This is a genomic window from Jeotgalibaca sp. A122 (genome assembly GCF_052266715.1).
Taxonomy (GTDB): domain Bacteria; phylum Bacillota; class Bacilli; order Lactobacillales; family Aerococcaceae; genus Jeotgalibaca.
The window spans coordinates 57,672-115,342 of record NZ_JBQPRB010000002.1 but is presented as its reverse complement, the minus strand read 5'-3'; the positions used below and the strand labels follow the sequence as shown (position 1 = coordinate 115,342).

The window sequence follows — 57,671 nt, the reverse complement described above, 5'->3', positions numbered from 1 at the left end:
TAATTTCACCTAAACGCGCACCTGTATGCTTTTCTTCTTTTATCAAACGATACTTGATTGCTGGTTCTGTCAATTTCTTTATTCCTTTCCGATTAAAACTTGTCGCTCTCAAGTATATCACATAACAAGATGCGATTAAAATTAAAAAGAACTCAGACAAAAATGCCTGAGCCGATTATAATTATTTACTGTGTTATTAAATTAAATTGTTGCTTCAAGATAGCCATTGCCTCATCTGTAGAACCACATGGGTACTCAATTGCTGCAATAACTCTCTCTTCTTCATCAATTGCCTTCATTACTTCCTTAATTGGAATATCACCATTTTGGAATAGTGTCATCTCTACATTATTCTCTTTGGTTCTTGTGACATTTTTAATGTGAATGTAATTAACGTATTTATTTAGTTTTGAAGCCGCAGTTAGTGGTTCTTCGTCTATGTATACAAAATTACCTGTATCGAATGTTAGGCCAAAGTTTAAACCATTTGCCAATGCGCTCTCCATAAATGTTTGCAACGCTTGGATACTACCATTTTCGATGGACTGATCATTCTCAATACTCACGCGGACATCGGGGAATTTGTCAAATATCTCCTTCAATTCCGAAACCAACTCTGGATTAAAACCCCTGTAATCGCCAATTGTTAATTTTATCTGAATGGCACCTAACTCTTTTGCTTCCTTCAAGAACGAAGTTAACTCCTTGTTAACTTTCCCTTCAAAAAATAAAGTTGACGGAATAGAGTACAAAAGCGCTAATCCTAGTTTCGAAGCTTCTTTATTAGTTTTTAGTAGCTCAACCTCGAAATCTCGGATAAACTCTCTCCGAACTTCAATAAATGGAACACCGATTTTCGCTAATTCTGAAAAATATTCCCATTGTTGTTTTGAGCTATTAGTCAATTCATCGTTAAAAACGAGTGTATTGACGCCTGTTAAACGAATCATGCCATTCCTCCTGGATTAATATTCTGGCTTTTCTAAAATGACTGTGGCAATAACAGCATCTCTTAACCATTTTTTATCTAACTTTTTTCCCTTAGTGCCCGATGTAGTGTTTCTAGAGGTCGAAATTGATTGCCATGTCTCAACCGATGATTTTGGTACTTCGTTTAACAAACTACCAAAATAGGCCGCATAACCATCATACTCGTTTATCACAGCATCAATTTCTTGGCTAAGTACAACAGCATCCTTATCTAAATCAGATGTTTCATCATAAAACGGCTGTTCCTCCTCTAGATAGGGTGAAGCTATAGACTGTTCATCTTTTTGAGTTTGAAACAGTTCCCCTTTTTTAATATCAGGGGTTTTTATTTTCCTTGGTAAGGATTGCAGAACCGGCCAAACATCTTTGCGACGAAGAAATTTCATTAATTCCATCATTGGCCTCTGCGACTTGAATATTGCTTTTATCTCTTCTTCATATGAATCAGGCAAATTATCCCTTAATAACTGATAGAGTTCTTGAGGATTGTCACTCAATAATTCTTGCCATGATTTGTTTCGCGTTTGGGTTTGTGATTGGTTCGTTCTTCTACTTTGACTTCTTGAATAAGTTTGAGCACTGTCCACACTTACTTGTCTAACAGTTTTTGTGATGGGTGCTTTATCCCATTGGTTACGTTTGGTAGTTTGTCGCGTATCCTTGCGGGCACTACGAATTAAGTTTCGAATAAAAGTCACCCAAATAACTAGTACAAACGCAAATATCAAGAGATTAAACAAATAGGAAATCATGATAGCAGTCATTATGTATCACTTCTATCTTTATTGTTGGATAGTGAGTTTCTCATTTCTGTATCGGCACTAATGTTTTTCATACGGTAATAATCCATTACCCCGAGGTTGCCATTCCGCAAAGCTTCTGCTAGAGCCAATGGAACTTGTGCTTCAGCTTCTACTACTTTTGCTCGTTGTCTTTGAACTTCGGCAATCATTTCTTGCTCTTCAGCAACAGCTAGAGAACGTTTTTCCTCGGCTTTTGCTTGCGCTACCCGTTTGTCGGCCTCAGCTTGTTCGGCTTGTAGTTTCGCACCGACGTTACGTCCGACGTCAACGTCCGCGATATCGATGGATAGAATTTCAAAAGCGGTACCAGAGTCTAGGCCTTTTCGTAAAATCGTTTGGGAAATTGAATCCGGATTTTCTAATACTTTAGAGTGAGTTATGGCAGAACCAACGGTAGTTACGATTCCTTCTCCAACACGGGCGATAATGGTTTCTTCACCAGCACCACCGACTAGTCGTTCGATATTTGCTCGAACCGTTACCTTAGCCTTTGCCTTTACTTCAATACCGTTCATTGCAACCCCTGCAATAATGGGTGTTTCAATTACTTTAGGGTTAACACTAACTTGAACTGCTTCAAAAACATTACGGCCGGCTAAGTCGATTGCCGCTGCCTGTTCAAATTCCAAGTCAATATTTGCGCGTTGGGCTGCAATCAATGCATCGATAACTTGGTTGATGTCCCCACCAGCTAAATAATGGGCTTCCAACTCACCGATGTCGATATCCAAACCAGCCTTCGTTGCTTTGATCATCGGTTGAACGATCATACTTGGTGCAACCCTTCGAAGGCGCATTCCAATCAAATCAGAAATTTTTAACTTTACTCCTGAAAAGTAGGCCGTAATCCAAAGTCCTACTGGCACAAAACGGAAAAACAATGATAATACTAAAATAACCAAAACAGCAATAATTATTAAACCAATTAATCCTTCTGGCATCTTTCTACAACTCCCTCACAATGATTTTTATTCCTTCAACATGTACAACTTCTACACTTGAACCTTCTTGGATAATTTTCCCATCACTTACAACATCGAGCGTTCTTCCGTTTATTTCAACTTTGCCAGATGGTCTTAAGGTTGTAAGGGCTGTTCCTTTTTCATAAAGATACTCTTGATAATTATTTCCAGTGGAATAACCCCTATTGCCTTTTAAGGCTGAACCAAGCACTAGATTCTTTCCAGGTAAAAATCTGTATCCTTTTTTCAAAAGAACATAGGCAGTAATGACAGCAATTATAAGTGCCAATGACAAATCCATGACGCTTCCCCATAAATCGGCTCTATTTGAAAAATAACCAAAACCAATTAGGGTAACTCCGATGATTCCTATTAAGCCAAAATCGGGAATAAATACCTCTGCAATCAAAAGTAAAATTCCAAACAAAAACAGTAAAAAAGTCAGCCATGTACCACTATCAACTACCATAAAATAGCCAAAAAAGCTGATTATTGAAAGTAAACCAAATATCACCAAACGATTGGTGAATAACAGAAGGACCAAACTGACGAATCCTACAATTAAAAATATAGTTTCCAACACATTTATCACCCCCTCAAAATGCTTTTTGAACTTATGGATGATTCTAGCTTAATTTTATCGCAACTATCACAATAAAGAAAGCGACAAGATAGTTATCCTACCTTGTCGCCCCTATTAATTATTTGCTTTTGTTTCTCTATTGATAATCTATTTATCTGATACCCAATGCAATTCGCGCATAACGAGACATGCGTTCTGTTGTCCAGGCTGGATACCAAACCAATTTTAAATTTATATCTTTAACTTCAGGAACCGTTTTTAATGCCCGGTGGATTTCATCCTGAATAATATCTGCTAGTGGACATCCCATTGTCGTTAAGGTCATATTTATTTGGCAATAACCATTTTTTTCTAAGATGACTTCATATATCAAACCCAGATTTACGATATCGATACCTAATTCAGGATCAATGACTTGCTCTAAAGCTGCCAATACCCGTTCTTTGATTGCTTCTATTTCTTCATTTGAATATTCTAATGGTGATTCAGACAATTCAAATCCTCCTTCAAATCTTTAAGGGTATCTTACCAACTTTTTTATAAAATAACAATCGCATCCGAACTTTTAAACTCCAAGATAGTCGGCCATGTTGACGAATACCTCATAAGGAACTTTATGTGCATGCCCTTCATAAAATTCAAAATGTACGTTTTTTGCATAAGGCTCTTGGGCTATTGACTCCACAAATGCCTTCATCTGTTCAAAAGGAACTGTTTCATCCTCTTCGCCATGCCAAATATAAAAAGGTCTCCCAGCTATTTTTTCAGGTGCTCTTTTTAAGCTTAGTGGATTAAAAGGCGCCATTGCTTGCAAAACAACATCTTGATCCATACTTTCGAGCCCTTCAACTACTGAGCGCCACTGCGAAGTCAGTAGCCACTGGGTAAAAGAGGAAGGGTCTGGATTTCCCATTAAACAGCCGCCAGCTTTTATCCAGGGATATTTAGCGAAGGCCATGCAAGTAGCGATAGCTCCCATCGATAGTCCCGTTACTGTAACTTGATTTTTGGTCGCTAGGCCCTTTGCTACATAATAATCCACGAGAGCCGGCAGTTCTTCTACGGTCTTTAATTCGATATGCCAAAACGCCATTTCTTTTGGTCCTTGGTAAGGCTCTTCTTTTCTCTCACCATGTAAAAAGGCATCCGGAATAATGGTTCGAAAGCCACGTTGTGCTAATTCGTATCCTGCCGTTAAGCCCTGCTCCTTCTGATTGGTAACGCCATGATAAAAAATAGCGAGTGGTATTTTTTTATCAATCTGATTACTCTTTACCAATTCAATAACAGGAATGTTATTTACGATTTTTTTATCAACTATAATCATTTTACCAACCCCTTACCAAGTACCTAATACTAGATTTTTTACTATATTTAGTGTAACATTATGCAGAAATAAGCGCCAATAAACAAAGGGAGGTTCAGGACAAATGAATCAGAAATTAATAGCAATTGATTTGGACGGCACGACATTAAATAATCACTCTCAATTATCGCCTCGAACCATCTCAACATTAGACCAAATAAAAAACGAAGGCCATATTGTCATGATCGCGACAGGAAGACCTTATCGTAACAGTAAAGAATTCTATGACAAATTGGGTCTAACATCTCCTCTGGTTAATTTTAACGGAGCGCTTTGTCACTTGCCTGAGACAAAGGATTTTTACCATAAAACGTTGGATTTGGATTTAGTAACGGATTTGTTGGAACACCAAGAAGATTTAGGAATTGACTGGATCAGTGTTGAAGGCAAGCAACGTCTTTATGCTACATACAAAGAAATCCCGGTCAATGAATTCTATCCCAAAAATACACACTCCACTTTTATTTCGACCGCAACTAAATTAGATGAGAAACCCACAGCTTTAAGTTTATTCATGGATGAACATAAACAAGAAGCAATTCGCTTACGGATAATGGAAAGATATGGGGACCTCCTTTCTATCAGAACGTGGGGCGGCACGTTGCCTTGTCTTGAGATAGTTGCACCTGGAATCCAGAAAGCTGTTGGTGTCGATGAAGTCGCTCGTTTCTATGGGATTGAACGCAAAAATATCTTGGCGTTCGGCGACGAAGATAATGATATGGAAATGATTGAATACGCCGGACACGGTGTCGTCATGAGTAACGGAATCGATAAACTTAAAAACATTGCCAATGATATAACTGAATTTTCAAATCATGATGATGGCTTAGCCGTTTATCTTGAAAATTATTTTTCCCTGAACTAAAAAAGAGATTAACCAATAATTTGGTTAATCTCTTTTTGTATATTCTGCTTCAATTTAAAGCGTAACATGTTCTTCTTCCGGTTTGATTTTCCAGATTTCATCTGCATATCTCAAAATTGTATAATCCGCAGAGAAAGGTCCAGCGTTAGCGATATTCATAAGTGCACGCTTATTCCATAATTCCCGATCAAGGAAATCTTCATCCACTTGTTTATGCGCTTCGATATAACTATCAAAATCCTGTAACAAATAATACTCATCGTTATATTTAACTAAACTATCAAAAATATCTTGCCCCACATGTTCAATCCCTGGAATTGATCCGTCAATCAACATGTTCAAGATTCTATTTATCCGCGGATTTGAATCATAAAGCTGGCGTGAATTATAAGTTCTGTTTTCATTCAAAGCTTGCACTTCTTCATTCGTTAATCCAAAAATATAAATATTTTCTTTACCTACATAATCATGGATTTCGATTGTCGCACCATCCATTGTTGCCAACGTCAAAGCGCCATTGGCCATCAGCTTCATGTTGCTTGTCCCCGAAGCTTCTTTACCAGCAAGAGAAATTTGTTCACTGATATCTGCAGCTGGAATAATCAACTCGGCCAACGATACACCATAATTCTCAACAAATACCACTTTGATTAAGTCATTGATAGATTCATCATTGTTAATCATATTGGCAATTTCGTTAATTAATTTGATAATTTGTTTTGCGTAATGGTAACTTGGGGCAGCTTTTGCTCCAAAAATGAAAACGCGTTTCGGTAAATCTACACCGGGATTATCTTTAATGTAATTATAACGATCCAAAATATGCAGAACGTTTAATAATTGACGTTTGTAAGCATGCAGACGTTTGATTTGGACATCAAAAATAGCTGTAGGATCGATTTCAATACCCATTTCATTCCAAACATACTTTGCAAATTTCTTTTTGTTCTCAAGTTTTACATCATCTAAACGTTTCAAGACATTTTTGTCATTTGCATAAGCCTTAAAGACTACCAGTTCATTAGGTGATTTTTTCCACTCCGTGCCAATGACATCATCCAATAACGCTGTTAATCCTGGATTGGAAATTTGAACCCAACGTCTCATAGTAACGCCGTTGGTTTTATTATTGAATTTACTCGGATACATTAAGTAGAAATCATGTAACGTTTGATTCATCAAAATATCCGTGTGCAATTTCGCTACACCGTTAATACTATGACTCCCAATAATAGCCAAGTTTGCCATCTTAATTTGACCGTCTGCAATAATAGCTGTACGGTATGTTAGTTCTTCACCATATAAAGGAATTTTCTTTTCAATATGACGGCGGTTTATTTCTAAGATGATTTGATAAATTCTTGGTAATAATTGAGCGACCATATCAACTGGCCAACGTTCCATTGCTTCTTGGAGAACGGTATGATTGGTATAGCTGACTGTTTTTTTCGTAATTTCCCAAGCTTGGTCCCACGATAAGCCCTCTTCATCCATCAATATACGCATTAGCTCAGGTATTACTAACGTTGGGTGGGTATCGTTAATATGAATGGCAATTTTATCCGGGAAATAACTCCAGTCCAAATTTAGTTCCCTGAAATAACGTACAATACTTTGAACACCGGCAGACGAGAAAAAGTACTCTTGTTTTAGACGTAGTAATCGGCCTTCATAATTAGAATCGTCTGGATAGAGATACTCAGTGATCTGTTTGATTTGATCCCGGGCTTCATCGGTTGGATACAAGTATTCTTCTCCATATGGAATTTCCGCAGACCATAGACGCAAGTTATTTACGACGCCATTCTCATAACCTACTTGAGCCGTATCATAAGGAACAGCCAGAATATTCATCGCATTATGGTAATGCGCGCGCGTGACATTCCTATCATCGTTTTCCAAAGTGACCTGACCGCCAAAGCGAACAGTTACAGCTTTGTTCTCACGACGAACTTCCCAAACATTACCATTTCTTAACCAATTTTCAGGTAGTTCAATTTGATTACCATCGATGAATTTCTGCTTGAATAACCCATATTGATAGCGAATACCATTTCCATGACCCGCTAAACCTGTTGAAGCAATCGAGTCCATAAAGCAAGCTGCTAGTCTTCCCAACCCACCATTTCCTAATGCTGGATCCATCTCACCATCTGCCACTTCATCGAGATTTAACCCTAATTCCGACAAACCTTCTTTAACAACGTCCAGCAAACCTTGATTTAATAAATTACTTTTCAGCATCCGCCCAGGCAAGAATTCCATTGAAAAATAATAAACCTGTTTCGAACCTTTGTCTTTGTAATCTTTAACAGTTTGGCGCCAATCGGCAGAATATAAATTCTTGACCAAATAGCCTAAAGCAAGGAATTGCTCACGTTTCGAGCCTTCTTTATAATCAAATGCATACATTTCTTCAAACTTTTTTTTGAATCTTTCCTTGAATTGATTAACGTCCATTGCTTCCATGTACATCCCCCTTAAAACTAAGTAGTTGTTCTATACAAGAGATTGATAGAGTGACAAATAGTCTTGAGCAGGATGGGTCCAACTGAAGTCGCTACTCATGGCCTGATGGATAATTTTTCCCCATTGTTCTGGTTCTTCTTCATAAACATCCAGAGCACGGTAAATTGTCCCTAATAGATTGTATCCGTTGAATCCCCAGAAGCTAAAACCAGTACCCTCTCCGGTAATTTGGTTGTAGGGTATCACGGTATCCTTTAGACCACCCACTTCGTGAACAATTGGAAGCGTCCCGTATCGCATTGAAATCATTTGAGAAAGGCCACACGGTTCAAAGGCAGAAGGCATCAAGAATATGTCTGCTCCTGAGTAAATTTGTTGTGCTAAAGCCACGTCAAAATCAATAACTGCTTTAAATTTATCTGGATAAGCTTGCGTAAAATAACGGAATGAATTTTCAAATTGTGCTTCCCCCGTTCCTAATATCACAATTTGAACTTCACGGGTATGCATTAACTCTTGTACTTTTTCCTCTACAAGCTGGAAGCCTTTTTGTCCGGTTAAACGACTGACGGCTCCAATGAGAGGAATCTGTTCATCAACAGGAAGTCCCAGACGCTCTTGTAAAGCTTTTTTATTCGCGATTTTACCACTCAAGTCAGTGATATCGTAATGGTGTGGGATTCTTTTATCTGTTTCTGGATTGTTAATATCGTAATCTATGCCATTAATAATGCCCCGAATTTTCCACGAGTTATACCGTAACGTGCCATCTAACCCTTCTCCAAATTCAGGCGTTTGAATCTCTTGGGCATAGGAGGGGCTAACTGTAGTAACAACATCTGAGAAATTGATGCCACCTTTAAGGAAATTCACGTTATCATAGTAGGCTACTCCGGCTTCATGGAAAATGTTATACCCCGTGCCAAAAACCCCACTTAGAACATCTTGCGGATAAACACCTTGAAACAGAATATTGTGGATTGTAATCACTTTGCGAATCCCCTTAAGTGCCTCAACCCAATGGTATTTATCAACCAACAGGACTGGCACCATAGCGGTTTGCCAATCATTAACGTGGATAATATCTGGAATAAAACCAATCTTTTCCATCATTTCAATAATTGCCATCGAAAAGAATCCAAAGCGTTCACCATCATCCCACTCACCATACAAGCCTGGGCGATTGAAGTAGTCTTGATTGTCCACAAAGTAATAGGTTACGCCTTCAAGTTCAAGTGTTTTAATGCCACAGTAAACCCATTTTTTTCCTACGCTCATATAAAAATAAACCAGGTCTTCAGCTATATCTTTATATTCTTTAGATATTTGGCTGTAGAAAGGGAGAACGACGCGAATGTCGACTCCCTGCTTTACTAGTTCTTTTGGTAAAGCTCCTGCTACATCGCCCAATCCGCCCGTCTTGATAAAAGGTGCTGCTTCAGCTGCTGCAAATAAGATCTTCATAAGTCTCCTCTTTTCTAAGCCTGAACGGTTCTATTTTTCTCAATTACAATCAGATTATCTTTTGAACCTTTTAGGACAACGCCCGGTTCAATGGTGACATTTTTATCCAGGATACAGTATTCCAATACAGCCCCTTCACCTATTTTAGCTCCTTGCATAATGATTGAATCACGAATTTCTGCATTTTTCGCTACTTCTACTTTGCGGAAAACCATTGAATTTTCAATCGAACCTGCAATGAAGCCACCAGTTGCTAATAAGGATCGTTTTACGTTTGCACCGTCGCAATAATAGGTAGGTGCTTCATTTTTAACTTTTGTAATAATTCTTCTAGGACCATGGAAAACAGCATCATAGTAATCCTTATCAAGCAATGCCATGTTTGCTTCAAAGTAAGACTTAATCGAATCTAAATTAGCTATCGGACCTTTGTGTTCATACGCATCAACTTGGTAGAACTGGGCATAGTAGGCAACGAGGCGGTCAATATCCATACGAATCCCTTCTTTGTCTGCCCGGTCAATTAATTCTAATAATTTAGAAACACTCAGCATATAGAAGTTTAGACTCATTGGAACCTTATCTTCTGTATAATCGAAATCAGCGCTCGAAACAAACCCTAATACATCATGATCACCGTCTAGGCGAATCACCTTTTCGTGAGGGTGACCTTGAACTTCTTGGACGGGCATGTTTTTATAAACGACTGTCATATCCCCACTATGCGCCATATGAAAATCGCGAATATCAGAAAAATCTAATGAAGCAACAATTTTCCCACCGCCAACTACAACAAATTCTGCTTTTGATTTTACTAGAAACTCTTTTTGGTTTTCATAGAAATGATTTTCATCGAAATGTTGATCGCTCATTTGCTGTTTCATGTAAGTTTGGGAAAAAGTGAAAATTCCACCGCTTAAATTTGATTCCAGGTTCCATACAGCACCACTTCTAATGTGGTCATACACAGAACGTCCAGAACCACCAATAAAGATGGCCGCAGAATCCATTTCTGCGTGGCTAAGATTTGACAAATGGAAGTCTAATGCCCGATACCGACTGGCAAAAGGTAAAGCTGCAACTGGTCGATACGTTGTTAATGGTTGCATTTCCCTTGTACTAGGATCAGTTAAACTCAGAATTGCCGTAATTTTATTCATTCTCATAGTCTGTTCCTCCTACTTGTTCTTCAAAACCAATTACTTGGATATTATCGCGCGTCCCAATTATTTTTACGCCATCTTGGATGTTTGCAAATTCACCAATAATAGCGTATTTAATCGTAACATCTTTGCCAATTGTTGCATTCGCCATAATAACACTATCTTCAATGGAACTATTAGCTCCTAATTCTACATTTTGTGACACGATTGAATGTTCAACAGAACCGTCAATATAGCAGCCATCTGCTAACATAGAATTGTTAACTTTCCCATTTTCCGAAATAAATTGTGGAGGAGCAACCGGATTTTTAGAATAAATTCTCCAATTGTCATCCCTGATGTTCAGACTATGATCGGGATCTAAAAATTCCATATTGGCTTCCCACAGACTATCGATCGTTCCGACATCTTTCCAATACCCATCGAAGGAATAAGCATATATGCTTTCATTATTTTCGAGATAGGCTGGAATCACATCATGACCAAAGTCCATCATTCCTTTACTGCCGTTGTTATCATCCACAAGGTATTTCCGCAATTTTTTCCAGTTGAAGATGTATATCCCCATTGATGCTAAATTACTTTTAGGTTCTTTTGGTTTTTCATCAAATTCAATAATTTTGCCATTATCGTCGGTATTCATGATTCCAAATCTTGAGGCTTCTTTAATATCAACCGGAATTACCCCAACTGTTAAGTCCGCATCTCTATCGATATGGGATTGCAGCATCGCATCATAATCCATTTTGTAAATATGGTCCCCTGATAAAACCAATACATATTCTGGGTTTTTGGAGTCGATAAAGGCGATGTTTTGGGTAATCGCATTTGCTGTTCCTTCAAACCATTTTTCACCCTCTGAGTTTGTATACGGTTGAAGGATAGTTGCTCCCTTTTCGTGTCCGCTTAATCCCCAAGGTTCACCATTCCCAATATGATCATTCAATTCGAGTGGTTCGTATTGCGTTACAACTCCAACTTGTCTAACGCCTGAATTCGCACAGTTACTTAATACGAAATCGATAATACGGTAACGTCCACCGAAAGGAACTGCTGGTTTAGCAGTTTCTCTTGTTAATTTACCCAATCGTGTTCCTTGGCCACCAGCCAAAATCATTGCCATCATTTTATTTTTCATATGCTTCAGGAAGAACAGCCAATTCTTCCCTTCCCCTCCTTTTTATGCTTTCTTGTTTTTGTTCAAGCCATAAACTCTTTTGGGCCGTACATATACTGTCCCCATAGCTGGGACAACCAGTTCAATTGTGTGCTCGAACTGTTTGTAAGGTTGATTTACTGATTTCATTTCTGGTTGTGCTTTTGTCCATGTTCCTCCAAATTCCAGCATTTCAGTATTTAATAATTCCTCATAGGTTCCGCGATATGGAACCCCAATTTTGAAATGACGTCTTTCAACTGGAGTGAAATTGGTGATAATAATTAAGAAATCGCGTTCTTTTTCAGACTTACGAATAAACGATATGACTGACTCTTCATTGTTATCCGCATCGATAATTTCCATTCCTTCATAAGATTCATCTATTTCGTGTAGCGCTTTCTGATTACGATACAAGTGATTCAATGTTTTAATAAAATGCTGATATTCTTTATTAAATTCATTTTTTTCCAGGGCATCCCACTCTAGTTCCTCATAAAAACGCCATTCCAAAAATTGACCAATTTCATACCCCATAAAGTTCAATTTTTTACCGGGATGAGCCATTTGGTAGGCTTGTAAAGTTCTAAGCGTAGCGAATTGGTTGTAACGATCCCCTGGCATTTTGCCCAATAATGAATTTTTGCCATGTACCACTTCATCATGTGAAAATGGCAGAACAAAGTTTTCGTTGAAGGCATACATAAAAGAAAATGTAATGAGGTTAAAATTATCTTTACGGAACAATGGATCCATCTCAAAGAATCGCAAAGTATCATTCATCCATCCCATATTCCATTTATAATTGAATCCCAATCCATCCAGCTCATTAGGCTTCGTCACATTAGCCCAAGAGGTGCTTTCCTCAGCAATCATCAACATGTCTGAATCACGTGCAAAGATTGTTTTATTCATTTTCCTCAAGAAGTCTACACCTTGTTGATTATGGTTACTGCCATCTTCGTTAGGTGTCCATGGACCCTCATCGTAGTCCAGGTATAACATATTGGATACCGCATCAACACGTATCCCATCTAAGTGAAATTCCTGCATCCAAAAAATTGCATTTGAAATTAAAAAACTATGGACCTGCATTTTTCCTAAGTCAAAATTCATTGTTCCCCATCGGTTATTCACTGCCCGATTTGGATCGTGATACTCATAGGTTGGTGTGCCATCAAAATAAGGAAGAGCATAGTCATTTTTACAAAAATGTCCTGGAACCCAATCGACAATGACACCAATGCCATTTTTATGGGCTTCTTCAACGAATTCCCGTAGTTCTAACACATTTCCATAACGAGCTGCAACAGCAAAATAACCGGTTATTTGATAGCCCCAAGATGCCTCAAGCGGGTGTTCCATTAAAGGCATGAATTCAATATGGGTATAGCCCATTTCCTTTACATATGGAATTAATGTTTCAGCTAATTCCTTAAATGAATAAGAACGTCCATCAGGATGGCGCTTCCATGAAGCGAAATGCACTTCGTAGATATTAAGAGGTTTTTTGTAGATAGATTTTCTTTTTTTGTTTGCATACCATAAACTATCTTTCCATTTTTTTTCTGGTAAATCTTGGACAATTGAAGCATCTTTTGGTGGTACTTCAAAAGCGAGTGCATAAGGATCGATTTTATAAAAAGTTTTTCCATCCTGGGTCTCAATGAGGTACTTATAGCAATGGCCCACTTCTGCTTTTTCAGTGAAAATAGACCATGCCCCAGTTTCCCCAATGCTTTCCATTGGGATTTCACCCCATTCGGAAAAATCACCTACTAATGATACAGTTTTGGCATTCGGAGCCCAAACCGTAAAACGCCAACCGTTTTTATTATTCTCAGAACTGGGTTTGCTTCCCATAAAACGGTAACTTTCAAAATGTTGACCATTATTGAATAAATACATTTCTTTTTCGATGTGTGCTAAAGCCGAACTTTTCATTTTTCCTTATCCTCCTCCATCAAATATTGTGTTAGAACTTTTCAAAAACATTTAACATTAAAAAATTCTCATCTTCATGATAACATTCCTAACTTTATTTTTCCACGACATCAGAACGTTTCGGGACATTATTTAAATATAATTTTACTTCCCTTACATAAATTATGAGAATGTTTTCGCTATCATTTCATAATGCGATATAGAGCAACAATTTTACATTAAATTGTTCGGCCTCTTAATTCATTATGGTCTCTCATAAAAATAAATCTTTTAACACATGTCCATCCGTTTTATTAGGAAAACGAAGACCAATCGCATGCAATAGGGTTGGGCCTTCATCCACTAATCTGGCCCCATTTAAGCGAGCATCTTTATTGATGCCAGGGCCGGATAATAACAGCATGGTTTGATAGTTATTTTTATCTGGGTGGAATCCGTGAGCTGCTTTCGCCAGTGTTCTGCCTTTTATCGTTTTCGCGGTACTTTCCATAAAAGGATGAATAATGTCATCTTTAAAATAATATCCCCTTTTAGCTTCAAGGATAAAAATTGCATTTTCATCGACGCCATCGTATTTAAAATCTTCTTTACCAAAAATATTATCCAAACGGGAATCGATTCCCTTTAAAGCATCAAGAATCATTTTATTGGTGATGGTTGGATCTTTGCGATAAATGTATGCCGAACCATCTGCAGATTTCAAGATAACTTTCCAATCCGTAATTTGATTGCGTTTATTTACAGTAACCCAACCTTTATCAACAAACAAATGATTTGGTCTAATGACAGTATGAGTATCAATTTGATAATGGTCGCCTAAGACGGCCAATACTGTATCTTCCTTCATGCCACTCTCACTTAGAGCTCTTAAAATCTGGCCTAAATGTTTATCCATTCTAACAATAGCTTCTTTTGCTTGTGTGCTATTAACTCCGTACTTATGCCGGGTACTGTCTAAATCAACAAGATGAATAGCCATCATGTCAGGCTTCTTATTGATGATGGTGTCCACTGCTACCGCTATTATAAAATCATCGAGTTGTGGTTGTTCAATTCCATTACGAAGGTGTTTAAATTTATTATTCATTTCAACTGTATATTTGAGACTTGAAGCATAACCCGAAACCATAATTTGGTTCTGCCAAGGACGATTCGGAAAAATTTCCGCTAGATTATAATCAATTACCTTACTCCTACCGGTTACCGGCCATAAAAGAGAACCAATTGTATAGCCTGCTTGTTTGGCAACTTGAAAAATAGTGGGTGTTTTTATTGCTTTCTCATACCAAAACCAATCTGGAGAAATACGTTCCGGCTGCAATAAAGTATTGTTGGTTATCCCATGTTGATTTGGGTACATACCTGTAGCGATTGAAGTATGAGCCATATATGTTAATGACGGGTATACTGTTCGGATCCCAGTTACTTGGGCGCTTATTCCCATCAGCTCTTTGAAATGGGGTAATGTTCGGGCAAATTCTAAATCTGCATCACCAAATGCATCTAAAGATACAATATATAGTCTTTTTTTTGTCATAGTTCAACCTCCCTTTTCCCTTTTATAATACCATATCATTGTAAGTAGTCCTCATTCTGTCTATTGAACAATTCAGCACTCTCCGAAATATTAGAGAGTGCTGTTATATGCTACTATTATTTTTTCTTTTTGCGTATAGTTTTGCGTATCAGGATAATGACCATAGTGATTAACACGATAATCACAATATAAGGGATTGCATAAATCAACCAAATGGCCGCATCTTGAACCCAATAATAGAAGCTGTATAGAGAATCAAGAAGTGCTTCTCTGATACGTTCCCAAAACGACTGTGATTGATTTCTCGTATTGGAAATACGTTGCCGTTCCAATAATTGTACATGCACTGCTGTATAATCGATTAAATCATCAATTTGATCTAATTGTGATTGCAGAATTTCACGTTCGGCGATAGTTTGACTCAAATTATCTTCTATTTGCAGGATTTGTTCTATTGTTTCTGCTTGTTCCAAAAGTTCATTTAAACGTGTTTCTTTCTGATTGAGGACGCGTATTCTGGATTCCGTATCGCGATAATTTTTAGTCGCGTCCTCAGAACCTATCTGTTCACTGATTTTTTCTGCATCCATCCCCATTAAAGCATCCATGAAAAGTTCTAAATTTTCTTTGGGTACTCTTACCGTGTAATCAACACGTCGAAATTTTTTTGGATCTGCTCCAAAGGAACCTGCAGGAGTGTACTGCGATTCATAAGAGTATTCTACATAGGCATTCTGCTCCCGTACAGTTTCCAAAATATGTTCGCGGGATTCCTCATAAAGTAGCGTTTCATATTCAAGATAAATAGTAGTAATAACTTTTTCCCCGATTAGTCCCTCTTCAATTGCATCGGATTGTCCGGTTACGGCAGCTTCGTCGCGCATGTCACTGTCACCTGTTGAAAGCCCGCCATCCGATTGCATATTATCTTCCTGATTTGTGGAACAGCCTATAAGAATAAAAGAAACTAAAAGCATAAAATATTTCCAGCACGTTTTCATACCACTCACCTCCGGGGAATCTATACCTTTATTATAGCAATCTCCAGGGATGTAAGAAAGGGTTTTCATTATTGATGTTATTGAAATGTTGCTGGGTCATGACTATCAAAAGTCATTTTTTTCATTTTCATTTGTACCCCTCAATCTACTTACCAAACAAAAAAGGTTCTTGGTTATCTAGTGTTGGTGAAGGAAATGCCCTTCGGCCTGCGTGTTTGCTTGTGTACTGCCGTGGGACCGCTCTGAGCCTGTAGTCTCCGGGCTTGCAAGCCTCAAAGGGACCGTAGACGCTGAAGCATCAACGGTCCCTACTTTCGCATTGCATCCTTGACACGGCCACCAGCAACCCAACCGTCCTTCGGGATTTCCGCGAAGAATACCTACCAACACCATAAATAATAGAACCACAAAAAAAGAGCTACACCCAAAAGGGTGTAGCTCTCCTGCGGCATGATAATCATGGATAACGCCTTGTTCACATCAAATTGTTATCAAACATCCACTTACCGTGGTGTGTTAAACACATATGTCCCGCATCAACTACGATCGCAAATGGATCGTAAGTCGCCTCGTCGCATAAATGATATATTATCATATTAAAATGGGATACGCAAGTTTTTTTTAACGATCTTGTACAACTTCAATTTTATAGCCATCTGGATCCATTACAAAGTAATAACGGAAATCGGAATTAGGCAATCCTTTTAAATCCGTCATTTCAAAACCGGCAGTTTTATGAGCTTCATGCGCCGCCGGAACATCTTCCACAGCTATTGCGATATGACCATAGCCATCTCCTAACTCATAGCCTGGATGATCATAATTATATGTTAACTCTAATTGATAATCGTCACCCGGCAAGGATAAATAAACCAGAGTAAATTTATGTTCAGGATAATCTTTTCTAGAAACTTCTTCGAAGTCAAAAGCCTCCTTGTAGAAAGCCAATGATTTTTCTAAATCCTTTACCCGAATACAAGTGTGAACCATTTTCATATAAGATCGACTCCTTTTAATGTAATGTCACCATTGTAACATGAGCCTTGAAATTTGTTAATTTTACTTGTGCTCAAATTGAAACTCGATTATGCTAAGGGAGACCGAAATTGTAAAGGGGCAATTTTTAAATGAAACAATGTTATTTTTGTAATCACTCTATTCCTGACGACGCCGTTGTGTGTCCCATGTGTGGAATGGAAGTGATCGAAGAAAAGGGAAATAAGCCTTTCGTAGAAAAGCAATCCTACAAAATAAATGTCGAAGCTTCATCTAGGAAAGATGAAAAGCAATTTAGCTTTAGAAAAGGATTATCTTCTTTATCACATTACGGGACTTTCCTGGCTAGAAAAACCGTTCACCCGCTAGAGAGCATTCCCGACCTGAATATTCTGACCTTATATGGATATTTAACGCTCGTTATTTCCGCTGTTTTATCTGCTGGAATAGTGACGCGAGTCGTCGGAGCTTTAGAAAATACATACCAAGTTTTATCCTCTATCTCAATCTTACCTGTTCTAAGTTTTTCCTATTCCTGGCTGGAATGGTTAATAAAATTAAGTCTCTTTTTCTTCTTAAATTATTTATTATATGGTATCCTATCCTACCTCTTCCAAAAGAATAAAGTTGAAGGGCCTTCAACCTTTGGAAGTTGGCTGGCTGAGTTCAGCGCCATGAATGCACTCTACATTTTGATTTTACTCGCATTCTTTTTATTATCTTTTGTTGCTCCCATTGGATTGGGAATTCCGGCCCTTCTATTTGTGGCGATCCACCAATTAAGTTATTTGGTAAGTTTCCTTTTAACTATCGACAATATAAATGCTAACAAAAAATATTACCAGGGTCTCATTTCTACAAGCATCCATTTTCTATTGATGGTGGTTATTGGATACTTATTAATAAAAATATAAAAAAACGTATACCCATTCACCACCCTAGTGGTTAAGTTGGGTACACGTTTTTTTAATTATCCATTGTATCAAATGCATAAGGAACCAAATCCGAGACGGTTAAACGTTTGATATCACCTTTTCCATTTGTCACGAAAACCGGTGTGTCAGAATCACACAATTCCACCATTACCTGACGACAAATACTACAAGGCATGATGTAGTCTTCTACATTCGCAGCAACTGCGATGGCTGCTACATCATGCTTGCCGTAGCCCTTAGTGACACCAGTAAAGAGAGCAGTACGTTCAGCACAATTCGTAGCCCCGAAAGATACATTCTCAACGTTAACACCGGGAATTACTGTACCATCTTTATAGAGAACAGCTGCTCCCACCGGAAAATGAGAATACGGAACATAAGCTTTTTCTTTAATTTTTTTAGCTTCAGCAGCCAATGATTCGATTTGATTTTGCAGAATATCCAAACTAGTCAACCTCCTTGATAATGTTTAGTATTCCTATTATAACCGATGTTCACTGTAATGCTTTAATTATTAGTTTTTTCTAAGATTCTCATACCATCAGCAATCACTTTTGCCGTTATATTATAAGGATGCATACCAACAGGTGATTCACTACGAGCCGCAAATTGACCGATTTCCATTAGTTGTTCATCGCTTAAATAATCAAGCCCCATCTCTTTCAAGGACGTTGGAATCCCTAATGGAAAATAGAATTCTTTCAGCTTTGAAATTTCTTCCCATTTATTCTCGACTGCTAATTGAACCAGAATACCATAGCCTACTTTATGGCCATGTAAAAATTGATGTGATTCCGGAAAAACGGTTATCGCATCATGAATTTCATGAGCAACAGTGGTGCGGGCCAAGTAATCTCCAAAACCGCCAACCGTTCCACTAATAGAAATAATTGTTTCTATGACGGCTACTATTTCAGGAGAAATGACTCCCATTTCTAAATCAGCTAGCGCCTTGTTTCCATTTTCCAAAATGATGTTCTGACAAAGTTCTGCTGCTCTACGTGCCATAAGTAACATGGGACTCATTTGGTTCCCAGGCAACGACAAGATGACATCTGACTCATACCATTTCGCCAAAGTGTCTGCCATTCCTGCGATAAAATATTCTTTAGGGGAATTAATAACCAATGCTGGTTCGATCAATAACATCTTTGCTTGGACTGGTAAGACTTCCAAACCAGACATGCTCCCCTCTGGATGGTAAACAACAGTAACTGAAGTCCATGGTGCGCAGTTACTCGCTAGTGTAGGGATAGCAATGAATGGTAATGAATTAGAGAGATAGGCTGCATATTTGGCTGTATCTTGAATTTTACCACCACCCAAGCCGATAATGGCTTCGGCTCCCGTTTCTGTGGCACGCTTTGATACTGCCGCTATTGCCTCTTCACTTGCCTCGCCCATAAAATGGTATTCCTCTATATTAATATCTGAAGTTAACAACGGCTCCAAGAATGGTTGTGCTTTTTTCCATGATATAGTCCCATGTACGATAAGGATGCGAGTAATCCCAATCCTATGCAGCCGCATTGGCAAACTAGCCAAGACACCTTCTGCACAAATGTATTCTTGCGGACCAGGGTGAATCGTTAAAAAATCAGTCATATAAATTTTCCCTCCGAATGTCATATAAAGTATTCTCATTATAATCTAATTTGGTCGAAAAGGTAGAAAATAATATGGTAAGATAGTAATTATCTTTAACTTCAGAGGGGAGAAATTCATTAACTCATGTTCACGATATTATTACAGCAAATGTTAACAATGCTGATACTCATTCTTTTTGGTTTTGCTTTGGTTAAAAGAAAAGTCATCGACGGAAATGGCGCGAAACAAATTTCTACTCTTTTATCCATGTATGTGATGCCCGCATCGATGATTGCGTCCTTTAATGCTGACTTTGATTTCAACCGATTAAAATTGTTCGGCTGGGCTATCATTGCCGCTGTCCTAACAATTACGAGTCGTATTTTATTAAATCACTTTGTATTCGACGAAGAAGATCGCACGGCAAAGTATGGTGTTACTTTTTCTAACTCTGGATTCTTTGGTATTCCCATTGTTACAGCTTTAATCGGTACACAAGGAGTATTTTTTATGTCGGCCTATATTATGTGCAACAATATCCTTCAGTGGACTTATGGCCGTGCTTTAATTTCTGGGGATCGTAGTTCCATGAGTTTACGAAAAGTATTCACCAATCCTGGTATGGTTGGTGCTTTAATTGGCCTATCTATATACATCACCCAACTGCCACTTCCACAATTCATGTGGAAAGCAGTTAATAGCGTTGCAGCCCTGAATACTTCTCTAGCAATGATTATTATCGGTAGTTTTCTGGCTAATAGCGAATTGAAAGAAATTTTCACTAATAGGACTTCATATAAAGCAGCAGCTATGCGCTTAGTGATTACCCCCATACTGGCCATTATCATCATCAAATTGTTGCCTATAAATAATAGCGAAGTAGAACTTGTCATGACGATTGCTTCCGTTGCCCCAGCAGCAGCGAACACAGCAATTCTCGGGCGTTTATTCGGAGGAAACTACGAGTATGGAGCACGCATAGTCGTTTTAACTTCGCTCATTTCTATCATAACGATTCCTTTAATGCTGCAATTAGCGGAAATAGTCTATGCCTTATAACAAAAAGCGTTCTGCAAAAATGCAGAACGCTTTTTTCATATCCTAGTTAAATAAATTGAGAATTGCTTGCCAAATTTCATTGAAGAAATTACCAACCTTGTCAATGACACCACTGTCTTCAGCTTTTGAGACTAAATCTGAGATTTTACCTTGAACATTTTTAGACAAATCCTGCAATTGTTCTTTCACTTGTTGTGAGTCAATCGCGGATGTTTGTTGGTACTTTTCAAACAAGTCAAGCAGCCGTTGGAATTGTTCTTGCGTTACATAGCCTTCAAGTTGATTGTTTGCCAACGCCTCATTAATAATGCGTTCAATATCTTCTCTAGTAGCCAATTCGCCAACCTGGTCTTTTAAATCAGCCAATTCCTGCTTGATTTCAATGATAGCTTGATCCAAACGGGTAGTATCAAAGCCTTCGTCCGCAGCATTTTCTTGAGCAATTGCATTTGTCGTTTCCAGTTCTTCCTGGGCAACTTCCATACGATCTTGATCTAGTTTCTCACCATTGGCATCAAACGCTTTATAAATACCCGTCAAGGCACTCTCACCGGTTACACGGCTGATACTTGCAACAATCACATCTGCATCAGCAACACCAGCCGTAATAGCGGCATTTGTGTATTGCTCTTCAGTTATTTCAGTGATATTGTCAGGTGTTTGGATTGTAACTTCAACACCTTCACCGGCATCCTCTTTCTGGACAAGAACAGATGAAATCATCACTGATGTGTCGGCTGCACCTTCATTTAAATAGTTAGCCAGGTCCTCACCGGTAACAGCCATGCTATTAACATTGTCCATGACTTCGATACCTAATAATTCCGCTGTTTCTTCTATTTGAACTTCTGACAGACCCCCGCCATAGACAAAGGTGGGTTTGCCCCACTTTTCATTGATTACAGTCGTATCAATTCCTGATTCACTCGCTAATACGTTTTTAGGGTCCAGTGTCCCCGTAGCACCTAGCGTTACAGTAGTAGTTAATAATACAAGCGACTTTTTTAAATGTTTCATTTATTCACCCTCCTATAACAATAAGAGTAATCTTTATTGTTTTAATAGACATCCAACCTAGGATGTATTTACCATTAAGCTTTGACAGTTTTACTCGGTACAGCACGCCATACCATTCTAGCAAGTTCCAAATCAACCATACTATGGATGACCGTACCTACACCGACGAGCCCCATAACAGAAATAAGTAGGCCTTGATCATAATAAGCGGTCGACAAATTGCCTGCGAAATAAAAAACTGATACAACCAGCACTTCACATAATGCATGTAAAATTCCAATTAAAAAACTATAAATCCATCTATTTTTGGTGATTGCCATAGTTTTTGGGTGTTTAGATAAATACACTGCTCCTAAATAAGCAAAAATTAAATGGCTCGCTGCTCGAAGGGTAACAACAATCGGGAATCCACCTAAAAGGAAACCAAACGCAGTTCCAATCGCAACTGCAACAGCTACATAGGGGGAAATAAACATCGCGATAAAAGTAGCTACATGGCTTGCTAAAGTAAAAGAAGCGGGTTCCAATATTATTTTCAAGGGAGAAATCATCGGTATAAGTATTCCTACTGCAATCAATAACGCTGCAATAGTAATTTTTCTGGTACGTTGTCTATTTTTCAAAATACATCAAAACCCTTCATCACAATTTTATGTCAAAACAGGTGTCTTGACACCTACCTTTTTGATTATAGTTTTTTCATTGAAAAAGTCAACCATATAAAATCCCTGCTGTTTCGAGTTCAGATTTAATACGGTTAAAGGTCTTCTTATCTTTACACTGAATGGTATGTGTATGAATTCCACCAGTCAATGAAGCTAACATTTTTGATTCATTTTTCTTCACTTCTTTTAAATACTCTTTAATGTCAAAACGATTGGCAATTCTTAATTTTCCCGAGATCGTTCCGTACAATGGGTGTTCTACGATGACATCCAACACCTGTCCCCCATTATCAACTATGATCTGGAGTTCTTCTTTCGTTTGATCAGCGGTGTGCAAGCAGACAATTTTACCTTGATAAAGATAAGTTTCTTCCTCATTCCTTGGGAGGAGGTAACCCCTTGGAGTCGATAAGATATCATATCCCTCTGCTCTTAATAATGCTATATCCCCCACTATGACTTGTCGGCTGACATTGAATTGCTCTGCCAATTTCCTCGCACTCACAGCCACCTCAACCCGTTTGAGGCATTCTAAAATCTCTTGCCTTCGTGCCACAGTACTCATCAATATCCCCCTTTTCCAGAAATTCATTAATTATATTTTATCACGTTACCACTGACTTTTCCTACCTTCTCTACTATAATAAGTAAAATAGCAATATGAAAGGATCGTTGAGATGCTGAAGTTAACCAATCTAACAGAGGAAAACCTTGATGCAGTACTCAGTCTTAAAATGGAAGCTTGGCAAGCCGGAAAATTACCCACTGTGGCAGAAGAAATAGCCAAGGCTTATGTTGCACCTGATATACGGATACCTTTAGTTATCAACCAGCGAGAGGAAGTTGTCGGCTTTATGGTATTCGAGTTTTCAAAAACTGGTGATTCAATCAACTTGCCCTATTTTATGATGGCTTGGCAGCACCAAAACAAAGGATTCGGTACAGAAGCCTTGCGTAGGTTTATTGCATATGTCGACGGCTTGAATCATATACAACATATACGTTGTATTATTGGAACAGGGGATTTAATCGGTAGAAAAACCCTTGAATCTGCTGGTTTCATGCGGGGATTTACAAATATAGAAAAACGCGAAAATGAGATGGTTTTTATTGTTCGCTAGATGATGGAGGTAATTATGGATTCTATGAGATACGAAGCGTATCGTGAATGGCGGGATAGTATGTTGCTTTTTCAAGAAGACTTGGAATGGGACGAAAATGAAGAGGCAGACTTCGCCGTGTGGGATGCCGCAGATCACGAAGCGCGCGACGATTTTAATCTGTTTCTTGCAGCAAAAACACTCGACCAAGTTAGCTTCACTGAAATGAAAGAGATGGAATTACGGTACGAGCAAGAGAACTGATTTAACAAAACTTCACAGTCAAAAAGAGGCGAACCAATGGGTTCGCCTCTTTTTATCATTGTACAACTTCTTTAATTTCGTCATAGCGGGTCACTTGCCAACCCTTGCCGTCAACCCAGGTGAGATAAGCTTTATAAAAACGTCCTGTTGAAGTTTGCATAATTGTTGCGGTAACACGCTGGTCCCCGTCGTTTCCAATCCAATACTCAACCATGTCCCCCTCAGGGATGCCTGTGGCTTGAGCAGTTGCTTGCTTTATTTCAATGCGATCCGCACTTCCGTCGTTATAATTCGTCACATGTGTCCCGGTTTGCGTTGTTCCGATAGGTGCCCAATCTCCAACATATGCTTTGATAACATTTGGATCGTTGGATGCCACTTCACGTACTTCTGATTCCTCTGATTCTTTCGATTCAGATTCTTTACTTTCAGTTGATTCCACCGATTCCTCAGATGATTCCGAATCTACTTCAGATTCTGTTTCTTGAATAATCATTGAAGATTCAGATTGTTTGGAATCAAGGGCTAAATCATTCTCGTTTGCCCCGTTTGATCCAGGATAAATTAATTCCAGCAGTAATATAAAGATAGCAAGAACAAGTAAACCAATAGATAATTTCAATACTAAATCAGAACGACCATTATTTTTTTTATTGTGTTTATTTCGCTGTGCACGAGATTGTATTTTATCTGACAAAAAACTCGCCTCCTAACGAATATCTTACCATTACTAGTTTACTACCGTTTAATAATTTGATTACAACATGATTACTTTTTTGATAAACTTATTACTTTCAGGCGTGCTTGAAGATTAAACATCGAATCAACCAAAAATATGGAAACAGCAATTGCGCCCGACACGAGTAGAGCTCCGTTTAAATAAACCGTGGCGCTACTATAATCGCCTTCAATAAAGGAAAAAACAGCTCGATAAATCCCTTCCCCCGGTACAAGCGGAAAAAATGCAGGTAAAAAATAAATAGTCGTGGGTGTTTTCAAAATACGGGCAAAATATTGCGAAAAGAGAGCTATGGTCAAACTTGCCAATAAAGTCGCAACCACATTTTCAAAAAACTGTAAACTAATCAAATATACAAACCATCCCAGAGCTCCCGTTAAACCGATATGGAAGAGAGAGCGTTTAGGAGACTGCAGCAGTACCGCAAATAAAACATCGGCAATAAAAGCAACGAGTGATTCAAAAATTATCGTAATCATCCGAATAATCTCCCTCCTAAAACTAATCCAAAACCAATCCCCATTGCCACAAAAACAGCAATTAAGAATGCTTCAAGTATTTTTGCCCCTCCGGACATATAATCTCCTCGGAATATATCCCGCACCCCGTTTGTCATGGCCGTACCAGGCAATAAAGGCATAATTGCAGAAATTATCATAATATCTTGAGAAATCGGAACTGAAACGCTTGTCCCAATAAAATAAGTAAGCAGGGCAATAAAGAAACTTGCGACCATGTCAATAATAAAAGATGTTACACGCCAACGGCCACCATAATAGCGAATAAAAGCAACAGCTATTGAAATGGGAATGAGAGCTGTAAATTCTGTCCATCCGCCCTGATACATAATGGCAATCGCTTGGATAAACCCGATAAGGGCAATCGATTGAAATAATTCATTATACGTTTTTCCATTAATATCGTTCAGTTGCTTATAAGCCTCTTCGATTGTAATGACCCCACTAGTCACACGACGTGAAATATCATTGACTCTGGTAATATTTCCCAGATTCGTACTGCGCACACTGATTCGTTTGACAACAGTTATGGCATCCATCTCCGGACTATCCAAAGTCGCTATCAATCCAGTTGTAAGCGCCAAGGCATCAATCATTTTTAATTCTGTTAGATTCAATATTCGTGTAACAGTCTCCTCCACGCGATACGTCTCTGCATTGCTTTCCAGCATTATTTTCCCAGCGAGTACCGCTGTATCCATATAAAGTTCGTAATCCATATTCGGCATTACTCGGTCCCCCCTCGGTATTTTATGTGTGAATGTAGTATATCCTAAAAGTTGAATACTTTCTTTCATTTTCGATGGCTTTTAATTGACATTTAATTTCTATATTTATAAATTTAGTCTATAAACGTGCAGGAGGTATGTAAAATGGCTAAAATATTGATTACTGGTGCTAACGGGAATATAGGGACCGTATTAACCGAATATTTAAAACCAAATCATGAACTAACTTTAGTTGATGTCGAATTTACTAATTTGTCTGATACATTACTCGAAGGACTCATTTATTTGGATATCGATTTAGTCAAACCAGAAAATTGGAATGACTTGTTGACTGATATTGAGTACGTTATCCATTTGGCCGGTGATCCTAGTCCTGAAGCAGATTTTTACGGTACCTTACTCGATTTAAATTATAAAGTTCCCCATAATTTATTCGAAGCGGCTATAAAAAGCAACGTTAAACGCATTATTTTTGCCAGCTCCGTGCACGCAATTATGGGATATCCTAAAAATGTTCAAGTAAAAACATCAGATTATCCAAAACCGGCAGATGCATATGGTGTTTCAAAAGTATACATGGAAGCATTGGCTAGTTTCCATGCCTATACTTCCAAGCAAGAAGCGATTGGAATCAGAATTGGCGGTTTTGATAGTAAAATTGAACCCGGTGTAACAGATATGGACGGACTTGCCATATATTTGTCCAAAAGAGACATGTGCCATCTAATCGATTGCTGCCTGGAAGCCGAATTGGCTGAACCTTTCTTATTGGTCAATGGCGTCTCGAACAATCGCTTCCCGCGCATGGATATTTCCCAGGCGCATTTTGACATTGGCTATACACCTAAAGATGATGCCTTCAAAATGCTTCAAGATGGTGTATTGGATTTCAAGGAAGAAGATTCAGTCGACATGGAACCGGGCGAAGAATAAGATGGAAGGTTCCTTTCTGACGTTGCGGCAAGGCAACTTTATTTGTTATACTAGCAAATAAATACATTAGAAAAGGAATGAGATTTTTTTGGCAAAGAAAAAAGGATCTAACATCCAACGAAAAAATATCCAAACGAAAACATCTATTATCCACCCTTCTGTGGGTAATTATAAAAAAGAGACAGAAACTAAACAAACTGAACACGTTAATTCGTATACATTCTCAACAATCGGGATGTTCGCTGGCTTGATCATCGGTTATTTATTTAATGAAATAAATTGGGGCTTTGGAATCGGGTTATTTACAGGTGCCCTCATCGACTTTATTATCAATTTCCGCAAGAAAAAAAATTTCGAGGAAAAATTTAATCGTACATTAGAAAATAGTACAGATTAAACGATTGTGTTGCATTGTTTTATCGGCTATGGTAAGCTATATACAATTGAATAGGACACTTATCACAAAGGGGAGCCGGAAACGGCTGAGATTGAATGAGAATTCTAACCCTCTGAACCTGTTTCGTTAATGCGAGCGTAGGGATTGTGTGAGTTGAGAACACGTTAATAATTGTTTTCTCCTCCTTTGTAGTAGGTTAGTTCCATTCTACAATAAGGAGGAGATTTTTTTATGTCAAAAAATTTAAATGTCTGGATTGAAGCCACAATAATGGCAGCCTTAGCTACGGCGTTATCGTTCGTCCCACTAGAGATTGGTCCGAGCTTCACTATTACAGTTGGCCAGCCTGTACTAATCTTATATGCCCTACGTCGTGGCTTTGTTCCCGGTATGGTAGCAAGTTTTCTATGGGGAATCATGCATATTTTTGTCGCAAATGCAGACATCCTGACTCCTCTGCAAGGTTTTATTGAATATTTTGTTGCATTCGGATTCAGTGGGTTTGCCGGAATTTGGTCCAGCAAAACACAAAAAATGATGCAGTCAGATGATAAATTTCGCGCTAGCCTATATATAGTTCTCGCTTCTGTTGTCGGAACCGCAGCTCGATTCTTCTGGCATACAATCGCTGGTTATTATTTCTGGGGGCAATACGCACCAGAAGGATGGAGCCCTTGGTTTTATTCAATCGTTATGAATGGTGCCAGTGCCTTTGCTACAGCTACTTTTACAGTCGTTGTATTGTTGGTCATTGTTCGCACCACGCCTACTTTATTCCTGCCTAAAACGAAGAAACTAGGCTATTAATAAATTTTCCGTGTTCCAACAAACTATCGTTGGAACACGTTTTTTTGTGTTGACAAAAATCGTTTTCAGACCTATACTGAAATAGTTGCGCGGTCATGGCGGAATGGCAGACGCGCCAGCTTGAGGGGCTGGTGGGGGCAACCCCGTGGAGGTTCAAGTCCTCTTGGCCGCATACGATAAATTATTAAAGCCACCTAATCGGGTGGCTTTTTTTGTATAAATAATTGTTTGCGAAAACAAAACTGTTAGAAAAAAATTGCAGTGTAAGTAAAAAAATGCACAACTATTTGGATTTTACAGAGTCTTGTACAGACTGTTATCAAAACCTGTTCCTGGTTTCTTTGTTACCTTAGGTCTTTAATTCCTTCTCGATCAAATCTATTGCTATTTCGAAAGCCGTTATTCGCCGTTTAGCCAAAGTAATTTGTGATTTGTATCTTTCGCTATTTTCTTTCGCTTTTAGTGTCTTCAACGTTTCCCTCAATTTATGTAATATCGAAGCAATTTGTCTTTTTGCTTCGAGCAGCTCTTCTTTGGAATAGTCCATCCTCTTCATCCCCATGTTTCACATTATTTTCAAAGTCAACTTTCCTTTGCATCGTCCACATACATATTTAGCGGTATTTATTTTCTTTTTCCTTGGGATCATTTGCCCACAATCTGAACACATATAATGAAGCAATTTTTCTTTTTCAAGTTCAGAGCGTAAATCCTTCACGTAGCGACTACCACCTGTCGCAGCTAATAACTGCTTAAAATCTTGATCCCTATGACGATAACCTTTCCCTTCCAAATGTAAATGGTAATGACAAAGTTCGTGCTTTATAACAGAAATTAACTCTTCTCTTCCATATAATTCCCAAACCCTTTTATTGAAATCGAGATTATGACTACGTAATAGATAGCGCCCCCCGGTCGTTTTCAAACGTGGGTTGAAAGTTGCTTGGTGTAAAAACGGACGGGAAAAATATTTTAAGGAAATATCTTCAACTAGTTGTTGTAACATCATTTGATTCATGCTTCATTCAGCCTTTCTAAATCCCAGAAAAAGACAGTCCTTATTTCAGGACTGCCGTAACTCTTTCATTTATTCTTCTAATGCTTTTACAATCGCTTTATTGAATGCCGGCAAATCTTCGGGTGTGCGACTCGTAATCAAGCCACTCTCATCGATAACTAACTCGCTATCTTCCCAAATAGCCCCTGCGTTTTTCAAATCGATACCGACCTGACTTACCGATGTCATTTTCTTACCTCTCACAACTTCAGCATTTATCATTAACTGTGGACCATGACAAATGGTAAAGATTGGTTTATGCCCGGTATCAAAATGGCGTACAAAATCTAAAAACTTTTCATGTTTACGAAGCGAATCGGGCGAGAACCCACCAGGAATTAATAAAGCATCGAAATCGGCTGGATTGACTTCATCAATCCCTTTATCAATCGTGACTTCAGCTTCGCCTTTTTTTCCTTTGACAACATTGCCAGCTTTGTGTTCGATCGAGACAGTTGTATGCCCCGCTTCTTCAAGAGCTTGAACGGGAGACGTATATTCGGAATCTTCAAATAGATTGGTAACAAGTACAGCAATTTTCTTTGGCATTTCTTATTTATCCCCTTTCTATTGATAGTATAAGTCTAACAAACATCAATAGGTGGAACAAATTATTTGGCTAACATCGTTAGAGCAATTCGTCCTTTTTTAACATCAACAGACTCAATCCAAACTTTGACAATATCTCCTACCGCAACAACATCAGTCGGGTGCTTGACAAATTTATGTGTTAGTTTGGAAATATGTACGAGTCCATCCTGTTTAACACCGATATCAACAAATGCTCCAAAATCGACAACATTCCGTACGGTTCCTTCTAATTCCATTCCTTCTTTTAAGTCTTCCATAGATAATACATCTTGGCGAAGAAGAGGTTGTGAGATATCATCACGCAAATCACGGCCTGGTTTAGTCAGTCCTTGGATTATATCATGCAACGTTTCTCTTCCTAAACCTGTCGCATTAATCGTTTCTTTTTGATCGATTTTAGCCAAAACTTCTCTTGCCTTATCCGTTCCCACTTCTTTAAGAGTAAGACCCGCTAATTCCAGAACTGCTTTAGCTTCTGCATATGTTTCCGGGTGGATATCGGTATTATCCAAAATGTTTTTACCATCCAAAATTCGCAGAAAGCCCGCAGCCTGCTCAAAAGCTTTTGGTCCTAAACGGGGGACTTTTTTCAGTTGGGTCCGCCCTGTGAAAGCACCATTTTCTTCACGGAAGGAAACAATGTTATTGGCAATCGTTTTATTTAAACCGGAGACGTGTTGCAGTAATGGAGCACTGGCCGTATTCAAATTGACTCCGACCTGGTTAACGGCTGTTTCAACGACAAAGTCCAATCTCTCTGTTAAACGTTTTTGCGAAACATCATGTTGGTACTGCCCCACACCCACTGATTTCGGATCAATCTTGACTAACTCAGCTAACGGATCTTGCAAACGACGCGCAATACTGACGGCACTTCTTTCTTCAACCTGGAAATCCGGAAATTCCTGGCGCGCAATGTCGCTGGCTGAATAAACAGACGCACCTGCTTCATTGACAATAACGTAATAAATTGTTTGCTCCAGTAATTTAATTTGTTCTGAAACGAAAAGTTCCGACTCGCGGCTGGCTGTACCGTTACCGATTGCAACCATTTCTACATTATAATCTGTAAGCAATTTTCTAAATGCAGGACCAGCTTCTTTCATTTTTTGTTGCGAAGCTGGTTTATGCGGATAAATGACGCTTTTCGCCAATACTTTCCCTGTTTCATCAACAATCGCCAACTTACAACCCGTCCGGTAAGCTGGATCAAAGCCCATGACGACCTTCCCTTTCATTGGCGGCTGTAGCAATAAATTACGAAGGTTCTCACCAAATACAGAAATGGCTTGCTCTTCAGCAGTTTCTGTTAATTCATTGCGAATCTCCCTTTCGATGGCGGGGGCGATGAAGCGCTGGTAACTATCTTCATATGCCGCTTTGACCAAGGAGGCTGTGATGCTGTTTTTATTTTTGATGAGATTTGACTCTAGATAGCCATATATTTTATCCGTGTCTACCTTAAAAGCCACTTTAAGAATATCTGTTTTTTCCCCTCTGTTAATTGCCAGCATGCGGTGGGGTTGAACAGAACTAATGGCTTGGCTAAATTCGTAGTACATTTCAAAAATCCCTTTTTCATCTGCTTCTTGGTTTTTGACCGTACTTACAATTTGTCCAAAACGACGCGTGAATTCACGAATTTTTTCACGAAAAATCGGTTCATCACTCACTTTTTCTGCAATAATTTCATGGGCACCCTGTATGGCCGCTTCTTCTGTCGGGACATCTTGGGATAAAAACTTTTGTGCTTCAGTTGAGATTGAGCCCGTAACCGGGAATGTCAATAACCACTCAGCTAAAGGTTCCAATCCTAATTCTTTTGCAATTGCTGCCTTTGTTCGACGTTTTTGTTTATAAGGACGGTATAAATCTTCAATTTTTTGCATTTTTTCAGCTGATTCAATTTCTTTTAGAAGTTCGGGAGTCATTTTTCCCTGCTCTTCGATAATTCGAATCACTTCTTCTTTACGTGTTTCCAGATTGGTTAGATAGTGGTGACGTTCTTCGATTTCTCGAATTTGCACCTCATCCAAAGAACCAGTCATTTCCTTCCGATAACGCGCTATAAAAGGAACAGTATTGCCATCTGCCAATAACTTCAATACTGCTTCTATTTGCCCGCCTTTATATGTTTTCAGTTCTTTTTTTAATAAAGGAATTACTTTTTCGTTTTCTGCCATTTGACCTTGAGTTCCTTTCACTTGAAACTTATCGTTTGAAGCGTTTCATCTGTTTTTTGTATACCATAATGTGCCACTAAACCACCCTCATCAAAGACGAGACCATGAAGAATGCCTCCGTACACAGCTCCTCCGTCTATGCCAATCTTATTGTCTGACATCCACACGTTGAAATTTGAACTGTCTTGATGCAGTATCGGCGTCGGCGTATGGCCGAACACAATCGTTTTTCCGGTTTTATTAGAACCGTGATGGAAGGGTTCCCGAATCCAGTAAAAATCTGATGCCTGGGTATTTTTCCAATCTTCAAGAGATAAATCAACGCCAGCATGCACAAAGATATAATCATGCCATTCGTAATAGAGCGGAAGTGTTTCAATATAGTTTTTTAGCTTTGGATAGTGTTCTTTAACTAGAGCAGCTATTTCCTCTGGTGTAGCGCGACTCTGTTTCAAATCTGGCAATAGGGAAGAAATAGTATTCCCTCCACCGTTAATGAGATAGTTTCCGAAATAACTGTCGGGGTGACGCAAAAAATTCAAAAATATCTGCTCGTGATTGCCTGTTAGACATATGGCTCCTTCATTTTGAACGAGATACTGCACTAATTCAATACATGATTTGGAGTTGGGACCGCGATCAGCTAAATCACCTATAAATAAAAGTTGTTGGTCGTTTCTATCCCATTTCTTCAATAATTCTTTGAGCATCTCATATTCACCATGTAAATCACCTATAACGAATAATTTCTCTTTCACATCGACACCTCCCGTCTTTCCTTGTTACATTTTACCACATTTAGGGGATTCGTACGGCGCATTTTAATTAAATGGATAAAAAACCGAACATTAATCAAATTATGATATTTTATTGTTAATATTTTAATATTGTATACATATCTTTTATCCGCTATAATTACCTCTGTGCTATGTATAGAGGAACTTTACGCATTTATTCTTTCAGCACAAAACAAATTTTATTAAAGGAGTTTTATCATGGACAAGTTTTTTAAGTTGAAAGAAAACGGGACTACCATTTCAACTGAAATATTAGCGGGATTTACTACATTTTTTGCAATGGCATATATCATTTTTGTTAATCCAAGCATTTTAGCTTTATCAGGTATGCCCAGCCAAGCAGTTTTCCTGGCTACCATTATTTCTGCAGCAATTAGTACTTTAGTTATGGGATTGTATGCAAATGTTCCTTATGCCTTGGCTCCTGGTATGGGATTAAATGCTTTCTTTACATTTACAGTTGTTTTCCAACTGGGCTTCTCATGGCAACAAGCATTGGCTATGGTATTCCTTTGTGGGATAGTCAATGTCTTGATTACAGTAACAAGAGTCAGAAAAATGATTATTAAATCCATTCCAGAATCTCTTCAACATGCTATCAGTGGCGGAATCGGTATTTTTATTGCTTATATCGGTTTGAAAAATGCTGGTTGGTTACATTTCACATCTGACGCAAGTTCAATGATTTCAATAAACGGAGCACCCTATGATGCTGCTCAAGCGGCATATGAAGGTGGCGTTGGAACTGTTATTACAGGTGGTGGAATCGTCCCTGCCCTTGTTAACTTTACCCAGCCAGATGCATTGCTAGCTTTATTTGGTGTCATTTTAACAATTGTTTTAATGGTAAAGAATGTCCGTGGTGCAATCATGATTGGGATTATTGCGACAACTTTAGTAGGGATTCCAATGAACGTTGTTCAAGTCTCTTCTGAAGTAATGGCAGCTAACTCTTTAGGGGCAGCTATTGATGAACTCGGTGTAACATTTGGTGCGGCTTTCGGGAGTGAAGGTTTACTCTCACTATTCTCTGATGCATCTCGTCTACCTTTAGTACTGATGACCATTTTTGCTTTTAGCCTTTCAGATACATTCGATACTATTGGAACGTTTATCGGAACTGGACGTCGTTCTGGTATTTTCTCATATGATGATGAAAAAGCTCTTGAAGAAGGTCAAGGGTTTTCTTCTAAAATGGATAAAGCATTATTCGCTGATTCCATCGGCACAATTTTCGGTTCAATATTCGGAACCTCAAACACAACAACCTTTGTGGAGAGTGCTGCCGGTATTGGTTCTGGCGGCCGTACTGGACTTACAGCAGTCGTTGTTGCTGGTTTATTCATTGTTAGTGCGTTTTTCGCACCTTTAATTGGCATTGTCCCGGCTGCAGCAACTGCCCCTTCACTCATTATCGTTGGTGTATTAATGATGTCTTCATTCAAGGACATCAACTGGACTGACTTGGAAGAAGCTATACCTGCGTTTTTTGCTTCAGTATTCATGGGCTTAACGTACAATATTTCAACTGGTATCGCAGCTGGATTTATCTTCTTTGTAATTGTAAAAGTGACTTTAGGAAAAACACGCGAAATACACCCTATCCTATGGGGTTCGACAGCACTATTCTTGGTTAACTACGTTATTATGGCGTTTATTTAGGATAATTTAACATTTTTTGGATTATAGCTTGAAAACACTTAAAATAACCTATATAATCTAGTATGTGTTAGATACGAATATCTCCATAGGGGAGTAACTAGCAGCTCCGGCTGTGGTAGCATCAACAATAAGTAGGGTAAGTTTCACGATTCTGCTGGTGTTATCTTAAATAGTGAGACTTATGCATGAGGAAAACTTTCTTTCAAGAGGTTTGCCTGTTTGCATGAGTCTTTTTTCATATCTTGCACGAATAATGCAATTAAGAGAGGGGAAAAATTGTGTCAAAAGAACAATTACGCGAAGCTTTCTACGCTCAAGACATTCAGACAGTCTTATCTAAATTAGATTCGTCTGCAGCAGGTCTTACAAGCGCAGAAGCAAAAAAACGGGTCGAGGAATATGGTCCTAATGCTTTAGAGGAGGGAGAACAAAAATCACTCCTGGCTAAATTCATGGATCAATTCAAGGACTTCATGATCGTTGTACTTTTAGCAGCTGCTTTAATCTCCGGTGTTTTAGGGGAAATTTCTGATGCCTTTATTATTCTTATGGTTGTTGTATTAAATGCTGCTCTTGGTGTTTATCAAGAAGCAAAAGCTGAAGAAGCGATTGCTGCCTTGAGACAAATGGCTTCTCCTATGGCACGTGTTAAACGTGATGGCGAAGTAGTTACTGTACGTAGTGATGAAATCGTACCTGGTGATATTGTATTGCTTGAAGCTGGTGACGTTGTCCCTGCTGACATGCGTTTGATTGAATCCAACTCTCTAAAAATCGAAGAAGCTGCTTTGACAGGTGAATCTGTTCCTGTAGAAAAAGAGCTAGTTGAAGTTGATGCTGACGCTGGTATCGGTGACCGCTTAAACATGACATTCTCAAGTACAAACGTAACTTACGGACGTGCTGCTGGTGTTGTTGTGGGAACTGGTATGAACACTGAAGTTGGTCACATCGCAAACATGTTGGCTAATGCAGAAGAAACTAAAACACCTCTACAAGAAAACCAAGATCAACTTGGTAAATCTCTAACTGTTTTGATTTTAGTAATTGCTGCAATTATGTTCGTCGTTGGTTTGTTAAACGGCCGTCCATGGTTGGAAATGCTACTTACTTCTATCTCTGTTGCTGTTGCTGCTATTCCTGAAGGTCTGCCAGCTATCACAACAATCATTTTGGCTCTTGGTACACAAAAAATGGCTAAGAGAAATGCTTTGGTTCGTAAATTGCCTGCAGTTGAAACTTTGGGTGGTACTGAAGTAATCTGTTCTGATAAAACGGGTACATTAACAATGAACCAAATGACTGTTGAAAAAGTTTTCTACAACGGTAAAATCCACGATGCTGATGAAGCTATCGCATTAGATATACCAGTTATGAAAATCATGAACTTTGCTAACGATACTGAAATCAGTAGTGATGGTAACCTAATCGGTGACCCAACTGAAACAGCTATGGTTCAATATGGTATTGATAAAGGTATGGATCTTAAAGCAGACCTTGCTAAAGAACCACGCGTTGCTGAAGTTCCTTTCGAATCAGACCGTAAATTGATGTCTACTATTCACCAATTGGCTGATGGTCGTTACCTAATCGCTACAAAAGGTGCACCTGATGAATTATTGAAACGTACTACTACAGTTGACTTGAATGGCGAAATTCAACCAATGACAGACGCTATTCGCGAAGAAATCCTTAAAGCAAACACTGGCCTAGCTGTTCAAGCATTGCGTGTTCTTGCTATGGCTTACAAATTCGTTGATACAGTTCCAGCGACAATGTCATCTGAAACTGTTGAGTTTGATTTAACGTATGCTGGTATGATCGGTATGATCGACCCTGAGCGTCCAGAAGCTGCTGCTGCTATTGCAACTGCTAAAGGTGCTGGAATCCGTACTATCATGATTACTGGTGACCACAGAGATACAGCTCAAGCTATCGCTGCTCGTCTTGGAATCATTGAAGAAGGACAAGAAGGTGCTGTTCTTACTGGTGCTGAATTGAACGGACAGTCTGATGAAGAGTTTGCACGTAATGTAGAGAAATATTCTGTATATGCTCGTGTTTCTCCAGAACATAAAGTACGTATTGTTAAAGCATGGCAAAATCATGGTAAAGTTGTTTCCATGACTGGTGACGGTGTTAACGATGCTCCTTCCTTGAAGACAGCTGACATCGGTGTTGGTATGGGTATTACCGGTACAGAAGTTTCTAAGGGTGCTTCTGACATGGTTCTTGCTGATGATAACTTCCAAACAATCGTTGTTGCGGTTGAAGAAGGACGTAAAGTATTTGCTAACATCCAAAAAGCAGTTCAATTCTTGCTATCTGCTAACTTGGGTGAGGTATTCTCCCTATTCGTTGCTACATTCCTAGGTTGGACAATCTTGGAACCTGTACATATTCTTTGGATTAACTTGGTAACTGATACATTCCCAGCTATCGCTTTAGGACTTGAAGAAGCTGAGAAAGATATCATGGAGCAAAAACCACGTGGACGTAGCTCTAACTTCTTCTCAAATGGTGTTGGTGGCGCGATTATCTATCAAGGTATCCTTGAAGGTGCGATCACTCTATTCGTTTACTGGTGGGGTTCTACTAACCCAATGATGGGTCATACTGGTGATTTGGCTCATATGGATGCTGAAACAATGGCATTTATCACATTGGGTATGATTCAATTGTTCCACGCATATAACTCTAAGTCTGTTTACAAGTCTATCTTCCAAGTTGGCGTATTCAGCAATAAAACCTTGGTATATGCAACAATCCTATCCGCTGTATTGTTACTAGGTGTTATCTTGACTCCTGGCTTGAACACATTCTTCGGTGTATCCGAATTGACTGGCCTACAATGGGCAGTGTCTGTTGGATCAGCATTCGCAATCGTTCCGATTGTCGAATTAGTTAAAGCTGTTCAACGTGGAATGGGTAAAAAATAATCAAGTAAACTAAAAAGCAGAACGCTTCGGCGTTCTGCTTTTTTTCTGTAGCTTAAAGCATTTTTTCTCTTTTATAATGGTTCTTGCTTATCTGGTTGTTGGTGAAGGAAATGCCCTTCGGGATTTCCGAGAAGAATACCTACCAACACCATTTATTATAGAGCCCAGGAGGTTGATTTGGAAACCGAAGCGGTTGCGGATACCGGTATTGAGGGGAACAGCCTTCTGCTTGTCTCAATCTTGATAACCGGAGCAATGCTTTTGTTGGTTGTCTTTAAGAAAAAAGCTGTTTAAACTTAAAATAAACAAAATTTCTGGACATTTCTAGTCCAAAAAACCTTAAAAAAGCAGCCTTGAAGGACATACCTTCAAGGCTGCTTTATTTTTTTAAACGGGTACAAAAAGATGGTTGTTTTTTTGATATAACGGTTAGCGCATGGTAACAAATTCTTCCGCACCTGTCGGATGAATGGCCACCGTATTGTCGAAATCTTCCTTAGTGGCCCCCATTTTTATCGCCACTGCAAATCCCTGGATCATCTCATCAACTCCAAAACCAATTCCGTGTAACCCGATTACTTTTTCATCTGGCCCTTGGCAAACGAGTTTCATTTTTACAGTTTGACGATGAGCAGTTACAGCCGTATACATCGATCCGAAAGTTGAGGTATAGGTTCGTATATTCTCTTCGCCATGTTTTGCAATTGCCTCTTCTTCACTTAGACCCACCGTACCAATTGGCGGATGACTAAATATAACGGTTGGAATATTGTCATAATTCAACTTCTCATTCGGTTTATTATTGAACAGACGCTCGGATAACCTTCTCCCTGCAGCGATAGCTACCGGGGTCAGCATCTTATTCCCAGTCGCATCCCCCACTGCATAAATATTTTCTGCGCTTGTATTCTGGTAACCATCAACTTGGATGAAACCTGCTTGATTAACACGAACACCAGCCACATCGAGATTAATTCCATCAACATTTGCTTCTCTACCAACTGCCCAAATGATTTTATCAAAATTATCTGCATTGCCGTTTTCAAAACTCAACTTTAAAGTTCCATCAGAATTCTTAGTAACTTCTTTCGGAACAGAAAACGTATGTAAGCTCGGGCCATTCTTCTTCATTTCCTCAACCAGGACATTTACGATTGCCTCATCATACAAACGCAATGGACCCTCGTAGCGTGTGAACAAATGGACGTCTACTCCCAAGGTTTGCATTACTCCCGCCAATTCAACCGCAATATAACCAGCACCGACTACTGCTACTTTTTTAGGTAACTCTTCCCAAGCAAAGAAATCATCAGAAGTCTCCCCTAGTTCTTTTCCAGGTATATCCGGGTACACGGGCCTTGCGCCCGTAGCTATTAAAATATGCTTTGCGCGAATATGTTCACCGTTCACTTCAACAGTATGGCTGTCCACAAACTTCGCATAGCCCTCAATCACTTCTACTCCTCGTCTTTCAAAGCCTGATTGGTAACTATTCCTTGAACGGTCAATGTAGGCTTCCCGGTTTTTTAAGAGGGTTTGGAAATCAAATTCCGTATGACTACTTGTAAATCCGTAATCAGGACCATATTTCATAATTGCATCTTTAACTTCAGCCGCATACCACATGATTTTTTTGGGGACGCAACCAATATTAACACATGTTCCACCTAATAAATTGTTTTCAATAACAGCTGTTTTTGCCCCATACTCAGCAGCGCGGTTCATCGTAGCTATACCACCACTTCCCCCACCAATTGCAATAAAATCAAATTCTCTCACTTATATTCCTCCTATTCACGTTCATCCAGCCACACACAACAGATTGTCTGCGAAGCTGGAACGATCGCTTTATAACGACCGTGATTATCATAACCACGAAAATACAGCTTTCCTTTTTCATTATAACCATAACCATAAACAACCAACCAGTGATTATTATAGTTACTATTTAAGTATTTGGTAGTGCCGACTATAACGGGTCGCGGATTATCACTGCCTAAAATTCGGGGAATAATTCTTTCATTCAAAATCCCCATACGCACATGCCAAATTTTGGTATGGCTAAGCATGCGCCTTAAACCATGGGCAAGATCCCAAAAAAAAGTGCCACGGTAAGGTAACAAATCATCCACAACTGCCTTCATCCCATCTAGTAGCACTTGTTTTGGAAGTGATTTTTTTGTTTTCTGATAAATTGCATCATGCAGTAGAACTGAAGCACAGTAAGTTCCACAAATACCAGGTTTATTCCGGTTTATCCACCCTTTATATTTCATGAATCGTGCAGGCGGTAAACCTGTCCATTTTGTCGGTAATTGGCCCATCAAATTCCCCCTACATTATTCCTATAAAGGATAACAGAACTGTTGTGATACCGCATATGAAGATGACTAGCATGGCGTCTACTTTATATTTACGCAACGCAACAAAAGCAATGACCAGCATTAAAATTGCGATTAAATTAATATTGAAATTCCCCATCTGAATGCCTTCTGTTTGAAATAACGCTGCCACCAATAATGTGGCTCCCGCAGATCCTATCAAAGCAACTACGGCTGGGCGTAAACCGGCAAGAATTCCTTGCATAGTATCAACATTTCGGTATTTATAATACATTTTTGCCAGAATCAGAGCAATGATTACAGAGGGGGCCACGACGCCTAAGGTAGCTGTAACAGCTCCTGGAAAGCCACCCACCTTGGTTCCGACAAAAGTAGCCGAGTTGATGGCAATCGGACCGGGTGTAATCTGGGAAATAGTAACAATATCTGTATATTCCTGTATAGTTATCCAGGCTTTTGCACTTACTATCTCATTTTCTATCAAAGGTAAAGAAGCATAGCCGCCGCCTATGGTAAACAACCCAATTTTGAAAAAGGCCCAAAATAATTCAATAAAAATCATCTTATGCGCCTCCTTTCATGCGGTTATTAATAAACCCAAGCAATCCTGCGACAAATATAATTGCAATAACATTCGTATCAAATACAAAGGCAGCAATAAATGCGCCAATCAAAATAAGGATATTAATGACGTCCTTACGTTTTGCTACATCTTTAACCATGTTATAAACAACATTTAAAATAACCGCCACAACACCTACCTGCATGCCTAACATTAAAGCATCCACGATAGCATTATCACGGAATGACATATAAAAATAAGATACAATCGTAATTATAATTAGCGGTGGACTAACCGTTCCAAGTAACGTAACTAATGCTCCTAGGATACCCGCAATTCGATAGCCGATTAAAATAGAAGTATTGACTGCTAAAGCACCCGGCATTGATTGACCCAAAGCCACTAAGTCCAACATTTCTTCGGAATCAATCCACCCTAATTCCTCTACAAATTTCTTTTGCATCAATGGAACAATAACATAGCCACCGCCAACCGTAAAAGCACTTAATATAAATGTTGATTTAACGAGTGTCCAGTACGTTGCCATTTTCCCCTCATGTTTTTCCATTCTTATCCTCCAACAAACTTTTTTATTCCTATCAACTATTTTAACAGACTTGGAATGCGAAAGGAAAAAAAGGAAACCAATTCGACTCCAAAGCTACAGGTAAGTGTTTTCATTGTCTATCCAATTCTAAATAATTTATACTGTAAATAATACGAAAAATAGTTTTGGGAGGAATAAAAATGAAGAAAATTATTAACCAGCCAGAACAAGTCGTCAACGAAATGCTGGATGGACTTGTATTTGCCTATGAATCTATCGTAGAGCGTGTGCCGGGTACAACCGTTATCCATAGAAAGTTCCCACCTAACGGGAAAGTCGGGTTAGTCAGTGGAGGCGGTAGCGGTCATGAACCTTCTCATGCTGGTTTCGTTGGCAAAGGGATGTTATCCGCAGCGGTAGCAGGCCAAGTCTTTACGTCTCCGACACCGGATCAGGTTTTAGAAGGAATAAAAGCAAGTGACGAAGGTAACGGCGTTTTTATGATTATCAAGAACTATTCCGGGGATGTCATGAATTTTGATATGGCAAAAGAACTTGCGGAAATCGAAGATATAGCGGTTGATTTTGTTATCGTTGATGATGATATTGCGGTTGAAAACAGTACTTATACAGCTGGAAAACGGGGCATCGCGGGAACTGTTTTAGTACACAAGATTTTGGGGGCCGCAGCCGAAGAAGGATTGTCTCTTTCTGAAATCAAATCATTAGCCGATGAGTTGATTCCCCAAATCAAATCAATCGGTGTTGCGCTATCGCCTGCAACCAACCCAGAGGTAGGAAAACCAGGCTTCGAAATTGGTGATGATGAAATAGAGTTTGGTGTCGGCATTCATGGTGAGCCAGGTTATCGACGAGAAAAAATACAGCCTTCGAAAGACCTAGCGAAAGAGTTAGTCGAAAAATTAAAAAAAGAATATCAATGGAACAAAGGTGATGAATTTGCTGTACTGGTTAATGGCATGGGTGGAACGCCTTTGATGGAGCAATTTGTATTTATGAATGATGTGAGACAGTTACTCCAAGACCAAGAAGGATTGACGCTATCATTCCGAAAAGTTGGCGACTATATGACTTCTATCGATATGGAAGGCCTATCCTTGACACTAATTAAGCTTACAAATTCAAAATGGTTAGAATATTTAAACAGTCCCGTCGAAACGATTTCTTGGTAAGGAGGAAAAAGATGACTAAGATTGATAAAATGACCCAGTGGATGTATCTATTTATTGAAAAAGTAGCAGACAATAAAAACATACTCAATGATCTCGATACCGCAATCGGTGACGGCGATCATGGTAGCAACATGAACCGAGGTGTCAGTGCCATTAAAGAAAAATTAGCGGAATCAAACTACGACAATCCTGCTGACTTATTCAAAGATGTTGGCATGACCCTTGTCAGCAAAGTAGGCGGTGCATCGGGACCTCTATATGGCTCAGCTTTTATAAATATGGCTAAGGTCGCTAAAGAAAGCGATAATTTTACTGAAATATTTAATGCAGGACTTGAAGGCATTCAGAAACGTGGTAAAGCGGATGTGGGAGAAAAAACGATGGTAGATGTATGGTCACCTGCCACTGAAGCAATCCAGTCGGGTGAATTAACTGTCCCCTTACTACAAGATGCATTAGAAAAAACAAAAGACATCAAAGCAACGAAAGGAAGAGCTTCTTATCTGGGTGATCGTTCAATTGGACATCTAGACCCAGGTGCGCAATCGAGCGTTTATCTCTTTGAAGCTTTACTAAAAGCAGGTGTATTGGATGAGTAAAAATTATGGTATTTTACTTATTTCTCACGTAAAGGAAATTGCGGAAGGCTTGGCCATGCTTTTAGATCAAATCGCTGCAGATGTTACCATAGTGGCAGTCGGTGGTACAGATGAGGGTGAAATTGGCACGAGTTTTGAACGAATTTCAGCAGGAATTGCGTCCTTTGAAGAATCAACGATTCTAGCTTTCTATGATTTAGGCAGTGCAAAAATGAATTTGGAATTGGCCATGGAAATGACTGAAAAAGAAGTAATCTTAAACGAAACAGCTTTTATTGAGGGGGCTTATACAGCTGCATCTTTAGTCCAGGTGGATGTGGACTTAAGTGCCATTAATGAGCAACTCACACCCTTAATCATTAAATAGCGGATGAGAAAAAGCCTCGTACGCGGTACGAGGCTTTTTCTTGTTTTCTTTCGCTTAAGGTATCAACATATACAAAATAGCAGCCAGTGCTCCACCCACTAATGGTCCTACTACGGGTACCCATGAATAACCCCAATCTGAATCACCTTTGTTGGCAATAGGCAAGATTTGATGCGCAATACGTGGGCCGAGATCTCGGGCTGGGTTGATTGCATAACCTGTCGTTCCCCCTAAAGACATTCCGATTGAAACAATTAACAACCCAACTACCAAAGGATTCAAACTATCAGCAAAAGTTGCGCGACCAAAAGACAATAACCCAAATACTAACATCATGGTTCCGATAATTTCACTAATCAAATTAGAGACAGTATCTCTGATTGCTGGACCAGTGGAGAACACCGCCAGTATCAAGCCAGAGTCATCAGTTTCAGCAAAATGTGGTCTATAATGAATCCAAACCAATGTTGCTCCGATAAATCCTCCCGCCACTTGGGCAAGAACATAAGGAATCACTGATGACCATGGCGTATTTCCGGTAATTGCCATCCCTAAGGTTACGGCAGGATTAAGGTGTGCTGGAGAAAGGAATCCTGAGGAAAAGACGGCAATTGTAACAGCGAGTCCCCAACCAAATGTGATGAGAACCCAGCCGGTTCCATTAGATTTGGTTTTTTTCAATACATCTCCTGCAACAACACCATCCCCCAGTAAAACCAGAATGGCTGTTCCGATAAATTCACCTAAAAGTTCTTGAATGAATGTTGCGTCCATTTATATTACACTCCTCATCTCAATTCCGTTAAATGGGCTTGCTCGATTGCCAAGAGAACTTTTTCCTTTTCTGTCTGCTGTTTCTCCTCATCCCATTGATAGAAAGCTGTCATCTGTTCTAACGCAGGAGTCACTAACACTCTCATGCGGTCAAATTCAAATAGCAAGGTATCAACTCTTCTGAGAAAATAATCTTCCAAAGTGAGAGTCATTTCGTATTCCATCGCATACTGCAAAGACAAAGCATCTTTAACCGGTAAGCGACTATTTTTTATTTTTTCCATACCGCTGAATACTTTTTCAGCATCTGTTCCATACCAGTTCACTAAATCAACTGCATCTCTTTCACTTAAACCTGCTGCTTGCCCTATTCTAACAGCTGGTAGACGATATTCTTCGAACGAATGCCCTTCTTTAATTTCTCCACCTGACAAATGGACTCTTTCTGAATCAACTTCAGGAACAGCATCATCCAGTAACGCATCGATTACCACAAAAGTGTCTTCTGCCATGAGGCGGTAATCCGTTAACTTTCCGCCTCCGATGGTCACAAGCCCTTCTTCTGAAACAAAAATCTCATGTTCACGCGAAATTTCCGATGGACTTTTGGCACCTTCTGGCTGTATTAATGGACGTAGTCCAGACCACGCAGTTTCAATATCATCTATGGTTAAATGTGCATCTGGAAAGCGAAAATTAATTGCTTCCAGTAAATAATCGACGTCTTCTTGGGTAACTTTCGGTTCCAGGAGGTCACCTTTATATGGTGTATCGGTCGTACCGAAATAGGTTTTACCTTTTCTTGGAATGATAAAAATCATCCGATTATCTTCTAAGCCAGAATCGGTATAAATCGTACGTCTGACTGGAAGACGATTACCGTCTACAACAAAGTGTACCCCTTTTGTCGGGAGCATCCGATCAGTCTGTCTGGATTTTTGCATATTTCGTGTTTCATCAGACCAAGGCCCTGTAGCATTCACCACAATTTTTGCATGGATGGAAAACGCTTCTTCAGTTAATTGATCCACTGCCTTGATTCCTTTGATTTGTTTATCATCACCATAAATAAACCCGACTGCTTTTACGTAGTTTGCTATTTTTGCCCCGTTATAATGTGCGGATTTCAATATACTAATCGTCAAACGTGCATCGTCATTTAAGTAGTCCAAATAAAGACCACCTTTGAGTAACCCTTCTTTTCTGAGACCAGGTGCATCTTCCAAAACTTTTTCCTTAGAAATGAAGGAATGACGCCAATCATCCGTCACTTCACCGAGTTTATCATATAAATCAAGAACTATTTCGGCTGAAAAATCATTGAAGGAGGCGCCTGGCTCCTCATAAACAGGTAATAACATCTTTCGAGGCTGTACGATATGCGGTGCATTATGATGAATAATCGCCCGTTCACGCGCCACATTTGCTACCAGCTCTACTTCGAAGTTTTTCAAATAACGTAAGCCACCATGGACGAGTTTTGTTGAACGACTAGATGTACCTGCAGCGAAATCCTGCATTTCAATCAATCCGATTTTCAAGCCTTTTAAACTACCATGAAGGGCAATACCCGCTCCGGTTATACCGCCTCCAATCACAAGAATATCCAACTCATTTTCTTGTAAGTATTTTAGATTATCTAGACGTGTATGTGCCGAGAGTTTCATTATTCATTCTCCTTACGGGGTTTATGACGGAATACCTTCGCAGCTTCTACAGCATTTTTCCAACCGGCATATAAATCCTCTCTTTTTTCTTCTGAAATCTGCGGTTCGAAGGTTGCATCTTTCTCCCAATATTTTTTAATCTCGCTTTGGTCTTTCCAGAAACCTGTAGCCAGACCTGCTAAATAGGCAGCACCCAATGCTGTCGTTTCACTTATTTTAGAACGCTCAATGGTTACATCCAAAATGTCAGCCTGGAATTGCATCAAGAAATCATTCATGGCCGCACCACCATCGACTCGTAAGATAGGGATCTCAATTCCGGAATCTGCTACCATCGTATCCAGGACATCCCGTGTTTGATAAGCCAATGATTCAAGTGTCGCACGAATAAAGTGTTCTTTTGTTGTCCCCCGGGTTAGACCAAAAACGGCACCCCTAACATCTTGGTCCCAGTGCGGTGCACCTAATCCCGTAAAAGCGGGAACCACATATACATTATCGGTTGAATCAACTTTGGTAGCATACTCTTCTGATTGTGGTGATTGGCGGAACATTCTCATACCGTCCCTTAGCCATTGAATAGCTGAACCAGCCACGAAGATACTACCCTCAAGAGCATAATAGACTTTACCATTAATACCATAAGCCAGAGTCGTCAATAAACCGTTATCTGATTTAATCGGTTCTTCGCCCGTATTCATGATAATAAAAGCTCCTGTTCCATAGGTGTTTTTAACCATCCCTTTTTCAAAAGCCGTTTGGCCAAATAGAGCAGCTTGTTGGTCACCTGCCATTCCTGCGACAGGCACTGCGGTATCGAAGAAAACTTCCGGCATCGATTTTCCATAAACTTCCGACGATGAACGAACTTCCGGTAACATTTCACTTGGAATATCCAATAACTCTAAAATCTCTTCATCCCATTTTAAATCGTAAATATTATACATCATCGTTCGACTGGCATTGGAGTAGTCAGTTGCATGAACTTTTCCACCTGTTAATTTCCATAACAGCCATGTGTCAATTGTCCCAAACAAAATTTCGCCTTTTTTTGCTCTCTCTCTAGATCCCTCAACTTTATCCAGGATGAATTTCACTTTTGTGGCAGAAAAATAGGAGTCAATAACAAGACCTGTTTTACTTAATATTTTATCTTTATAACCATCAGAAATAAGTTGATCGGCTATACCTGAGGTTTGCTTTGATTGCCAGACAATCGCTTTGTGAATCGGCTCGCCTGTTTCTTTATCCCACACAACCGTCGTTTCGCGTTGGTTGGTTATTCCGATACTATCAAGTTCGGAAGGTTTTACGCCCCCTTCTATCATTACGCCCGCAATAACTTGCAATGTCTTGATCCAAATCTCATTGGCATCATGTTCCACCCAGCCAGGTTCCGGGAAATATTGCTCAATGTCTTGTTGGGATTGCCATTTAGGGTTACCCTCATGATCAAAAAGAATTGCCCGCGTACTGGTTGTACCTTGATCTATTGCTAATATATACTTTGCCATATCTATTCTTTCCTCCTTCTATATTAGTAAAGATATACTACAATCTCATTTTAGCGTAATCGCTTTCACAGTTAAATTAAAATGGCTTTTTAAAAATAAACTTATAGAAAAAGAGACTGAAATTCAGTCTCTGTCGCTTATTATTCATGTAATTCTAAAGGTAAGCCATCTGGATCACGGAAAAATGTGAATTTTTTGTCTGTGTACGCATCTATTCGAATGGGTTCGCAAGGAACCCCTTTAGCCTCAAGCTCTCTGACAGCAGCCTCAACATCCGATGTGTAAAAACAGAGATGGCGCAAGCCAACAGCTTCCGGTGTCGATGGCCTTTCCGGCGGATTCGGAAAAGAGAATAATTCAATTTCACTATCCCCTAATTGCAAATCTAGCTTATATGAATCGCGTTCCTTGCGATAATTTTCGCGTAAAATCGGTAATTCTAAAATCTGTGTATAAAAGTGTTTCGATTTTTCATAGTCGGAGGCAATAATTGCCACGTGATGTATTTTTTCCAAGAACATGCTATCTCTCCTCAATCTTATCCACATACCATTATTCTAGTCTAATCTTTTATTGATTTGTTCACTTCTTCTAAACGATACTTCACGATTTTTCGAATCAGGTCATACGGAATCGGTTTAGTCAAAGGAAATTGGATTGAACCCTTTGCGTGTTTATAAGGTTTTAACTCTTCATCAAAGGAACGAATACCACTTGGAGTGGGATAGAGTCCAATATGTTCCTTGAACGCCGCAAAGTGAACGAGATTTTCCCCTTGCCAATAGGTAGGCATTTGGTAACTTATTTTCTCTACTGAGTTTGGTGCTTCTTCCAAAATAATGGTCCGAATTTTTTCTAAAATCGCTTGAATATCGGCTGGAAAACCCGCAATATACGTATCTACATTCTCAGTCTTCATAAGTTTCTTTCCTCCCGCTTATTTATCCTTGATTTCGTTCCGATAGATATCCATTTTTTTCTTGAATAACTCTGTCACACTTGGTGGTGTATAGGAAATTGCATTAGCACCGGCTTCAATCGTCGCGAGGATATCTTCATCCGTTTTACCCCCTGTTGCGATTATCGGCACATTAGGGAAATCTTCCCGGATTTTTTTTACAAGATTCACTGTATTAGCGCCGCCACTCACATTTAAAATATCCGCGCCTGCGTCCAGACGGGACTGAATATCATTCGCTTCGGACACAATGGTTGCGATAACGGGAACGTCGACTGTATCATTAATTAATTTAATGGTTGCAATCGGTGTCGGTGCATTCACAACAACCGCAATCGACCCTAGAGACTCTGCAAAAAGGCTAATATTTGCTGAACGAGGACCATGAGTCAAGCCACCCCCTACACCTGCTACTACTGGTACTGGCGCAGCAGACGCAATAGCCTGAATAATACCAGGATGGGGCGTAAAGGAATAAACAGCTAAAATTGCATCTGCATCATTGTTGCAAATAATGGCAATATCCGTTGTGAATAAAAATGACTTTAATTTACGGCCATTGATGTTAATTCCACTACATTTTGTAATAACTTCTGGAACTTCGACGATGTCTTTTCTTAAACTGGAAATAACACCGGGTATATGTTTTTTTTCTCTTGCCATAGGGATCTTCCCTTTCTTCTTTAACGTTTGTATTTATTATATAGATATAGTGATGGTTTTACAAAAACTGGAGTTTTTATTTAAAATAGTCATTAAAAGAACCACGACGAACCTCAATCCGTCGTGGTTTAGCCGATATTATTCAGCGAAATAATTTACTTTGATTTGTCTTGCGGCTCGCACTTCATCCAAACGACGGACTGGTTTATTGTGTGGTGCTTCAATAACCAATTCTGGCGTTTCAACTACTTCTTCAGCGATTTTCAGCATTACATCAATAAATTCATCCAGCATTTGCTTGGATTCTGTTTCGGTAGGCTCAATCATCATCGCCTCTTCAACAATCAATGGGAAATAAACGGTAGGTGCATAGAAACCATAGTCCAATAGACGTTTGGCAATATCCAAAGTACGGACTCCCTGTTTCTTTTGTAACTTACCGGATAATACGAACTCATGTTTACATATTTGATCATATGGTAAGTCATAGGCTGTTTTTAGCCGTTTTGCCAGATAGTTTGCATGTAGAACGGCACTTTCGGATACTTTGCGTAGTCCAATCGGTCCCATCGTACGAATATACGTGTAGGCGCGGACCAAAACCCCAAAGTTTCCGTAATAATTCTTAACGCGTCCAATAGATTCTGGATAATCGGAGTTTAACGTGTATCCCTTATCTGTTTTTTCTACCCGTGGAACCGGTAGGAACGGAATAATGTGTTCTTTCACTCCAACCGGACCAGCTCCAGGCCCCCCGCCACCATGCGGTGTACTGAACGTTTTATGAAGATTCAAGTGGACAATATCAAAGCCCATTAAACCTGGGGAGGTTTTTGCCATGATGGCATTGAGGTTCGCTCCGTCATAATAAACCAAGCCCCCTGCTTCATGGACGATATCAGCAATCGCCACGATATCTTTTTCAAACAGCCCAAGCGTACTTGGGTTCGTAAGCATCAAAGCTGCCGTATCTTCCCCCACTTTTGCTCTTAAAGCCTCTACATCAACCAGCCCTTCCGCATTTGTAGGAATACTGATTACATCATAGCCAGCGATATGTGCACTTGAGGGATTTGTTCCGTGAGCACTGTCAGGTACGATAACTTTCGTACGTTTCGTGTCGCCATTTTTCTCATGATAAGCACGTACCATCATTAAGCCCGTCCACTCACCATGGGCGCCAGCTGCCGGTTGCAAAGAAACGGCATCCATTCCCGTAATGACTTTCAAATCATCCTGCAATTCATGCATCAATTGCAGAGCACCTTGCACATGTTCAAGCGGTTGGAAGGGATGAATATTGGCAAATCCATCCAATCGTGCCGTCACTTCGTTAATTTTTGGGTTATATTTCATCGTACAGGAGCCCAGTGGATAAAATCCATTCTCAATACCAAAATTGTCTTGTGAAAGGCGCGTATAATGACGCATTAACTGCAACTCACTAATTTCGGGCAAACGTGCTGGTTCTCTACGCAAGACATGTTCAGGTAACTTTCCTACAGGAACATCTGATTTTGGGAAACTGTAGCCCACTCGGTTTTCGCGACTTAATTCAAAAATAATTGGATTTACTTCGTTCATGCCCAAACACCTCCTAAAGCAGTTACAAACTGGTCAATCTCTTCTTTCGTCCGTTTCTCAGTTGCACAAACGAGAAGATGGTTGGGTAGATTGTAATCATTTGCCAACGAGTAGCCACCGATGATACCTGCATCCAATAAACGTTTATTAGCTTCTTCGGCAGTAACATTCAATTCAACCACAAATTCGTTGAAGAACGGTCCTTCATTAAATACCTTGAGGCCATGAGCCACTAATTGATCAGCTAAATAACCTGCTTTATTTATATTTAACTGTGCCATTTCCCTAACACCTTGTTTACCTAGTGATGCCATCGCCACTGCAGAAGCAAGTGCATTCAAGGCTTGATTGGAACTCATGTAGGATGTTGCCTTTTCACGACGAATATGTTGTTCACGACTTTGTAAAGTCAATACAAAACCACGTTTACCATCCTGGTCAATCGTTTCCCCAACCATACGGCCCGGTACTTTACGGATATCCGCTTTATTAACCGAGAAATAGCCACAATGTGGTCCACCATATGACATTGGTAAGCCAAATGGTTGCGTATCTCCGACAACAATGTCTGCTCCTAAATTCCCTGGCGCTTCCAGTAAAGCTAGCGCAAGCGGATTGGCCATGACGATCAGTTTCGCTTTGGTTCCTTCCAACAAGGCTTTAATGGCTGCCAAATCTTCAATTGTACCAAAGAAATTTGGATATTGAACGACTACCGCAGCTGTATTTTCGTCCAGCTCATCTTGAAGAATATCGAGATTTGTCAGATCTTTTTCGAGTGCAATTTCGACGATTTCATTTCCACGTCCTGGTGACGCAGTTCTCACAACTTCTCGCGCATGAGGATGAACTCCTGCAGAAATGAGAATACGTTTCTTACGCGTTACCGCTTGTGCTAATCCCACAGCCTCACCCAAGGATGCTGCACCGTCGTAAAGGGAGGAGTTGGTTACTTCCATACCCGTTAATTCACTGATCATGGTCTGAAATTCAAAGATGGCCTGTAATTCCCCTTGGCTAGCTTCCGGTTGATACGGCGTATAGGCTGTCAAAAATTCGGAACGCGAAATGACTGCATCCACCACACTCGGAATTTCATGGTCATATGTCCCTGCTCCAAGGAAAATGGGCATTTGCGTACTTGTTGTATTTTTACCTGATAGGCGTTGCATGTGTCGGAGCAATTCCCCTTCAGCCATCGCATCAGGTATTTGCAGCTCCTCTGTCATCCGGATGTTATCTGGAATATCAGCAAACAAATCAGCTACAGTGTCGACACCAATTTCTTCCAACATTTCAATGATATCTTGTTCGGTATCAGGCAAGTAACGGAAGAACTCTTCAGTCATTAATTTTCCTCCTCAGCAACAAAAGCCTCATATGCTGCTAAATCCATTAATTCTTCTAGTTCAGCCAGGTCGGAAAGTTCCATTTCAATCATCCAGCCCTCGTCTGTTGCAGATTCGTTTACTGTTTCTGGTGCATCGTTCAAGACATCATTTTGTTTCGTAATGACTCCTGATACTGGTGCATACACATCAGAAACGGATTTTACAGATTCTACGGTAACAATATCATCACCTTTTGATACTTCACCTAACTCTGAAACAAAATCAATAAAAACGATGTCTCCCAGTTGTTCCTGAGCATGCTCTGTAATACCAATACGAACAGTATTACCTTCAACCACCTTTACCCATTCATGTTCTTCTGTGAAATATGTTTTTGTTTCTGCCATCTCCATTACCTCCTACGCTTTTTTATAAAATGGTTTTTCTACAACTTGTGCTGGGACGTTTTTGTTACGAACAGCAATTTGAATGTGTGTACCAATTTGGCTGTGTTCAGTTTTGACCAATGCCATCCCGATACCTTTTTGTAAAGTTGGGGATTGTGTACCGGATGTAACGATGCCTATTTCTTCGCCTGTTTCGGAAAGGACTTTGTAATCATGGCGGGGAATGCCACGTTCCAACATTTCAAATCCGACTATTTTATGAGTCGTTCCTTCTTCACGTTGGCGTTTCAATGCTTCTTGTCCCAAAAAAGGCATTTGTTTTTTTGTTTTAACTGCAAAACCAACACCCGCCATAATTGGGGAAATATTTTCGCTTAAATCTTGCCCATATAGGGGCAAGCCAGCTTCCAGACGTAAAGTATCGCGGGAGCCCAAGCCACAAGGTGTTGTCCCAATCTCCAACAATGCCCGCCAAACTGCCTCAGTATCTTCAGCAGGTATATATAATTCAAAACCATCTTCACCTGTATAACCGGTTCGAGAAATCATAATATTATTGACATCAGAAACCGTCACTTGTTGATTGAATTTATGACGTCCAATGGTTGCTAAATCAAAATCCGTTAATTTTTGTAGAGATTCTTCAGCTTTTGGTCCCTGTATTGCTATTAGACCGATATGTTGAGAGATATTATCAAGCTCAGTGTCTTCAGTATTTTTGTGATCTAGCATCCACTTCCAAACTTTATTTGTGTTGGATGCATTACAGACAACCCAGAATTTTTCACTATTAAAACGGTAAATCATGACGTCATCAACCGCTCCGCCGTTTTCCGTACAAAAAACGTTATATTGAACAGAATCGTCCGTCATTCGCGAAACATTGTTGGAAACCAAACTATTCAAATAGGACTCCGCATTTGGACCCGTCACTAAAATCTCGCCCATATGAGAACAGTCGAAAATCCCCACAGATTCACGAACTGCTTGGTGCTCTTTCATAATTCCGCTGAATTGAATCGGCATTGCCCATCCACCAAAATCAACGAGCTTTATTTTTTGTTCTTGATAAAACCCGAATAGCGGTGTTTGCTTTAATTCACCCACAACCTCACTCCTTTTTCTCATGTTACTGTCATTTTAGCATAATGGATTAAATAAGCACTATCCATATGGTGACAATCTTCTATTGCGACTTTCGTAAAATACTGTAAAATACGTAAGTAAGAAAACACTAAAAAAACAATGAGAATTAAGCATATAGTGTTAGCATTGCATTCCCTATCACTTTTTCAATATCTATACGATTTATTTTGAAAACTCTTTTTAAAACCATTGATAAATATAGAAAAATTGTTTTTGGGAATGATTAAAATTTACGGAGGAGATCCTATGAAAAAAGTACTTGTTGCCAACCGTGGTGAAATTGCGATACGTATTTTCCGTGCTTTGACTGAACTCGAAATAGCTACAGTCGGAATTTACGCGCAAGAAGATGAAGGATCCGTTCACCGCTTTAAGGCAGATGAGGCCTATTTGGTTGGTAAAGGCAAAAAACCAATTGATGCTTATTTAGACATCGAAGGCATTATTACAATTGCAAAAGAAGCTGGTGCGGACGCCATCCATCCAGGATATGGTTTTCTTTCAGAAAATATCCACTTTGCGAGACGTTGTCAGGAAGAAGGCATTAAATTTATTGGACCTACATTGCACCATTTAGATATCTTTGGAGATAAAATTAAAGCAAAAACAGCTGCCATTGCGGCTGGCATTCAATCTATCCCAGGTTCAGATGGCCCTGTATCGAACGTTGACGAAGTATTAGCTTTTGCTGATCAACATGGTTATCCCATTATCATGAAGGCTGCTTTAGGTGGTGGTGGCCGCGGCATGCGAGTGGCGCGGAATGTGGAAGAAGCTGTTGAAGGATTTAAGAGAGCTCGGAGCGAAGCCTTGTCAGCGTTTGGAAATGATGAACTTTATGTGGAACGCTACATTCAAAATCCTAAACATATTGAAGTCCAAATTTTGGGTGATGAACATGGCAATTGCGTTCATCTATATGAACGGGATTGTTCAGTTCAAAGGCGCCACCAAAAAGTTGTCGAAGTCGCCCCTTGCATTAACATGCCTGATTATTTACGTGAGCAAATCTGTCAAGCAGCATTACGTTTGATGCAACATGTTGGTTATGTTAACGCCGGAACGGTAGAGTTCTTGGTCGAAGGTGAGCGCTTCTACTTTATTGAAGTAAATCCGCGCGTACAAGTTGAACATACGATTACAGAAATGATCACAGGTGTTGATATCGTGCAAGCACAAATCGAAATTGCGCGCGGGAAAAAACTGCATGAAGATATTGGTATTCCTCAACAAGCGGATATCCCTTTGATAGGTGCGGCAATCCAATGTCGTATTACCACGGAAGATCCTTTGAATAATTTCTTCCCAGATACGGGGAAAATCAATACCTATCGTTCGCCAGGTGGGTTTGGAATTCGTCTGGATGCGGGAAATGGATTCCAGGGAACTGTTGTTTCACCTTTCTTTGATTCTTTACTAGTAAAGATTTGCGTTCAAGGTCCTGATTTCGATCATGCCATTAAAAAAATGACACGATCATTAACGGAATTTAGAATTCGGGGAGTAAAAACAAATATTCCATTTCTGAAGAATGTCATTCAACATCCGGAATTTATTTCGGGCGATGCTAAGACGACCTTCATCGATGAGACGCCTGAACTATTTGTTTTCCCTGAAACATTAAACCGCGGGAATAAAATGCTTGCCTACTTAGGCAACATTACTGTAAACGGGTTCCCAGGGATTGCACGAGGAACGAAGAAATTTTATGAGAAGCCGCGTCTTCCGCAACATTTAGATTTGCCAGAAAAGCAATTAGTGACAGCAAAAATGGTGTTGGATAAACAAGGCCCTGAAGCAGTCAGTCAATGGATTAAAGATCAAAAAAACGTGCTATTGACAGATACAACTTTTCGGGATGCTCACCAAAGTTTATTGGCGACACGTGTCCGTACCCATGATTTGCTAAACATTGCCGAAGCTACACAAGAAGGCATGCCACAACTATTTTCGAATGAATTATGGGGAGGAGCTACTTTTGATGTGGCTTATCGCTTCTTGAATGAAGACCCGTGGGAGCGTCTGCGTAAATTGCGCCAGAAAATGCCTAATACGCTATTCCAGATGCTCTTTCGTGGTTCAAATGCTGTTGGTTATCAAAACTATCCTGACAACGCCTTACAACGTTTCATTGAAGGTGCAGCTGAAAATGGAATTGATGTCTTCCGCTTGTTTGATAGCTTAAACTGGACAGACCAAATCGAAAAAAGTATTCAGTATGTTCGGGATGTCAATAAAATTGCCGAAGCAGCCATTTGTTACACCGGTGATTTAAATGACCCCAAACAAGCGAAATATACAATTGATTATTATAAACAAATGGCTAAAGAATTTGAGAACATGGGTGCTCATATCATTGCCATTAAAGATATGGCGGGATTGTTAAAACCCCAAGCTGCCTATCGTTTGGTCAGCGAATTGAAGGATACTGTTTCACTTCCTATCCATCTTCACACACATGATACAAGTGGAAATGGAATCTTTACGTTAAGTGAGGCAATCAAGGCCGGTGTGGATATTGTTGACGTTGCACAAAGTGCCATGAGTGGAACAACAAGTCAGCCTTCTATGAGTAGTCTGTATTTCGCTTTAGAAGGAACTGAGCATGCTCCTGATTTAAATATCGAAAATGTTCAGAAAATCAACCGCTATTGGGAAGATGTCAGGGCTTATTACGAGGACTTTGAAACGGGTATTCATACCACTTCCACAGAAGTTTACCACCACCAAATGCCGGGTGGTCAATATACCAATCTCCAACAACAGGCAAAATCGGTGGGTCTTGAGGAAAGTTGGGATACTGTTAAAGACATGTATGCCACTGTAAACAAAATGTTCGGTGACATCGTTAAGGTAACCCCTTCTTCTAAGGTAGTTGGCGACATGGCATTGTTCATGGTTCAAAACAAATTAACAGAGGACGACGTCTATGAACGCGGGCGTGATTTCGATTACCCACAATCCGTCGTAAATTTCTTTAAGGGTGATTTAGGTCAGCCAACTGGTGGTTTTCCAGAAGAACTCCAAAAAATTATTCTTAAGGGTGAGGAACCGTTAACAGTTAGACCCGGCAGCTTAAGAGATCCAATTGATTTTGAGGCTTTAAAAATGGAATTGTCTGATAAAATCAAGCGGGATTCTTCAGAAGAAGATTTATTAGGATACTTGATGTATCCAGAAATATTCTTAGGCTACGCAGAAAACTTCAATCAGTTTGGTGATGTTACTAAATTGGATACACCTAGCTTCTTCCATGGTATGCGGACAGGTGAACAAATTGAAGTGGTTATTGAAAAAGGTAAAACACTGATTATTAAACTTAACCAAATCGGTGAGCCAGATTCTGAGGGTGTCCGTGTTCTTTATTTCGAATTGAACGGTCAAGGTCGTGAAATCGAAGTGAAGGATGCAAGTATCACTGCAACTACTGCCATTCGCAAAAAAGCTGAACCAACTAACAAAGAACATGTCGGGGCTTCAATGCCAGGTTCCGTGCTGGAAGTCCTGGTCAAAAAAGGCGATCGGGTTTCTAAAGGAAATCCGGTTGTTGTCACAGAAGCGATGAAGATGGAGACGACTATTCGTTCGAACATCAACGGTGTTGTCGACCAAATTTATGTGGTTGACGGTGACCGAATCGATGCAGGCGATTTGTTGATTGAAATTGATTCAAAATAAAAAAATGCGAACTTCAAGGGATTTATCTCCTGAAGTTCGCATTTTTCATTGTTCCCAAATAGGATTTAATGAGATGCTTTCTTGAATCATTTTATTGTGTTCTCTTTTTTCAAGGTTAATTTTACGACGCATATCATAATCGCTACAAATTGCGATTTCTTCATCCGATTCTGGCACCAACTTTGGCATGATAAAATCAGGATTGTCGCGGTCCTGTATAACATAAGTTAAAAAAGAATAAGCTGCCAAACGTTTTTCAAAAGTTTTTAAATCTGTTGCAACCAATTTTGTAAAAACCTCAACCGAAGATTTACCTGCCCCTGATACAAAAGCCTCTACATATATTTGCTCGGATTTGTGGACGGGACTTAAAAAAGTTAAATTATCTACCGTTGCAGTAAAAGATGGTTTTCGCAAAAATTTATAAACCGTTCCTCCTCCGGCACTATCAAAATGTGCCATTATATCCCCACCATAGTAGGTATCTTTATCATTTAAGTGTCGGTTTACTACAATTTCTGAACGGACTGTCCGCGTTTCATTACATGTACGCGTCGGTTGTTGAGACATTCTCTTTCCTCCCAGTTTTTAATAAATATCTATATTAAGATATTATCATAATAACCCATCTGGAGCAGTAATGAGTTCAATAAAATGATCCGTCATGTTGGCAGTATAGCCCCAAAGAGAATGACCGTTCAATTGGTAAAACGGGATTAGATGCTCCCCAGCTTTAAATCGATAGTCCCTTCCATTAGGAATCAAGTGATATGGGAAATCCTCTGGATGCTCCATCAAGAGTTTGGTAGCGTAGTAAGTCGGACGATGATCAATTAAGTACCGGACTGGAACCGTAAAGAGCGAGGCAACTTCTTCATTGAAATTAATTTCTTCAAAATCTAAATCTAATTTACTCACGAAACAATGAATGACCGCATACTCATTAACAATATAGTCAATTTCGCCCATAACATGTATGCATTCCCGTGTCACATTCAGTTCTTCCATGGTTTCGCGAATAGCTGCTTCCTGGAAATTTTCTCCTTCTTCTACTGCACC

General features: G+C 39.5%; 59 protein-coding genes, 1 tRNA gene and 1 riboswitch (2 of these 61 cut by a window edge). Of the genes, 16 read left to right on the top strand and 44 right to left on the bottom strand.

From position 1 onward, the window contains the following. The 7 genes from tgt to ACTU7M_RS03185 all read right to left on the bottom strand — a co-directional run. On the bottom strand, positions 1–73 hold the 5' portion of the coding sequence (gene tgt / locus ACTU7M_RS03215; protein ID WP_443472933.1) for a tRNA guanosine(34) transglycosylase Tgt. Its footprint begins 1,073 nt before the window's first position; only the first 73 of its 1,146 coding nucleotides appear in the window; its start codon is at positions 71–73; the stop codon falls past the left edge of the window. Positions 74–185: 112 nt separating this feature from the next. Then, positions 186–950 (bottom strand): sugar phosphate isomerase/epimerase family protein, encoded by a 765-nt coding sequence (locus ACTU7M_RS03210; RefSeq protein WP_443472932.1) that lies wholly within the window; start codon positions 948–950, stop codon positions 186–188. A gap of 15 nt (positions 951–965) precedes the next feature. Further along, positions 966–1,754: a hypothetical protein gene (locus tag ACTU7M_RS03205; protein WP_443472931.1), complete on the bottom strand. Its 789-nt coding sequence runs from the start codon at positions 1,752–1,754 to the stop codon at positions 966–968. Further along, positions 1,754–2,734, bottom strand: a complete 981-nt coding sequence (gene floA, locus ACTU7M_RS03200; protein ID WP_443472930.1) for a flotillin-like protein FloA — start codon at positions 2,732–2,734, stop codon at positions 1,754–1,756. Before floA ends, ACTU7M_RS03205 begins: the two co-directional genes overlap by 1 nt. Before the next feature lie 4 nt (positions 2,735–2,738). Continuing rightward, positions 2,739–3,338 carry an NfeD family protein gene (locus ACTU7M_RS03195; protein ID WP_443472929.1) on the bottom strand — a complete coding sequence of 200 codons (600 nt, stop codon included), beginning with the start codon at positions 3,336–3,338 and terminating at the stop codon, positions 2,739–2,741. A gap of 151 nt (positions 3,339–3,489) precedes the next feature. After that, positions 3,490–3,831: a metal-sulfur cluster assembly factor gene (locus tag ACTU7M_RS03190; RefSeq protein WP_443472928.1), complete on the bottom strand. Its 342-nt coding sequence runs from the start codon at positions 3,829–3,831 to the stop codon at positions 3,490–3,492. Positions 3,832–3,903: 72 nt separating this feature from the next. Beyond that, a complete protein-coding gene (locus ACTU7M_RS03185; protein ID WP_443472927.1) occupies positions 3,904–4,665 on the bottom strand; it encodes a prolyl oligopeptidase family serine peptidase in 762 nt (253 codons plus the stop codon). A gap of 103 nt (positions 4,666–4,768) precedes the next feature. Here ACTU7M_RS03185 and ACTU7M_RS03180 point away from each other — a divergent pair, with 103 nt between their 5' ends. Further along, a complete protein-coding gene (locus tag ACTU7M_RS03180; RefSeq protein WP_443472926.1) occupies positions 4,769–5,572 on the top strand; it encodes a Cof-type HAD-IIB family hydrolase in 804 nt (267 codons plus the stop codon). 54 nt (positions 5,573–5,626) lie between these two features. Here the strand turns inward: ACTU7M_RS03180 and ACTU7M_RS03175 are convergent, their stop codons facing one another. From ACTU7M_RS03175 to gloA, 8 genes are all read right to left on the bottom strand, one after another. After that, positions 5,627–8,032, bottom strand: a complete 2,406-nt coding sequence (locus ACTU7M_RS03175) for a glycogen/starch/alpha-glucan phosphorylase (RefSeq protein ID WP_443473131.1) — start codon at positions 8,030–8,032, stop codon at positions 5,627–5,629. Between the two features lie 39 nt (positions 8,033–8,071). Further along, positions 8,072–9,505, bottom strand: a complete 1,434-nt coding sequence (gene glgA / locus ACTU7M_RS03170; RefSeq protein WP_443472925.1) for a glycogen synthase GlgA — start codon at positions 9,503–9,505, stop codon at positions 8,072–8,074. Between the two features lie 14 nt (positions 9,506–9,519). Continuing rightward, positions 9,520–10,671 (bottom strand): glucose-1-phosphate adenylyltransferase subunit GlgD, encoded by a 1,152-nt coding sequence (glgD, locus tag ACTU7M_RS03165; protein WP_443472924.1) that lies wholly within the window; start codon positions 10,669–10,671, stop codon positions 9,520–9,522. After that, positions 10,658–11,806 carry a glucose-1-phosphate adenylyltransferase gene (locus ACTU7M_RS03160; RefSeq protein ID WP_443472923.1) on the bottom strand — a complete coding sequence of 383 codons (1,149 nt, stop codon included), beginning with the start codon at positions 11,804–11,806 and terminating at the stop codon, positions 10,658–10,660. Before ACTU7M_RS03160 ends, glgD begins: the two co-directional genes overlap by 14 nt. A gap of 42 nt (positions 11,807–11,848) precedes the next feature. After that, positions 11,849–13,768, bottom strand: a complete 1,920-nt coding sequence (gene glgB, locus ACTU7M_RS03155; RefSeq protein ID WP_443472922.1) for a 1,4-alpha-glucan branching protein GlgB — start codon at positions 13,766–13,768, stop codon at positions 11,849–11,851. A 253-nt stretch (positions 13,769–14,021) separates the two neighbouring features. Beyond that, on the bottom strand, positions 14,022–15,305 hold the full coding sequence (locus ACTU7M_RS03150) for an alkaline phosphatase family protein (protein ID WP_443472921.1): 1,284 nt from the start codon (positions 15,303–15,305) through the stop codon (positions 14,022–14,024). Between the two features lie 116 nt (positions 15,306–15,421). Then, positions 15,422–16,306 carry a DUF4349 domain-containing protein gene (locus tag ACTU7M_RS03145; RefSeq protein WP_443472920.1) on the bottom strand — a complete coding sequence of 295 codons (885 nt, stop codon included), beginning with the start codon at positions 16,304–16,306 and terminating at the stop codon, positions 15,422–15,424. 621 nt (positions 16,307–16,927) lie between these two features. Continuing rightward, a complete protein-coding gene (gene gloA, locus ACTU7M_RS03140; RefSeq protein WP_443472919.1) occupies positions 16,928–17,302 on the bottom strand; it encodes a lactoylglutathione lyase in 375 nt (124 codons plus the stop codon). A gap of 131 nt (positions 17,303–17,433) precedes the next feature. Here gloA and ACTU7M_RS03135 point away from each other — a divergent pair, with 131 nt between their 5' ends. Beyond that, positions 17,434–18,216 carry a hypothetical protein gene (locus ACTU7M_RS03135; RefSeq protein WP_443472918.1) on the top strand — a complete coding sequence of 261 codons (783 nt, stop codon included), beginning with the start codon at positions 17,434–17,436 and terminating at the stop codon, positions 18,214–18,216. A 52-nt stretch (positions 18,217–18,268) separates the two neighbouring features. Here the strand turns inward: ACTU7M_RS03135 and cdd are convergent, their stop codons facing one another. Beyond that, positions 18,269–18,676: a cytidine deaminase gene (cdd, locus tag ACTU7M_RS03130; protein WP_443473130.1), complete on the bottom strand. Its 408-nt coding sequence runs from the start codon at positions 18,674–18,676 to the stop codon at positions 18,269–18,271. Positions 18,677–18,744: 68 nt separating this feature from the next. After that, positions 18,745–19,842, bottom strand: a complete 1,098-nt coding sequence (locus ACTU7M_RS03125; RefSeq protein ID WP_443472917.1) for an iron-containing alcohol dehydrogenase family protein — start codon at positions 19,840–19,842, stop codon at positions 18,745–18,747. A gap of 126 nt (positions 19,843–19,968) precedes the next feature. Between ACTU7M_RS03125 and ACTU7M_RS03120 the strand changes: the two genes are divergently transcribed. After that, on the top strand, positions 19,969–20,883 hold the full coding sequence (locus tag ACTU7M_RS03120; RefSeq protein ID WP_443472916.1) for an AEC family transporter: 915 nt from the start codon (positions 19,969–19,971) through the stop codon (positions 20,881–20,883). Between the two features lie 42 nt (positions 20,884–20,925). Here ACTU7M_RS03120 and ACTU7M_RS03115 read toward each other — a convergent pair whose 3' ends face one another. From ACTU7M_RS03115 to ACTU7M_RS03105, 3 genes are all read right to left on the bottom strand, one after another. After that, a complete protein-coding gene (locus ACTU7M_RS03115) occupies positions 20,926–21,900 on the bottom strand; it encodes a DUF1002 domain-containing protein (protein WP_443472915.1) in 975 nt (324 codons plus the stop codon). Positions 21,901–21,974: 74 nt separating this feature from the next. Beyond that, positions 21,975–22,523, bottom strand: a complete 549-nt coding sequence (locus ACTU7M_RS03110; RefSeq protein ID WP_443472914.1) for a hypothetical protein — start codon at positions 22,521–22,523, stop codon at positions 21,975–21,977. An 88-nt stretch (positions 22,524–22,611) separates the two neighbouring features. Continuing rightward, a complete protein-coding gene (locus tag ACTU7M_RS03105) occupies positions 22,612–23,130 on the bottom strand; it encodes a transcription repressor NadR (protein WP_443472913.1) in 519 nt (172 codons plus the stop codon). 112 nt (positions 23,131–23,242) lie between these two features. On the opposite strand from ACTU7M_RS03105, the gene ACTU7M_RS03100 reads away from it, so the two are divergent. Then, positions 23,243–23,686, top strand: a complete 444-nt coding sequence (locus tag ACTU7M_RS03100; protein ID WP_443472912.1) for a GNAT family N-acetyltransferase — start codon at positions 23,243–23,245, stop codon at positions 23,684–23,686. Between the two features lie 15 nt (positions 23,687–23,701). Beyond that, a complete protein-coding gene (locus ACTU7M_RS03095; RefSeq protein ID WP_443472911.1) occupies positions 23,702–23,929 on the top strand; it encodes a hypothetical protein in 228 nt (75 codons plus the stop codon). Positions 23,930–23,984: 55 nt separating this feature from the next. Here ACTU7M_RS03095 and ACTU7M_RS03090 read toward each other — a convergent pair whose 3' ends face one another. From ACTU7M_RS03090 to ACTU7M_RS03080, 3 genes are all read right to left on the bottom strand, one after another. Then, on the bottom strand, positions 23,985–24,626 hold the full coding sequence (locus ACTU7M_RS03090; RefSeq protein WP_443472910.1) for a YrrS family protein: 642 nt from the start codon (positions 24,624–24,626) through the stop codon (positions 23,985–23,987). A 71-nt stretch (positions 24,627–24,697) separates the two neighbouring features. Then, entirely contained in the window at positions 24,698–25,147 is a 450-nt protein-coding gene (locus tag ACTU7M_RS03085) for a threonine/serine exporter family protein (protein WP_443472909.1), read from the bottom strand. Beyond that, positions 25,144–25,914 (bottom strand): threonine/serine ThrE exporter family protein, encoded by a 771-nt coding sequence (locus ACTU7M_RS03080; RefSeq protein ID WP_443472908.1) that lies wholly within the window; start codon positions 25,912–25,914, stop codon positions 25,144–25,146. The genes ACTU7M_RS03085 and ACTU7M_RS03080 overlap by 4 nt, the downstream gene beginning before the upstream one ends. A 144-nt stretch (positions 25,915–26,058) precedes the next feature. Between ACTU7M_RS03080 and ACTU7M_RS03075 the strand changes: the two genes are divergently transcribed. The 4 genes from ACTU7M_RS03075 to ACTU7M_RS03060 all read left to right on the top strand — a co-directional run bounded on the left by ACTU7M_RS03075 (position 26,059) and on the right by ACTU7M_RS03060 (position 28,223). After that, a complete protein-coding gene (locus tag ACTU7M_RS03075) occupies positions 26,059–26,847 on the top strand; it encodes an NAD-dependent epimerase/dehydratase family protein (RefSeq protein WP_443472907.1) in 789 nt (262 codons plus the stop codon). An 88-nt stretch (positions 26,848–26,935) separates the two neighbouring features. Next, entirely contained in the window at positions 26,936–27,244 is a 309-nt protein-coding gene (locus ACTU7M_RS03070) for a hypothetical protein (RefSeq protein ID WP_443472906.1), read from the top strand. Positions 27,245–27,302: 58 nt separating this feature from the next. Continuing rightward, a riboswitch (TPP riboswitch) is annotated at positions 27,303–27,405 on the top strand. A 70-nt stretch (positions 27,406–27,475) separates the two neighbouring features. Further along, positions 27,476–28,051 carry an energy-coupled thiamine transporter ThiT gene (gene thiT / locus ACTU7M_RS03065; RefSeq protein ID WP_443472905.1) on the top strand — a complete coding sequence of 192 codons (576 nt, stop codon included), beginning with the start codon at positions 27,476–27,478 and terminating at the stop codon, positions 28,049–28,051. A gap of 89 nt (positions 28,052–28,140) precedes the next feature. Next, positions 28,141–28,223: transfer RNA gene (locus ACTU7M_RS03060), tRNA-Leu, on the top strand. Between the two features lie 177 nt (positions 28,224–28,400). On the opposite strand, the gene ACTU7M_RS03055 is transcribed toward ACTU7M_RS03060, so the two are convergent. The 5 genes from ACTU7M_RS03055 to ACTU7M_RS03035 all read right to left on the bottom strand — a co-directional run bounded on the left by ACTU7M_RS03055 (position 28,401) and on the right by ACTU7M_RS03035 (position 32,640). Then, a complete protein-coding gene (locus tag ACTU7M_RS03055; RefSeq protein WP_443472904.1) occupies positions 28,401–28,598 on the bottom strand; it encodes a hypothetical protein in 198 nt (65 codons plus the stop codon). 18 nt (positions 28,599–28,616) lie between these two features. Further along, positions 28,617–29,069 carry a SprT family protein gene (locus ACTU7M_RS03050; protein WP_443472903.1) on the bottom strand — a complete coding sequence of 151 codons (453 nt, stop codon included), beginning with the start codon at positions 29,067–29,069 and terminating at the stop codon, positions 28,617–28,619. A 69-nt stretch (positions 29,070–29,138) separates the two neighbouring features. Next, the gene (locus ACTU7M_RS03045; protein ID WP_443472902.1) at positions 29,139–29,657 is read right to left on the bottom strand and encodes a type 1 glutamine amidotransferase domain-containing protein; all 519 of its coding nucleotides are present in this window, start codon (positions 29,655–29,657) and stop codon (positions 29,139–29,141) included. A 62-nt stretch (positions 29,658–29,719) separates the two neighbouring features. Continuing rightward, positions 29,720–31,882, bottom strand: coding sequence for a Tex family protein (locus ACTU7M_RS03040; protein WP_443472901.1), 2,163 nt, complete (start codon positions 31,880–31,882; stop codon positions 29,720–29,722). 17 nt (positions 31,883–31,899) lie between these two features. After that, a complete protein-coding gene (locus ACTU7M_RS03035; RefSeq protein WP_443472900.1) occupies positions 31,900–32,640 on the bottom strand; it encodes a metallophosphoesterase family protein in 741 nt (246 codons plus the stop codon). 237 nt (positions 32,641–32,877) lie between these two features. Between ACTU7M_RS03035 and ACTU7M_RS03030 the strand changes: the two genes are divergently transcribed. The 3 genes from ACTU7M_RS03030 (at position 32,878) to ACTU7M_RS03020 (ending at position 37,574) form a co-directional block, all read left to right on the top strand. Beyond that, positions 32,878–34,341: an NCS2 family permease gene (locus ACTU7M_RS03030; protein ID WP_443472899.1), complete on the top strand. Its 1,464-nt coding sequence runs from the start codon at positions 32,878–32,880 to the stop codon at positions 34,339–34,341. A gap of 275 nt (positions 34,342–34,616) precedes the next feature. After that, positions 34,617–37,280 carry a cation-translocating P-type ATPase gene (locus tag ACTU7M_RS03025; RefSeq protein ID WP_443473129.1) on the top strand — a complete coding sequence of 888 codons (2,664 nt, stop codon included), beginning with the start codon at positions 34,617–34,619 and terminating at the stop codon, positions 37,278–37,280. A gap of 177 nt (positions 37,281–37,457) precedes the next feature. Then, positions 37,458–37,574: an LPXTG cell wall anchor domain-containing protein gene (locus ACTU7M_RS03020; RefSeq protein ID WP_443472898.1), complete on the top strand. Its 117-nt coding sequence runs from the start codon at positions 37,458–37,460 to the stop codon at positions 37,572–37,574. A gap of 135 nt (positions 37,575–37,709) precedes the next feature. Here the strand turns inward: ACTU7M_RS03020 and gorA are convergent, their stop codons facing one another. Genes gorA through ACTU7M_RS03000 form a run of 4 tightly spaced genes read right to left on the bottom strand, consistent with a single transcriptional unit; the run spans position 37,710 to position 40,752 of the window. Continuing rightward, entirely contained in the window at positions 37,710–39,059 is a 1,350-nt protein-coding gene (gene gorA, locus ACTU7M_RS03015) for a glutathione-disulfide reductase (RefSeq protein ID WP_443472897.1), read from the bottom strand. An 11-nt stretch (positions 39,060–39,070) separates the two neighbouring features. Then, positions 39,071–39,604, bottom strand: coding sequence for a dihydrolipoamide dehydrogenase (locus ACTU7M_RS03010; RefSeq protein WP_443472896.1), 534 nt, complete (start codon positions 39,602–39,604; stop codon positions 39,071–39,073). A gap of 10 nt (positions 39,605–39,614) precedes the next feature. Then, positions 39,615–40,184, bottom strand: a complete 570-nt coding sequence (locus ACTU7M_RS03005; RefSeq protein WP_443472895.1) for a chromate transporter — start codon at positions 40,182–40,184, stop codon at positions 39,615–39,617. Position 40,185: 1 nt separating this feature from the next. Continuing rightward, positions 40,186–40,752, bottom strand: a complete 567-nt coding sequence (locus tag ACTU7M_RS03000) for a chromate transporter (RefSeq protein WP_443472894.1) — start codon at positions 40,750–40,752, stop codon at positions 40,186–40,188. 179 nt (positions 40,753–40,931) lie between these two features. Between ACTU7M_RS03000 and dhaK the strand changes: the two genes are divergently transcribed. The 3 genes from dhaK to dhaM are packed head-to-tail and all read left to right on the top strand — an operon-like array spanning position 40,932 to position 42,890. Then, on the top strand, positions 40,932–41,924 hold the full coding sequence (gene dhaK / locus ACTU7M_RS02995) for a dihydroxyacetone kinase subunit DhaK (protein WP_443472893.1): 993 nt from the start codon (positions 40,932–40,934) through the stop codon (positions 41,922–41,924). An 11-nt stretch (positions 41,925–41,935) separates the two neighbouring features. Beyond that, positions 41,936–42,523: a dihydroxyacetone kinase subunit DhaL gene (dhaL, locus tag ACTU7M_RS02990; RefSeq protein ID WP_443472892.1), complete on the top strand. Its 588-nt coding sequence runs from the start codon at positions 41,936–41,938 to the stop codon at positions 42,521–42,523. Beyond that, entirely contained in the window at positions 42,516–42,890 is a 375-nt protein-coding gene (gene dhaM, locus ACTU7M_RS02985; protein WP_443472891.1) for a dihydroxyacetone kinase phosphoryl donor subunit DhaM, read from the top strand. The genes dhaL and dhaM overlap by 8 nt, the downstream gene beginning before the upstream one ends. A gap of 54 nt (positions 42,891–42,944) precedes the next feature. Here the strand turns inward: dhaM and ACTU7M_RS02980 are convergent, their stop codons facing one another. The 10 genes from ACTU7M_RS02980 to gcvT all read right to left on the bottom strand — a co-directional run bounded on the left by ACTU7M_RS02980 (position 42,945) and on the right by gcvT (position 52,895). After that, positions 42,945–43,664 carry an MIP/aquaporin family protein gene (locus tag ACTU7M_RS02980; protein WP_443472890.1) on the bottom strand — a complete coding sequence of 240 codons (720 nt, stop codon included), beginning with the start codon at positions 43,662–43,664 and terminating at the stop codon, positions 42,945–42,947. A 14-nt stretch (positions 43,665–43,678) separates the two neighbouring features. Next, complete coding sequence (locus ACTU7M_RS02975) at positions 43,679–45,331, bottom strand: FAD-dependent oxidoreductase (RefSeq protein WP_443472889.1); 1,653 nt, start codon at positions 45,329–45,331, stop codon at positions 43,679–43,681. Continuing rightward, entirely contained in the window at positions 45,331–46,845 is a 1,515-nt protein-coding gene (gene glpK / locus ACTU7M_RS02970; protein WP_443472888.1) for a glycerol kinase GlpK, read from the bottom strand. Before glpK ends, ACTU7M_RS02975 begins: the two co-directional genes overlap by 1 nt. A 140-nt stretch (positions 46,846–46,985) precedes the next feature. Next, positions 46,986–47,366 carry an SMU1112c/YaeR family gloxylase I-like metalloprotein gene (gloA2, locus tag ACTU7M_RS02965; RefSeq protein WP_443472887.1) on the bottom strand — a complete coding sequence of 127 codons (381 nt, stop codon included), beginning with the start codon at positions 47,364–47,366 and terminating at the stop codon, positions 46,986–46,988. Positions 47,367–47,407: 41 nt separating this feature from the next. Continuing rightward, a complete protein-coding gene (locus ACTU7M_RS02960) occupies positions 47,408–47,764 on the bottom strand; it encodes an iron chaperone (protein WP_443472886.1) in 357 nt (118 codons plus the stop codon). Positions 47,765–47,782: 18 nt separating this feature from the next. Next, positions 47,783–48,466 carry a hydrolase gene (locus tag ACTU7M_RS02955; RefSeq protein ID WP_443472885.1) on the bottom strand — a complete coding sequence of 228 codons (684 nt, stop codon included), beginning with the start codon at positions 48,464–48,466 and terminating at the stop codon, positions 47,783–47,785. 138 nt (positions 48,467–48,604) lie between these two features. Continuing rightward, a complete protein-coding gene (gene gcvPB, locus ACTU7M_RS02950) occupies positions 48,605–50,050 on the bottom strand; it encodes an aminomethyl-transferring glycine dehydrogenase subunit GcvPB (protein ID WP_443472884.1) in 1,446 nt (481 codons plus the stop codon). Continuing rightward, entirely contained in the window at positions 50,047–51,399 is a 1,353-nt protein-coding gene (gcvPA, locus tag ACTU7M_RS02945) for an aminomethyl-transferring glycine dehydrogenase subunit GcvPA (RefSeq protein WP_443472883.1), read from the bottom strand. Before gcvPA ends, gcvPB begins: the two co-directional genes overlap by 4 nt. Further along, positions 51,399–51,788: a glycine cleavage system protein GcvH gene (gene gcvH, locus ACTU7M_RS02940; protein WP_443472882.1), complete on the bottom strand. Its 390-nt coding sequence runs from the start codon at positions 51,786–51,788 to the stop codon at positions 51,399–51,401. The genes gcvPA and gcvH overlap by 1 nt, the downstream gene beginning before the upstream one ends. Positions 51,789–51,800: 12 nt before the next feature. Further along, a complete protein-coding gene (gcvT, locus tag ACTU7M_RS02935; RefSeq protein WP_443472881.1) occupies positions 51,801–52,895 on the bottom strand; it encodes a glycine cleavage system aminomethyltransferase GcvT in 1,095 nt (364 codons plus the stop codon). Between the two features lie 285 nt (positions 52,896–53,180). Between gcvT and ACTU7M_RS02930 the strand changes: the two genes are divergently transcribed. Next, on the top strand, positions 53,181–56,612 hold the full coding sequence (locus ACTU7M_RS02930; protein ID WP_443472880.1) for a pyruvate carboxylase: 3,432 nt from the start codon (positions 53,181–53,183) through the stop codon (positions 56,610–56,612). A 45-nt stretch (positions 56,613–56,657) separates the two neighbouring features. Here the strand turns inward: ACTU7M_RS02930 and ACTU7M_RS02925 are convergent, their stop codons facing one another. Together ACTU7M_RS02925 and ACTU7M_RS02920 are read right to left on the bottom strand one after the other, a co-directional pair. Next, on the bottom strand, positions 56,658–57,182 hold the full coding sequence (locus tag ACTU7M_RS02925) for an acyl-CoA thioesterase (protein ID WP_443472879.1): 525 nt from the start codon (positions 57,180–57,182) through the stop codon (positions 56,658–56,660). A 45-nt stretch (positions 57,183–57,227) separates the two neighbouring features. Then, positions 57,228–57,671, bottom strand: the 3' portion of a protein-coding gene (locus ACTU7M_RS02920) for an NUDIX hydrolase (protein WP_443472878.1). Its footprint extends 171 nt past the window's final position; only the last 444 of its 615 coding nucleotides appear in the window; its start codon lies off the right edge, out of view; its stop codon occupies positions 57,228–57,230.

What these genes read in the sequence shown, in the direction of transcription:
- dhaL (WP_443472892.1), top strand. Translation starts at nt 41,936, where the DNA reads ATGACTAAGATTGATAAAATGACCCAGTGGATGTATCTATTTATTGAA.
- gcvPB (WP_443472884.1), bottom strand. Translation starts at nt 50,050, where the DNA reads ATGAACGAAGTAAATCCAATTATTTTTGAATTAAGTCGCGAAAACCGA.
- ACTU7M_RS03085 (WP_443472909.1), bottom strand. Translation starts at nt 25,147, where the DNA reads ATGATTACGATAATTTTTGAATCACTCGTTGCTTTTATTGCCGATGTT.
- ACTU7M_RS03135 (WP_443472918.1), top strand. Translation starts at nt 17,434, where the DNA reads ATGAAACAATGTTATTTTTGTAATCACTCTATTCCTGACGACGCCGTT.
- ACTU7M_RS02975 (WP_443472889.1), bottom strand. Translation starts at nt 45,331, where the DNA reads ATGAAACTCTCGGCACATACACGTCTAGATAATCTAAAATACTTACAA.
- ACTU7M_RS03115 (WP_443472915.1), bottom strand. Translation starts at nt 21,900, where the DNA reads ATGAAACATTTAAAAAAGTCGCTTGTATTATTAACTACTACTGTAACG.
- glgD (WP_443472924.1), bottom strand. Translation starts at nt 10,671, where the DNA reads ATGAGAATGAATAAAATTACGGCAATTCTGAGTTTAACTGATCCTAGT.
- ACTU7M_RS03205 (WP_443472931.1), bottom strand. Translation starts at nt 1,754, where the DNA reads ATGACTGCTATCATGATTTCCTATTTGTTTAATCTCTTGATATTTGCG.
- dhaM (WP_443472891.1), top strand. Translation starts at nt 42,516, where the DNA reads ATGAGTAAAAATTATGGTATTTTACTTATTTCTCACGTAAAGGAAATT.
- ACTU7M_RS03000 (WP_443472894.1), bottom strand. Translation starts at nt 40,752, where the DNA reads ATGGAAAAACATGAGGGGAAAATGGCAACGTACTGGACACTCGTTAAA.
- ACTU7M_RS03010 (WP_443472896.1), bottom strand. Translation starts at nt 39,604, where the DNA reads ATGGGCCAATTACCGACAAAATGGACAGGTTTACCGCCTGCACGATTC.
- thiT (WP_443472905.1), top strand. Translation starts at nt 27,476, where the DNA reads ATGTCAAAAAATTTAAATGTCTGGATTGAAGCCACAATAATGGCAGCC.
- gloA2 (WP_443472887.1), bottom strand. Translation starts at nt 47,366, where the DNA reads ATGTTCTTGGAAAAAATACATCACGTGGCAATTATTGCCTCCGACTAT.
- ACTU7M_RS03185 (WP_443472927.1), bottom strand. Translation starts at nt 4,665, where the DNA reads ATGATTATAGTTGATAAAAAAATCGTAAATAACATTCCTGTTATTGAA.
- ACTU7M_RS02960 (WP_443472886.1), bottom strand. Translation starts at nt 47,764, where the DNA reads ATGAAGACTGAGAATGTAGATACGTATATTGCGGGTTTTCCAGCCGAT.
- ACTU7M_RS03175 (WP_443473131.1), bottom strand. Translation starts at nt 8,032, where the DNA reads ATGGACGTTAATCAATTCAAGGAAAGATTCAAAAAAAAGTTTGAAGAA.
- glpK (WP_443472888.1), bottom strand. Translation starts at nt 46,845, where the DNA reads ATGGCAAAGTATATATTAGCAATAGATCAAGGTACAACCAGTACGCGG.
- ACTU7M_RS03095 (WP_443472911.1), top strand. Translation starts at nt 23,702, where the DNA reads ATGGATTCTATGAGATACGAAGCGTATCGTGAATGGCGGGATAGTATG.
- ACTU7M_RS03040 (WP_443472901.1), bottom strand. Translation starts at nt 31,882, where the DNA reads ATGGCAGAAAACGAAAAAGTAATTCCTTTATTAAAAAAAGAACTGAAA.
- ACTU7M_RS03120 (WP_443472916.1), top strand. Translation starts at nt 19,969, where the DNA reads ATGTTCACGATATTATTACAGCAAATGTTAACAATGCTGATACTCATT.
- gloA (WP_443472919.1), bottom strand. Translation starts at nt 17,302, where the DNA reads ATGAAAATGGTTCACACTTGTATTCGGGTAAAGGATTTAGAAAAATCA.
- ACTU7M_RS02925 (WP_443472879.1), bottom strand. Translation starts at nt 57,182, where the DNA reads ATGTCTCAACAACCGACGCGTACATGTAATGAAACGCGGACAGTCCGT.
- ACTU7M_RS03145 (WP_443472920.1), bottom strand. Translation starts at nt 16,306, where the DNA reads ATGAAAACGTGCTGGAAATATTTTATGCTTTTAGTTTCTTTTATTCTT.
- ACTU7M_RS03180 (WP_443472926.1), top strand. Translation starts at nt 4,769, where the DNA reads ATGAATCAGAAATTAATAGCAATTGATTTGGACGGCACGACATTAAAT.
- glgA (WP_443472925.1), bottom strand. Translation starts at nt 9,505, where the DNA reads ATGAAGATCTTATTTGCAGCAGCTGAAGCAGCACCTTTTATCAAGACG.
- ACTU7M_RS03045 (WP_443472902.1), bottom strand. Translation starts at nt 29,657, where the DNA reads ATGCCAAAGAAAATTGCTGTACTTGTTACCAATCTATTTGAAGATTCC.
- ACTU7M_RS03080 (WP_443472908.1), bottom strand. Translation starts at nt 25,914, where the DNA reads ATGCCGAATATGGATTACGAACTTTATATGGATACAGCGGTACTCGCT.
- ACTU7M_RS03075 (WP_443472907.1), top strand. Translation starts at nt 26,059, where the DNA reads ATGGCTAAAATATTGATTACTGGTGCTAACGGGAATATAGGGACCGTA.
- gcvPA (WP_443472883.1), bottom strand. Translation starts at nt 51,399, where the DNA reads ATGACTGAAGAGTTCTTCCGTTACTTGCCTGATACCGAACAAGATATC.
- ACTU7M_RS02930 (WP_443472880.1), top strand. Translation starts at nt 53,181, where the DNA reads ATGAAAAAAGTACTTGTTGCCAACCGTGGTGAAATTGCGATACGTATT.
- dhaK (WP_443472893.1), top strand. Translation starts at nt 40,932, where the DNA reads ATGAAGAAAATTATTAACCAGCCAGAACAAGTCGTCAACGAAATGCTG.
- ACTU7M_RS03105 (WP_443472913.1), bottom strand. Translation starts at nt 23,130, where the DNA reads ATGAGTACTGTGGCACGAAGGCAAGAGATTTTAGAATGCCTCAAACGG.
- ACTU7M_RS03100 (WP_443472912.1), top strand. Translation starts at nt 23,243, where the DNA reads ATGCTGAAGTTAACCAATCTAACAGAGGAAAACCTTGATGCAGTACTC.
- ACTU7M_RS03160 (WP_443472923.1), bottom strand. Translation starts at nt 11,806, where the DNA reads ATGAAAAATAAAATGATGGCAATGATTTTGGCTGGTGGCCAAGGAACA.
- ACTU7M_RS02955 (WP_443472885.1), bottom strand. Translation starts at nt 48,466, where the DNA reads ATGGCAAGAGAAAAAAAACATATACCCGGTGTTATTTCCAGTTTAAGA.
- ACTU7M_RS02980 (WP_443472890.1), bottom strand. Translation starts at nt 43,664, where the DNA reads ATGGACGCAACATTCATTCAAGAACTTTTAGGTGAATTTATCGGAACA.
- ACTU7M_RS03210 (WP_443472932.1), bottom strand. Translation starts at nt 950, where the DNA reads ATGATTCGTTTAACAGGCGTCAATACACTCGTTTTTAACGATGAATTG.
- ACTU7M_RS03005 (WP_443472895.1), bottom strand. Translation starts at nt 40,184, where the DNA reads ATGATTTTTATTGAATTATTTTGGGCCTTTTTCAAAATTGGGTTGTTT.
- floA (WP_443472930.1), bottom strand. Translation starts at nt 2,734, where the DNA reads ATGCCAGAAGGATTAATTGGTTTAATAATTATTGCTGTTTTGGTTATT.
- ACTU7M_RS03055 (WP_443472904.1), bottom strand. Translation starts at nt 28,598, where the DNA reads ATGGACTATTCCAAAGAAGAGCTGCTCGAAGCAAAAAGACAAATTGCT.
- glgB (WP_443472922.1), bottom strand. Translation starts at nt 13,768, where the DNA reads ATGAAAAGTTCGGCTTTAGCACACATCGAAAAAGAAATGTATTTATTC.
- ACTU7M_RS03030 (WP_443472899.1), top strand. Translation starts at nt 32,878, where the DNA reads ATGGACAAGTTTTTTAAGTTGAAAGAAAACGGGACTACCATTTCAACT.
- ACTU7M_RS03050 (WP_443472903.1), bottom strand. Translation starts at nt 29,069, where the DNA reads ATGAATCAAATGATGTTACAACAACTAGTTGAAGATATTTCCTTAAAA.
- ACTU7M_RS03150 (WP_443472921.1), bottom strand. Translation starts at nt 15,305, where the DNA reads ATGACAAAAAAAAGACTATATATTGTATCTTTAGATGCATTTGGTGAT.
- gcvH (WP_443472882.1), bottom strand. Translation starts at nt 51,788, where the DNA reads ATGGCAGAAACAAAAACATATTTCACAGAAGAACATGAATGGGTAAAG.
- ACTU7M_RS03125 (WP_443472917.1), bottom strand. Translation starts at nt 19,842, where the DNA reads ATGACTGATTTTTTAACGATTCACCCTGGTCCGCAAGAATACATTTGT.